Consider the following 54,228-nt stretch of genomic DNA (forward strand, 5'->3'; position numbering starts at 1 on the left):
CTGCGTCCCCCCCCGCCCGGGGGGGTTCAACGCGGGCCCTGGGGGGGGGGCGGGGGGGGGGCGGGGGCCCCCCCCCCGAGGCGTCAACCCCGGAGCCGCCTGCTCAATCGCCGCAGGGGCTCAAAAGATTGGGGCTCTGCCCCATGCCCCGCTGCTCAATCGCCGCAGGGGCTTGATGTGCCGCACCGGTCTCAAGGGAGCCGCAGGGTTGGGGGTTCACACGGTGGGGGCGGAGTGCGAGGGTGTGATCATGAGCCGCACCCTCATGGAAGAGCTCCGTACGGGCCTGCCCGCGGAAGCCGTCATCGTCGACGCCGACGTCACCGCCTCGTACGCCCACGACATGGCGAGCTTCTGCGACGCCGGCACCCCCGCCGTCGTCGTCCTGCCGCGCACCGTCGAAGAGGTCCAGCACGTGATGCGCACGGCGACCGCGCTGCGCGTCCCGGTCGTCCCGCAGGGCGCCCGCACGGGCCTGTCGGGCGGGGCCAACGCGAGCGAGGGCTGCATCGTCCTCTCGCTCGTCAAGATGGACCGCATCCTGGAGATCAACCCGGTCGACCGGATCGCCGTCGTCGAACCGGGTGTCATCAACGCCACGCTCTCCCGCGCGGTGAACGAGCACGGGCTCTACTACCCGCCGGACCCCTCCAGCTGGGAGATGTGCACCATCGGCGGCAACATCGGCACGGCCTCCGGCGGCCTGTGCTGCGTGAAGTACGGGGTGACGGCGGAGTATGTGCTCGGGCTCGACGTCGTCCTTGCCGACGGCCGGCTGCTGCACACCGGCAAGCGCACCGCCAAGGGCGTCGCGGGCTACGACCTGACGCGGCTCTTCGTCGGCTCCGAGGGCAGCCTCGGTATCGTCGTGAAGGCGACGCTCGCGCTGAAGCCGCAGCCGCCCCAACAGCTCGTGCTGGCAGCCGAGTTCGCCTCGGCGGAGGCCGCCTGCGACGCGGTCTGCCGGATCATGGAGGGCGGGCACGTACCGTCGCTGCTCGAACTCATGGACCGTACGACGGTGAAGGCCGTCAACGACATGGCCAACATGGGCCTGCCGGAGACCACGGAGGCGCTGCTCCTCGCCGCCTTCGACACCCCGGACCCGGTGTCCGACCTCGCCGCCGTCGGTGCGCTGTGTGAGGCCGCGGGCGCCACCCAGGTCGTGCCCGCCGAGGACGCCGCGGAGTCCGAACTGCTGCTCCAGGCGCGGCGGTTGTCGCTCACCGCCCTCGAAGCGGTCAAGGGCACCACGATGATCGACGACGTGTGCGTGCCGCGCTCCAGGCTCGGCGAACTGCTCGAAGGCGTCGAGCGGATCGCCGAGAAGTACAACCTCACCATCGGTGTCTGTGCGCACGCGGGCGACGGCAACACACACCCCACCGTCTGCTTCGACGCGCAGGACGCCGACGAGGGACGCCGCGCCCGCGAGTCCTTCGACGAGATCATGGCGCTCGGCCTCGAACTCGGCGGCACCATCACCGGCGAGCACGGCGTCGGCGTGCTCAAGAAGGAGTGGCTCGCCCGCGAACTCGGCCCGGTGGGCGTCGAGATGCAGCAGGCGGTGAAGGCGGCCTTCGACCCGCTGGCCCTGCTCAACCCCGGCAAGCTGTTCTGATCACGGAGCGTGCGTCCCCGCACGCGTATGAGTGACATAAAGGACGAAAGCCTCATGCGGTGGGGCGTCGCCCGGCGGGATCCTGAACGGGTCGCACGGCCGGCCGTCAGGGCGCCGGCCGGCATCCCGCAGCCCGATGAGGTCCAGCCGATGAGCAACAGCACCGCCAGCCGCAACCACGACAAGTCCGCCCGCCGCCGCAGGACGACCGCCGCCGTACTGGTCGGCGCCATCGCGCTGTCCTCCGTCGGCCTCGGGATCGGCACGGCGGTCGCGGATTCGGGCCCCGCCCCGGCGGTCCCCTCGGTCACCGCCGTGCCGGACCCGGGCACACCTTCCGCGTGACCCTGACCCCGTGCCGGAGCACTCACAGGTCCCCGGCGGACGACTCGTCCCCCGGCCACGGGTCGCGCAGGTACAGGTCGTCGGTGGCCGGCGTCGGGGTGAGCAGCTCGGCCAGGGCGTCGTCGATGCCGAGCTGATCCGTCTCCGTGCCGGGTGGCACCGCCCGGAGCGTCCGCTCCAGCCAGGCCGAGACCTGCGCGGCCGGCATCTCGAGCAGCGCGTCCCCGTCCGGTGAACTCAGCGCCACCAGCACCACGCTGCGCCCGTCCACCTTCGTCGGCCACACCCGCACGTCCCCGTGACCGCAGGGCCGGAACACGCCCTCCACGAGCAGTTCGCGGGCGAAGGTCCAGTTGACCGGGTGATGCGAGCCGATGTGGAACGTGACGTGGACGGCGTAGGGGTCGTCGGTCCGGTAGGTCAGTCGGGCCGGTACGGGGATGCTCCGCTCCGGCGAGAGAACGAGCTTCAGTTCCAGTTCGCGTTCCACCACGGTGTGCATGTCGTGCGCTTCCTCTCCGTCGTACGGGTCCGGAGCGGGCCCGTTGGAAGGTGAGAGCACGATCTGCCGGGAGCATTACGCGAGTTCGACGAAGATATTTCCCGGTGTTCCGGAGCGGGCACCGGGTTCCCCGGAAAGTGGTCCGTAACGGCGGAGCGGCACGGGCGGGCGCGGCGGTCTGATAGATGTGGAACCCACAACAAGACCCCCGAGCAGATACGGGACGACGGACATGAGTGCGCCAACCCCGGCCCCCGGTGACGACAGGCCCCGCGACGGCTACTACCCCGATCCGTCCATTCCCGGATATGTCCGGTACTGGAACGGGGCTGCGTGGGTTCCGGGCACCAGCCGCCCCGCCCCCTCCGACGGGCAATCCCTTCCGGCTCCGCCCGGAGCGGGCTCCGCCGCCCCCACCTCGGTGTCCGAACCCCCTCCCGCGGAGGAGACCGGACCCGTCTTCCTCGACGAGGAGCCCTCCGTGCGTACGGAGATGGGGCCCTCGGACCACGGGCACGACCACGGGCATGACCACAGCCACGGCGCGCCCGCGTCGCCCGAGCCCGCGTCCGCCTGGCAGGCCAACACCGCCCGGCAGGCGGGCTTCGGCGCCGAACAGGCCCACCGGGTCTCCTGGGGCTCGGACCCGGGTGCCGAGACCCCCGAGCAGTCCTCCCCGGAGGCGTCCGCGCCGCCGGAGCGCACGGACGGCACGGTCAAGCTCCGCGCCATGCGGCAGCCGGGAGCCGGGCAGCCGGCCCCCGCCGACGGCACGATGGCGTTCCGGGCGCTGCCGAAGCAGGACGGCCAGGGCGGGGCCACCACGCCGGGGCAGTCCCAGGCGCAGTCCCGCGCAGGACTGAACCCGCAGCCCGCCCCGCAGGCCCCGGCCGCCCCGGCCCAGCCGAACGTCCCGCAACAGCAGCCTCAGCAGCCCCACCAGCCCCAGCCTCAACAGCCGCCGCACCAGCAGCCGCCCCAGGCGCAGGCGCACCTCCAGAGCCCCATGACGCAGGGGCCCGGCGGCGGCTCCCCTTCGTGGCCGCAGCAGGTGCACCAGCTGGCAGGACAGGGGCAGGGCCCGGGGCAGGTTCAGGGGCAGGCGCCCGCGCCCGCCGCCGATCCGAACGGCCCGGTGGCCCCGTTCAAGCCGGTCGCCAGCGACCCGTTCCTCGCCGCGGCGCAGGCCGCCGCGGCCGCCCGCCCGGCGAGCCTCGGCAAGCGGCTCGCGGCCCGGCTCATCGACTCGGTCGTCGTCGGCGCGGTCACCGCGACCGTCGCCGTGCCGCTCGGCACCAAGGCCGCCGACCACATCAACGGCAAGATCGACGAGGCGAAGGCCTCCGGCCACCAGGTCACGGTGTGGCTGCTCGACGGCACGACGGGCAGCTACCTGGGCGTCATCCTCGCGGTGCTGCTCGTGGTCGGCACGCTCTACGAGGCGCTGCCGACGTCGAAGTGGGGCCAGACCCTCGGCAAGAAGCTGCTCGGCCTGACGGTCCGTGACATCGAGGAGCACGAGGCCCCGACGTTCGTATCGGCCCTCAAGCGCTGGCTCGCCTACAGCGTGCCCGGCGTCCTCGTCGTGGGCGTGCTCGGCGTCCTGTGGGGCGCCTTCGACCGCCCGTGGCGCCAGTGCCTCCACGACAAGGCGGCGCGCACCTTCGTAGCGGCCGACTGACAGCCGGGGTCCTTCAAGATCCGTCGGGAGGGCCCCGGGTCATCCGGACGGCGGCCCGCCGCGTGCAGCGCGGCGGGGTTCGCGTTCCACTCGGGCCATGAGCACCGAACCGCCGCCCGGGTCCGGCCAGCCGCCGGACGACGACCCGTTCCGCAAGCCGCCGCCGACCGACCAGGGTGGCGGCTCGCCGTACGACAACCCCCAGAACCCCTACGATTCGGCGCCCCCACCACCGCCACCGCCACCGAACGGAGGCGGCGCCCCGCCCCCGTACGGCGGTGATCCCTACGGTGGTGGCTACGGCGCGGCCGATCCGCTCGCGGGGATGCCGCCGCTCGCCGACAGCGGCAAGCGCGTCCTCGCGAGGATCATCGACATCATCCTCATCGCGATCGTCGTGGGCCTGCTGTCGTGGCTCTTCGGGGTCGGCCAGTACAACATCGACACCGATGAGATGGACGCCGGCAAGCGGTTCGGCCAGTCGCTCATCGGGGCCATTCTGTACGTCGGGTACGACACGATCATGATGGCGAAGACCGGGCAGACGCTCGGCAAGAAGCTGCTGAAGCTGCGCGTCGCCAACCTCAGTGACGGCGCGACACCCAGCATGCAGACCAACCTGTTGCGCGCGGCCGTCCTGTGGGTGCCCGCGGTGTTCTGCTGCGCCTGCATCTGGACGGCGATCTGCGGCGGCTGGAGCTTCTTCGACAAGCCCTACAAGCAGGGTCTGCACGACAAGGCGGCGAAGACCGTGGTGGTCAGCGCCGCCTGACCCGACACCGCACCGATGAACCGGCGGGTCCGTGTCTCACGGGCCCGCCGGTTCGCGTGCGCGCGAGGCCTCGGTCGGGGCCGAGGGGGAGGGGAGCGTGGTGCTGAGGCGCTGCGCGGGCACCCGCTCGCCCGCGGCGGCCGCCCCCGCGGAGGGCTCCCGCTTGCGGGTCGGTACCGACATCGCCACGAACAGGCCCAGGATGAGCGCGGAGACGGCGATGACCGGGACGCCGGGCCCCGACTCCGTCCGGGACAGCAGAACCATGGCGATGGTGGAGCAGACGACGGTGGCCGAACCGTATGCGAGCTGAGCGACAGTCGGGCGAGGCATGGTGAGATCCGTCCTCGTGACATCGGGGGACTATTCGGACCTGTGCCCGAGCAGAGCACCCGGTAAGCATGCCCTAAGCATTGCTGCCGGAGCATGGGGGGCGCACGGAGTCACCGCGTATGCCAAATGGGCGGAAAGGCGCGCCTGTTGCTCGTGCGGACGGCCGCGGCCGGCACGTCCGCATTTCGGACCGGGCGCTCTGCATAGTGCAGAACGAACACCTCAGTCAAGGTCTGTTATTTCTCCTCTACTTCCGCTCAAATAGCGTCACTTGTGACGCGTGGCGCACACGCCACGGAGGAGGGGACCACTCAAGTGACCATCAAGAGACGGGCGTTGAGATCGGTCGCCGTGCTCGCGACCCTCGCCGCCACCGCGGCCACGGGCTCGCTCGCGGCGACCGGCGCCCAGGCCGACACCCCGGCCGCGACGAGCGCGACCGCCGACGGAAAGACGTACGGGGGGAAGGGGCACGTCTTCGACGGCCCGTTCAGCAAGCAGCAGGAGAAGCAACGGCAGGCCGCGCTCCAGCAGGTCCTCCAGGGCACGTCGAAGGTCCAGGAGAAGCACGGCTCCAAGGTCGTGGAGCTGTCGAAGGGCAAGTACGTCGAGCTGGGCCGCGAGCGCACGGACAAGATCTTCACGATCCTGGCCGAGTTCGGCGACAAGGTCGACGACACCACCCTGGTGGACCGCGCGGACGACGACACCGACGAGCTGAAGCCCAAGTACGGCGGCACGCCCGGACCGCTGCACAACCGGATAGCCGAGCCGGACCGTGCCAAGGACAACAGCACGGCCTGGCAGAAGGACTACAACTCGCAGCACTACAAGGACCTCTACTTCGGATCCGGCAAGACGGCCTCCGGCAAGGGCGCCGAGTCCCTCAAGACCTATTACGAGAAGACCTCCTCGGGCCGCTACTCGGTCGAGGGTGAGGTCTCCGACTGGGTCAAGGTCGACTGGAACGAGGCCCGTTACGGCTCCAACTACTGCGGCGCCGACAACTGCCCGAACGTCGAGGACCTGGTCCGCGACGGCGTCAACGCCTGGGTCGCACAGCAGAAGGCGGCCGGCAAGTCCGACGCCGACATCAAGGCCGACATGGCCCAGTACGACCAGTGGGACCGCACGGACCACGACAACGACGGCGACTTCAACGAGCCCGACGGCTACATCGACCACTTCCAGATCGTGCACGCGGGCGAGGACGGCTCGGCGGGCGGCGGCGCGCAGGGCGGCGACTCCCTCTGGGCGCACCGCGGTTACGCCTTCTCCCGTGACGACGGCGACACGGGCCCGTCCGGCTTCAAGGCGGGCGGCACCCCGATCGGCGACACCGGCATCTGGGTCGGCGACTACACGATGCAGCCGGAGAACGGCGGCCTCGGCGTCTTCGCCCACGAGTACGGCCACGACCTGGGCCTGCCCGACCTGTACGACACGACGTACACGGGCGAGAACTCGGTCGGCTTCTGGTCGCTGATGTCCGCGGGCTCCTGGCTCGGCACCGGCAAGGACGCCATCGGCGACATGCCGGGCGACATGACGGCCTGGGACAAGCTCCAGCTCGGCTGGCTGAACTACGACAAGGCGAAGGCCGCCACCAGGTCGACGCACAAGCTGGGTGTCTCGGAGTACAACACCAAGCTCAAGCAGGCGCTCGTCGTCGAACTGCCGAAGAAGAACGTCACCACGGACATCGTGAAGCCCGCCGAGGGCGCGAAGCAGTGGTGGTCGGACTACGGCGACGACCTGGACAACACGCTGTCGCGCACGGTCGACCTGACCGGCAAGAAGACCGGTTCACTCGAACTCGACGGCTGGTACGACATCGAGAAGGACTACGACTACCTCTACACGCAGGTGTCCACCGACGGCGGCGCGAGCTGGAAGACCGTCGACGGCACCGCCGACGGCTCGCCGATCCCGCGCGACGGCGGCGACAAGCCGGCCCTGACGGGCACCAACGGCAAGTTCCAGCACCTGAGTTACCCGCTGGACGACTACGCAGGCCAGAAGATCGACGTCCGCTTCCGCTACAAGACCGACGGGGGAGTGGCCCAAATGGGCTTCGCCTTCGACAACTTCACGGTCGAGGCGGACGGTGCGGCCCTCTTCACGGACAACGCCGAGACGGAGCAGGCCGGTTGGACCACACGCGGCTTCTCCCGCGTGGGCGCGTCCATCTCCGGCGACTACCCGCAGTTCTACATCGCCGAGAACCGCCAGTACGTCTCGTACGACAAGACCCTTGAGGTCGGCCCGTACAACTTCGGCTGGCGCGACGGCGGGGCCAAGCAGAACCGGGTCGAGCACTACGCGTACCGCCCCGGCCTCATGATCTGGCAGTGGGACACCTCGCAGCGCAACAACAACGTCGGCCAGCACCCCGGCAAGGGCCTGATCCTCCCGGTCGACGCGCACGCGAAGCCGCTGAAGTGGTCCGACGGCAAGCTGATCACCAACAAGATCACGCCGTACGACGCCGCCTTCGGCCGCTATCCGGTCCCCGGCATGACGCTCCACAAGCTGGGCGTCGAGACCAGGATCCCGGCGCAGTCGGGAACGCCCGTCTTCGACGATCACAAGGGCACGTACTGGTACCCCGAGAACCCCACGGGAAGCGTGCGCACAACTGACACCAACACCAAGATCAGCATCGTGAAGCAGCCCCGGGACGGCTCCTCGATGACGATCAAGGTGGGCCCTTCAGGACGCTGATCTTGTAAACCCGCAGGTCAGAAACGCATCGGCCGCGACCCTCTAGCGGGGTCGCGGCCGGTCGTGTTTAGGTGCGTCCTGTGAGTTCCTTATTGACACTACGTCTCACGGGGGTGTGACAGTCATGTCCGCAGGAGGGTTCTGCAAGCTGCCGGGAGGCACCGTGGTGGTCGCTCTGACCCTGCCCGCGCCCGGCTCCGCCAACGGCGCCGTGCGGGTCCTGGTGCACGCCGTGAGCCGCCCCCGGGCCCTGACCCGCCTGCGCAACCTGGGCCTGCGCGCGGTCTACCTCCGCGGCAACGCCCACCCACCGACCCCGGACGAGATAACCGCCGTCCTCCACCACCCCGACGGCCTCATCTGGCGCACGGCCCCGGACGCGACGACGGGCGAGCTGTGGCACCCGATACGCGCGCTGTTGCCGGGGAGAGTCAGCGCGGCAGGCGCCTGATCAAGCCCCCACCCCGCCCCTTCCCGAAAGCCCTGCCGGACGGGCCTGCCTTTCCAGCCCCGCCGGCGTTTGAGGCGATCTTTCAAGCCCCTGCGGCGCTTGAGCAGCGGGGCCCGGGGCAGAGCCCCGCGACCTAGGCCACGACGGGCTTACCCGTAAGTTCCACCCCGGCCGAGCGCAGCTCATCGAGCGCCGCCTCCGTGGAGGCAACCGCCACCCCGGCCGTCAGGTCGAGCAGCACCTTCGTACGAAACCCGTTCCGCACCGCATCAATCCCGGTCGCCCGCACGCAGTGATCCGTCGCGATCCCGACCACATCCACCTCGGACACCTCCCGCTGCCGCAGCCACTCCGCCAACGGCACCCCGTTCTCATCCGCCCCCTCGAACCCGCTGTAGGCGGCCGAGTACGCCCCCTTGTCGAACACCGCATCGATCGCGCCGGAGGCCACCGCGGGGGCGAAGTTCGGATGGAACCCCACCCCCTCCGTCCCGGCGACACAGTGCCGCGGCCAGCTGCGCTCGAAGTCCGGCGTCTCCGAGAAGTGGTCACCGGGGTCGACGTGATGGTCACGCGTGGCGACGACGTGCTGGTAGCCCCCGCCGCCGGCCTGCCCGACGAGATCGGTGATCGCGGCAGCGACATCGGCACCCCCCGCCACCGCGAGGCTGCCGCCCTCGCAGAAGTCGTTCTGCACATCCACGACGATCAGGGCGCGACGCATGATTGCTGTCCTTCTGCTTGGAGACTACGAGCGTAGAAGCTTCAAGTGCGTTGCGGGAGAGGGCATGGGGAGCGCACGGAGAACGACAGGCCCTGGAAGGCTCTAGACGTACTCGGTCGGAATCACCGGCTCGCCCCTGGACAGCTGAGTCGCCGACAGCGGCAGCAGATCGCGCGCCGCGATGTGCCGCTCGCGCACGGCGTCGAGCGGCTCACGGGCCAGCACCTCGCCGCCCTTGACCAGCTCGACGAGGAGCTGCCGGTCGGCAAGCTCCGCCGGGACGGCCCCCGTGCCGACGACCTCCGCCTCCGCGACCCCGTCCGCGTCCGGCCGGCGCGCGGCCCACTTGCGGCCGCCGACCGAGGTCTTCCCGCCCGCCGACTTCTTCGCCACGGGCACCAGCGGCGCCTTCGGGTCGGCGGACTCGGCGCGCGCGACCAGCTTGTAGACCATGGAGCAGGTCGGATGCCCGGACCCGGTCACCAGCTGCGTACCCACCCCGTACGCGTCCACGGGAGAGGCGGCGAGCGAGGCGATGGCGTACTCGTCGAGGTCGGAGGTGACGACGATCTTGGTGTTCTCTGCGCCCAGCTCGTCCAGCTGCTGACGCACCCGGTGCGCGACGAGCAGCAGGTCGCCGGAGTCGATCCGGACGGCGCCCAGCTCGGGCCCCGCGATCTCGACGGCCGTCGCGACCGCCTCCTGCACGTCGTACGTGTCCACGAGCAGCGTCGTCCCCTTGCCCAGGGAGTCGACCTGGGCCCGGAAGGCGTCCCGCTCGGTGTCGTGGATCAGCGTGAAGGCGTGCGCGCTGGTGCCGACGGTCGGGATCCCGTACCGGAACCCCGCCGCCAGGTCGGAGGTCGTCGCGAACCCGCCCACGTACGCGGCGCGCGAGGCGGCCACGGCGGCCAGCTCGTGCGTGCGGCGGGCGCCCATCTCGATCAGCGGCCGCTCGCCGGCGGCCGAGGACATCCGGGAAGCGGCGGCGGCGATCGCCGAGTCGTGGTTGAGGATCGAGAGGATCACCGTCTCCAGGAGCACGCACTCGGCGAAGGAGCCCTCGACGCGCAGCACGGGGGAGCCGGGGAAGTAGACCTCGCCCTCGGGGTAGCCCCAGATGTCGCCGGAGAAACGGTAGTCCGCGAGCCACTGGAGCGTCGGCTCGTCGACGACGTCGCGCTCGCGCAGGAAGTCGAGCACCTGCGCGTCGAAGCGGAAGTTCTCGACCGCGTCCAGGACGCGCCCGGTGCCCGCGACGACGCCGTAGCGGCGCCCCTCGGGCAGCCGCCGGGTGAAGACCTCGAAGACCGAGTGCCGGTCGGCGGTGCCTGCGCGCAGGGCCGCCTGCAGCATCGTCAGCTCATAGTGGTCGGTGAAGAGCGCTGTCGACGGAACGTCCACCGGCAGGCCCAGGTCCGCTGTGTTCATAGGATGGATGCTACCCCCGATTAACGTCAAGGTGACGATTTCTGCGTCCGTTTGTGCGTGGGGCGGGTGGTGGTGGCAGCATGGGCCCTGTGACGGCTCCAACACCCCTTGAGATCGAGAGGCCCGAGACGACGGAGGACGTGTCCGTCGTCCCCGAGCCGGACGTCCCCTGGATCACGCTCGTCCACAATGATCCGGTGAACCTCATGAGTTACGTGACGTACGTCTTCCAGTCGTACTTCGGGTACTCCAAGGACAAGGCCACCAAACTCATGATGGACGTGCACCAGAAGGGCCGGGCCGTCGTCTCCGCGGGCAGCCGCGAGGAGATGGAACGCGACGTGCAGGCGATGCACGGATACGGCCTGTGGGCCACGCTTCAACAGGATCGGAAGTAGCAGCATCCCGATGCCAGGACACTTCGAACCGATCCCCGGCGGCGGCGCGGCCGTCGCCCTCGACGACGTCGAGATCTCCATCATCCGCTCGCTCGCGGTGCAGCTCCTCGAGCTGGTCGGTCCCGGGCCCGGCGGCGAGGTGAGCGACGACCCGCTCGCGGAGCTCTTCGCCGAGGGGCCGAGCGAGCCGCCGTCCGACGCGGTCCTGCGCCGCCTCTTCCCCGACGCGTACGGCGGTCCGGGCGCCGAGGGCGGGACCGCCGAGGACGCCGAGGAGCTGCGCGCCCATTCCTCGGAGTTCCGCCGCTTCACCGAGAACGATCTGCGGGCCGGCAAGCGCGAGGACGCCCTCGCGGTGATCCGCACGCTCGACACGCTCAGCCCGGCCGGCGACGGCGGGGCGGTCCTGAAGCTGTCTCAGGGGGAGTCCATCCAGTGGATGCGGGCGCTCAACGATCTGCGCCTCGCGATCGGCACCCGCCTCGACATCACCGACGAGGAGGACACGGACCTCCTCTACCGGCTCCCGGACGACGACGCGCGCAAGCCGATGGTGATGGCGTATCTGTGGCTCGGCGGGCTTCAGGAGACTCTCGTCGAGACCCTGATGGCCTGACCGCCGGTCAGGTTGTGCTGTTCGCTCAGCGGGTCCTCAAATCCGTATAACGATCCCGTCACCACACCCACCCACATTGCGGCGCGGTGATTTGTTTTGTCCTGTTTTCCCAGTGGCGTACGCCACATGCGTCTCGGTCGACCCCGATGAACGCCGTGATAAATCTTCACGACCACCTGACGGACGCCACCCCTGTCCAGTCAGAGGGCGCCCCGACCGGCCGACCGCCGGTAGGCACAAAGCTCCATCCATCCAGGGGCCCAGACCCCAAAGGATCGTCACAGTCGATCCGAGCCGAGTACGGCACGGATCGGCATGGAGAAAGGCGCACAAATGACCTCAGTGCAGGTCGACGAGCAGCACGACGGCAATGAGGCCGCGCAGGCCGAGACCGACGAGGGTTACAAGCGGGGACTCGGGGCCCGGCAGATCCAGATGATCGCCATCGGCGGCGCCATCGGGACCGGCCTCTTTCTCGGCGCGGGCAAGGGCATCTCCAAGGCGGGGCCCAGCCTGATCCTGGCGTACGCGGTCGCCGGCGTGGTCATCTTCTGCATCATGCGGGCTCTCGGCGAGCTCCTCATGTACCGCCCCGTGTCCGGCTCCTTCTCGGAGTACGCGCGCGAGTTCATCGGCCCCTTCGCGGGCTTCGCGACCGGTTGGACGTACTGGCTCTTCTGGGTCATCACCGGAATGACCGAGGTCACCGCGGCGGCCACCTATATGACGTTCTGGTGGGACATCCCGCAATGGGTGTCCGCACTCGTCTTCACGGTCATCCTCTACGGCGCCAACCTGATCTCCGTGAAGCTCTTCGGTGAGCTGGAGTTCTGGTTCTCCACCGTCAAGGTCACCGCCATCATCGGCATGATCCTGATCTGCGCCGGCATCCTCACCATCGGCTTCTCCGACGCCGGTGACACGGCCTCCGTCTCGCACCTGTGGGACCTCGGCGGCTTCTTCGCCGGAGAGAACGGCATCGGCTCCACGCTGATGACCCTGCAGATGGTGATGTTCGCGTTCCTCGCGGTCGAGCTCGTCGGCGTCACCGCGGGCGAGGCCAAGGATGCCAAGAAGGTCCTGCCGAAGGCGATCAACACCGTGCCGTGGCGCATCGCCGTCTTCTACGTCGGCGCCCTGATCATGATCCTCTCGGTCGTGCCGTGGACGTCGTTCAAGGCCGGCGAGAGCCCGTTCGTGCACGCCTTCGACAAGATGGGCCTGGGCGTCGGCGCCGCCATCGTCAACTTCGTCGTGCTGACCGCCGCGCTGTCCTCCTGCAACTCGGGCATGTACTCCACCGGCCGCATGCTGCGCGACCTCGCGCAGAACGGCCAGGGCCCGAACTTCTTCACCAAGCTCAGCAAGAACGGTCTGCCGGTCATCGGCACCACGTTCTCCGCCGCGATGATGCTGGTCGGCGTCTGGATCAACTACCAGTGGCCGGGCGAGGCGTTCAACTACGTCGTCTCCTTCGCCACCATCTCCGGCATGTGGGCCTGGATCATCATCCTGATCTGCCAGATCCGCTACCGCCTCAAGTCCGACCGCGGCGAGCTCCCGAAGTCCGAGTTCCGCGCTCCGTGGGGCGTCTGGGTCAGCGGCCTCGCGCTCGCGTTCATCTTCATGGTCATCGTCCTGATGGGCATCGACCCCGACGCGCGCGTCTCGCTGTACGCGGCTCCGGTCTGGGCCGCGATCCTGGGTGTCGCGTACTTCTTCCTGAAGAAGCGCAACCCGCAGAGCGCCGCCTTCGCGAAGCGCAACTGACGCACCGCGTCTCACCAAGTGGGCCTCCCCGTACCGCACTCCGGTACGGGGAGGCCCACTTGCTTATGCTGGCCGCATGTTGAAGATTTCCCAGTCCCTGGTCGACCAGATCGTCGAGCACGCCCGCAAGGACCACCCCGACGAGGCCTGCGGCGTCATCGCGGGCCCGGTCGGTGAGGGCCGTCCCGAGCGCTTCATCCCGATGCTGAACGCCGCCCGCTCGCCCACGTTCTACGAGTTCGACTCAGGTGACCTGCTGAAGCTCTACCGCGAGATGGACGACCGCGACGAGGAGCCGGCCGTCATCTACCACTCGCACACGGCCACCGAGGCGTACCCCTCGCGCACCGACGTCACGTACGCGAACGAGCCGAACGCCCACTACGTGCTGGTCTCCACCGCCGACACCGACGACGCGGGCCCCTTCCAGTTCCGCTCGTACCGCATCGTCGAGGGCGAGATCACCGAGGAAGAGGTCGAGATCACCGCCTGAGAGACGGCCCCGACCCCGCCCGAGAGACGACCCCGACCTCGGAGTTCTCATTCACCGGACGCATTTCGACCGCATGGTGAGATCACATTCCGGGATCCGGACCGGGAATCGATACGATGAGCCCATGGTTTCCCACGACGTGAGCGAAAAGACGCCGGGCATGCTGCTCGTGGCGCGGCTGCACGTCGACCTGTGCCGCCTCGCCAGCGCCATCTGTCCGCGCTGAGCCGGACCGCCGGGCACCCGCCGCGGGCCCGCAGCTCCAGCCACCCACGCACCTGACCGGAAACGCCCGCGCCCAGGCGCGCTCACCCACACGACTTCCGACTCCCGACAGGAGCCCAGCATGGCCATCGAGGTCCGCATCCCGACCATCCTCCGCACCTACACCGACGGCGAGAAGGCCGTCGAAGGCGCCGGTGCCAACCTCAGCGAACTCTTCGCCGACCTGGACACCCGGCACGCGGGCATCGCCGACCGCATCGTGGACAACGGCCAGCTGCGCCGCTTCGTGAACGTCTACCTGAACGACGAGGACGTCCGCTTCCTCGACGGCATCAGCACCAAGCTCGCCGACGGCGACAGCATCACGATCCTGCCGGCCGTGGCCGGCGGAATGCGCTGAGCGGGCTCATGCGCTACGACAGCCCGCTGGCCGCGGTGGGCAACACCCCCCTGGTGCGCCTGCCGCGGCTCTCGCCCTCCGACGACGTGCGGATCTGGGCGAAGCTGGAGGACCGCAACCCGACCGGCTCGATCAAGGACCGCCCCGCGCTCCACATGATCGAACAGGCCGAGAAGGAAGGCCGGATCAAGGCCGGGGACACCATCCTCGAACCCACCTCCGGCAACACCGGCATCTCGCTCGCGATGGCCGCCCGCCTCAAGGGCTACAACATCGTCTGCGTCATGCCGGAGAACACCTCGCAGGAGCGCCGCGACCTGCTCGCCATGTGGGGCGCCGAGATCATCCCCTCGCCGGCCGCGGGCGGCTCCAACACGGCGGTCCGCATCGCCAAGGAGCTGGCCGAGCAGCACCCGGACTGGGTGATGCTCTACCAGTACGGCAACCCGGACAACGCGGGCGCGCACTACGCCACGACGGGCCCGGAGATCCTTACCGACCTCCCGTCCGTCACGCACTTCGTGGCGGGCCTCGGCACCACCGGCACGCTCATGGGCGTCGGCCGGTACCTGCGCGAGCACAAGCCCGACGTCAAGATCGTCGCAGCCGAGCCGCGCTACGACGACCTCGTCTACGGCCTGCGCAACCTGGACGAGGGCTTCGTCCCGGAGCTGTACGACGCGTCCGTCCTGACCACCCGCTTCTCGGTGGGCTCGGCCGACGCGGTGGCCCGCACGCGTGACCTCCTCCAGCAGGAGGGCATCTTCGCGGGTGTGTCCACGGGGGCGGCGCTGCATGCGGCGATCGGTGTGGGCAAGAAGGCGGTGAAGGCGGGGGAGTCCGCCGACATCGTGTTCGTCGTCGCCGACGGCGGCTGGAAGTACCTGTCGACGGGGGTCTACACGGCGGCGACGACCGAGGAAGCCATCGAGGTACTGCACGGCCAGTTGTGGGCGTAGTCCGCTGTTACGCCCTTCCGTGGTTGAGGACGCGGGGCTCCGCCCCGGACCCCGCTCCTCAATCGCCGGAGGGGCTTGAATGCGGCGGGGCTTGATCCCGCCTAGTGCCCCAGGTGCCGCACCTGATCCCAAAGACCCGGATCGATCACCCCGGCCCGCCGCCGAAAATCCCCCACCGGCACCGAGCGAAGCTCATCCGTCTCCAGGAAACTCGCCCGCCCGTGCGCATCCCCCACGGACCCCGGCGGCAACGCGATCACCCCGGGCCGCTCGTCGTGATACCGGCTGGTGATCTTGGCGACCGTCGCCACCCCACGCCGCACCGAGAGCACCAGACACGGCCGGTCCTTCCCGCCGGGCCCGTCCTCGTACGGCACAAGCGCCCACCAGATGTCCCCGGGCTGCGGCCCACCGCCCCTGACCCGAGGCGCCCGGCTCCGCGGAGCGCGCCGCCCCCACCCGTCCACCAGCGTCGCGACGAGCGCGAGCAGTACGACGGCAGCGAGCGCGAGCCACCAGGACGTGTCCATAGGCATGACGGTACCGGTGGGACGCGCGGGGTGCTCCCGCGGCCAGGAAGCGGGCCGAAAGCCCTCCGAACCGGTGACAGCGCAGGTGAGTTCGCCCACAACAGCCCGTGACGGAGGAGCCACCCGCCCTTTTGCGCCTTACGCTCGACTGACCCCCTCGGGCCTGCCCCGGCACAGGCCCCGGCCTGAAGGCCCACGGTTCCACCCCGCATTTCCGACCGCCAGCGCGGAGGTTGAAGGCTCTTATGAAGCTCACCGTCGTCGGCTGCTCGGGGTCGTTCCCGTCCGCGGATTCGGCCTGCTCGAGCTACCTCGTCGAGGCCGACGGCTACCGGCTGCTTCTCGACATGGGCAATGGCGCCCTGGGCGAGCTGCAGCGCCACGTCGGTCTGTACGACCTCGACGCGATCTTCCTCTCCCACCTGCACGCGGACCACTGCATCGACATGTGCGCGTACTTCGTCGTGCGCTACTACCGCCACGACGGCGGCCGTTGTGACCCCATGCCCGTCTACGGCCCCGAGGGCACCGAGCAGCGCCTGACCACCGCGCACGCCGACACGCCCTCGGCCTCCGCGTTCAGCGAGGTCTTCGACTTCCACACCGTGAAGCCGGGTTCGTACGAGATCGGGCCGTTCTCCGTCCGCATGGAGAAGGTGTGCCACCCCGTGGAGTCGTACGCGATCCGGGTCGAGCACGGCGGGCGCTCCCTGACGTACTCCGGGGACACCGGGCCGTGCGCCGCGCTGGACGAACTGGCGGAGGACAGCGACCTGTTCCTGTGCGAGGCCGCGTTCACGCACGGCAAGGAGAACATCCCGGCGCTGCACCTCAACGGGCGGGAGGCGGGGGAGGCGGCGCAGCGCTCCCGCGCCCGCAAGCTCGTCCTCACGCACATCCCGCCGTGGACCGACCCGCAGGTGAACGTCACGGACGCGCGCGCGGTGTACGACGGTCCGGTGGAGCTGGCCGCGCCGGGACGTACGTACGAGATCTGAGAAGTCCGTCCGGGCCACAGGCAGCCACAGACGTGCGAAGGCCCCGGAACCCATCGGGTTCCGGGGCCTTCGTCATGCCCTGCGGGTGAGGCTCACGCCTTCGTGAGGTCCTCGACCTCCTCCTCGGGCTCGCGGCCCGGGGTCTTGAGGTCGAACTTCACGATGGCGAAGCGGAAGACCACGTAGTAGACGACGGCGAAGAGCAGGCCGATCGGAATGATCATCCATGGCTTGCTCGCCAGGTTCCAGTTCAGCGCGTAGTCGATGAAGCCGGCCGAGAAGTTGAAGCCGTCGTGCACGCCCAGGCCCCACGTGATCGCCATGGAGGCCGCCGTGAGCAGCGCGTGGAGCACGTACAGGATCGGCGCGATGAACATGAACGAGAACTCGATCGGCTCGGTCACACCGGTGACGAACGAGGTGAGCGCGAGCGAGACCATCATGCCCATCACGGCCTTGCGGCGCTCGGGCCGCGCGCAGTGCGCGATGGCGATCGCGGCGGCCGGCAGACCGAACATCATGATGGGGAAGAAGCCGGACTGGTACATGCCGGCGCTCGGGTCGCCGTGCAGGAAGCGCGGGATGTCGCCGTGCCAGACCTGGCCGGCCGAGTCGGTGAAGTCACCGAGCTGGAACCAGGAGACGGTGTTCACGAACTGGTGCATGCCGACGGGGATGAGCGCGCGGTTCACTCCGCCGAAGAGGGCCGCACCACCGGCGCCGAGGCTGGTCATCCAGTCGGCGAAGCTGGAGATGCCGTTGCCGATGGGCTCCCAGACCAGACCGAAGAAGACGCCGACGACGATGCCGACGAAGGCCATGATGATCGGGACGAGCCGGCGGCCGTTGAAGAAGCCGAGCCAGTCGACCAGCTTGGTGCGGTGGAAGCGCTGCCACAGGATCGCGGCGAGCAGACCCATGATGATGCCGCCGAGGACACCCGGATCGTTGTACGTCGCCGCGACGTCCTCGCCCTTCTTGACCACCGCTTCGGTGACCGGGAAGGCTTCAAGGACCTTGCTGTAGACGAGGAATCCGACGACGGCGGCGAGCGCCGTCGAGCCATCGGACTTCTTGGCGAAGCCGATGGCCACACCTATGCAGAACAGGATCGGCAGGGCGCCGGTCAGGGCGCTGCCCGCGTTGTTGAAGACCGCGGCGACCTTGTCCCAGCCGAGGCCGTCCTTGCCGAAGATGTCGTCCTGGCCGAGCCGCACCATGATGCCGGCGGCAGGAAGCACCGCGATCGGCAACTGCAGGCTGCGGCCCACCTTTTGGAGGCCCTGGAACAGGCCGGAACCCCGCTTCTTCGCGGGGGCCGCCGTAGCGCTGGCGGTGCTCATCAACTTCCTCCATGAAAAGCAGATGGTCTACACCACTCAGTGGTGTAGACCTGTTGTAGCACGGTGAAGGCGGGATAAGGAACCCTTGATTCCCGCACTCGAAGGGCCCCCGGACCGAGTGGTCAGGGGGCCCTTCGCGGAGAAGCTCGGGGACGAGCCGAAAGCGTTATGCCTTGGTGATGTCCTCGACTTCCTCCTCGGGCTCGCGGCCCGGTGTCTTGATGTCCCACTTCGTGATCGCGAACCGGAAGATCACGTAATAGAGGACGGCGAAACACAGGCCGATCGGAATGATCATCCATGGCTTGGTGGCCAGATTCCAGTTGATCAAGTAGTCGATCAGACCCGCGGAGAAGCTGAACCCGTCGTGTACCCCGAGGCCCCAGGTCACCGCCATCGACACACCCGTCAGGACCGCGTGCACCGCGTACAGCGCCGGCGCGATGAAGACGAAGGAGTACTCGATCGGCTCGGTGATGCCGGTGACGAACGAGGTCAGCGCGAGCGACAGCATCATGCCCGCCACCACCTTGCGCCGCTCCGGCCGCGCGCAGTGCACGATCGCCAGACAGGCCGCGGGGAGGGCGAACATCATGATCGGGAAGAAGCCCGACTGGTAGATGCCCGCGTTCGGGTCCCCGCTCAGGAACATGTTGATGTCGCCGTGCACGGTCGTGCCGTCGGGCTTCGTGAACGAGCCGAACTGGAACCACAGCGGCACGTTGAGGAACTGGTGCAGGCCGATCACCAGCAACGCCCGGTTGGCGACACCGAAGATGCCGGACCCGATCGCGCCCAGACTCTCCAGCCAGTTCGAGAAGCTCTCCAGGCCGCTGCCGATCGCGGGCCAGATCCACAGACACAGCGCCGCGAAGACGATGCCGACGAAGGCCATGATGATGGGGACGAGCCGGCGGCCGTTGAAGAAGCCGAGCCAGGAGACCAACTTGGTGCGGTGGTACCGGACCCAGAAGAACGAGGCCAGGAACCCCATGATGATGCCGCCGAACACGCCGGGGTTCTGGAACGTCGAGGCGGTCACTGCCCCGTCCGCCAGGCAGCCCGTCGCCACCGTCTTCGACCCGTCCGGGCAGTCGATCGGGAACTGGTGCAGCACGCCCCGGTAGACGAGGAAGCCCGCCACCGCCGCGAGAGCCGTCGAACCGTCCGCCTTCTTGGCCATGCCGATCGCGACACCGATGCAGAAGAGCAGCGGCAGACCGAGGTCGGCGTCGAGCAGCGCGCCACCCGCGCCCGAGAAGACCTTGGCGACATTGGTCCAGCCGAGGCCGTCGTCACCGAAGACGTCGGGCTGGCCGAGACGGTTGACGATGCCCGCCGCCGGGAGCACGGCGATGGGCAGTTGAAGGCTGCGCCCCATCTTCTGGAGCCCCTGGAAGAAGTTGCTCCACGGGCTCGGTCGTGGTGCGGCGGCAGCGTTCGCGCTCATGGGCGTCCTCCCGGAACAAGCCACGTTTGGCAGTAGTTGGATACTGGTGTAGACCAGTCGCGAGGACGGGTCGGTCCGTGCTCGTCATCTTTCGTCACGGGTGGGTTCACCGCCCGCGAAGATGGGCCAACCGTGGGTTACCGTGACAAAGCGGCCCAGAGGCGGGCCCGGAGAACACAGGGAGAACGAAATGGCCACGAAGGCAGAGAAGATCGTCGCCGGCCTCGGCGGACTCGACAACATCGAAGAGGTCGAGGGCTGCATCACCCGCCTGCGTACCGAGGTCATCGACCCGAGCCTGGTCGACGAGGCCGCGCTCAAGGCCGCCGGCGCCCACGGCGTCGTCAAGATGGGCACCGCGATCCAGGTCGTCATCGGCACCGACGCGGACCCCATCGCCGCCGACATCGAAGACATGATGTGACCTGCCACTGACCGGCACGGTCCACCCCTGAAGGCCCCGCCCCCACGCACCCGGGCGGGGCCTTCGGCGCACCCGATACGCTCTTCCCTATGTCTCGCATCGACGGCCGCACCCCCGAACAGCTCCGCCCGATCACCATCGAACGCGGCTGGAGCAAGCACGCCGAAGGCTCCGTCCTCGTCTCCTTCGGAGACACCAAGGTCTTCTGCACCGCCTCCTTCACCGAAGGCGTCCCGCGCTGGCGCAAGGGCAGCGGAGAGGGCTGGGTCACCGCCGAGTACTCGATGCTCCCGCGCTCCACGAACACCCGCGGCGACCGCGAAGCCGTCCGCGGCAAGATCGGCGGCCGCACGCACGAGATCAGCCGCCTCATCGGCCGCTCGCTGCGCGCCGTCATCGACTACAAGGCCCTCGGCGAGAACACCATCGTCCTCGACTGCGACGTGCTCCAGGCCGACGGCGGCACCCGCACCGCCGCCATCACCGGCGCGTACGTCGCCCTCGCCGACGCCGTCACCTGGGCCCAGGGCAAGAAGCTCATCAAGGCCGGCCGCAAGCCGCTCACCGGCACCGTCTCCGCCGTCTCCGTCGGCATCATCGGCGGCGTCCCGATGCTCGACCTCCCCTACGAGGAGGACGTGCGCGCCGACACCGACATGAACGTCGTCTGCACCGGCGACGGCCGCTTCGTCGAGATCCAGGGCACCGCCGAGGCCGAGCCCTTCGCCCGCGACGAGCTCAACTCCCTTCTGGACCTTGCCGTTTCGGGCTGCGACGAGCTCGCGGCCATCCAGCGCAAGGCACTGGAAGAGACCCTCTCCTAGGCCGCCACCTGGGTCTTCGACCAGGTAAAGAACTCCCCAAGTAGTCTGGCCGGGCACAGCAACCGCACAGCCATCGACTGCGTCACTACGGATGGGTGGACGGCGCACGACACCAACTGCCGTCCAGCCGTCCGTACTTCAGGGGGAGGACCCTTCCATGCCCGCGCGCCACCGCCGTCTCGCCATACTGGCCGCCACCGCGGCACTCGTCGCGATCCCGGCCACCGTCGGCTGCTCGGCCGTCGACAAGGCACTCGACTGTGCCCGCACCGCCGACTCCATCGCCGACAGCGTGGCCGACCTCCAGCAGGCCGTGGAGAACGCGTCCAACGACCCGACGCAGGCCGGCGAGTCCCTCGACAAGATCGACAAGAATCTCGACGACATCGGCGACAAGACCGACAACGCCGACGTCTCGAAGGCCGTCGACGACCTCAACAAGGCGGTGGGAAACGTCCGTACGTCGATCAAGAACGGCGACGAGACCCCGGACGTCAACCCGGTGACGGACGCCGCGGGCGAACTGACGAAGGTCTGCACGTCGTCCTGACGCCCCCTCCTGGAACACTGGGGGCATGACCCGCCTCATCCTCGCCACCCGCAACAACGGCAAGATCGTCGAACTCCGCGCCATCCTCGCCGACGCCGGCCTGCCCCACGAGCTGGTCGGCGCCGACGCGTACCCGGAGGTCCCGGACGTCCGTGAGACCGGCGTGACGTTCGCCGAGAACGCCCTCCTCAAGGCCCACGCCCTCGCCCGGGCCACCGGCCTCCCGGCCGTCGCCGACGACTCCGGCCTCTGCGTCGACGTACTCGGCGGCGCCCCCGGCATCTTCTCCGCCCGCTGGGCGGGCAAGCACGGCGACGACAAGGCCAACCTGGACCTCCTGCTCGCCCAACTCGGCGACATCGACGACGACATCCACCGGGGCGCCCACTTCGCCTGCGCGGCCGCCCTCGCCCTCCCGGACGGCACGGAGCGCGTCGTCGAGGGCCAACTCCGCGGCACCCTCCGCCACGCCCCGGCGGGCTCCGGCGGCTTCGGCTACGACCCGATCCTCCAGGTCGAGAACGACACCCGCACGGCCGCGGAACTGACGGCCGCCGAAAAGAACGCGATCTCCCACCGGGGCAAGGCGTTCCGGGCGTTGGTGCCGGTGGTGAAGGAGCTGTTGGGCTGAGTCCTGCTCCGGTCACGCACGACGAAGGGCGCTCCCTGGGGGAGCGCCCTTTCTGTCTGTGCGGCTGGAGGGACTCGAACCCTCACGGGATTTCTCCCACGGGCACCTAAAGCCCGGGCGTCTGCCAATTCCGCCACAACCGCGTGCGGGCCCATCGTAATGGCCCCGCACACGCGTGGGGCAGGTGCGTCAGAACCTCGGTGTCGGGGCCTGGGACTCGACCATTTCCGCGGCTTCCTCGTCCGTCTCCACCGAGGGCGGGGAGCCGGCCAGCGGCTTCTTCGCGGTTTCCTTCATGCACGACACCGCGATCACGCCGATGAGGGCCGCGGCCATCGCGTAGTACGCGGGCATCATGTCGGAGCCGGTGAGGCCGATCAGGGCGGTGATGACCAGCGGGGTCGTGCCGCCGAAGATCGACGCGGAGAGGTTGTAGCCGACCGACAGGGAGCCGTAGCGGACCTGGGTGGGGAAGAGGGCCGGGAGCGCCGCCGACATGGTGCCGAGCATGCAGACCAGGGAGAGGCCCAGGAGCAGCATGCCGAGCGAGACCGCCCACAGGGCGCCGTTCTGGACGAGCAGGAACGACGGGATCGAGAGGACGAAGAAGCCGATCATGCCCGCCATGAGGAGGGGCTTTCGGCCGTAGCGGTCGGAGAGCTTGCCGACCTGGCTGATCACGCACATCAGGACGATCATCGTGATGATGAGGATGACGAGGCCGTGTGCTTCGGAGTAGCCCATCTCGTCCGACAGGTAGGTCGGCATGTACGAGAGCAGCATGTAGTCGGTGATGTTGTAGGCGCCGACGAGGCAGATGCAGAGGATCAGCGTCGGCCAGTAGTCGCGGAAGATCCTCGCGAGGTCGCCCTTGGCGGTCGTCTCCACGGAGGAGGCGGCGTCGGTCGCGCGGTGCGAGGACTCGTCCTCCAGCTTCTGGAAGGCGGGGGTCTCGTCGAGGCGGAGCCGGAGGTAGAGGCCGACCAGGCCGATGGGTCCGGCCACCAGGAACGGGACGCGCCAGCCCCAGGACTCCATGCCGTCGCTGCCGAGCAGCGTCGTCAGGATCGTAACGAGGCCGGCCGCGCCGACGTAGCCGGCGAGCGTGCCGAATTCGAGGAAGCTGCCGAAGTAGCCGCGACGCTTGTCGGGGGCGTATTCGGCGATGAAGGTGGAGGCGCCGCCGTACTCACCGCCGGTGGAGAAGCCCTGGACGAGGCGGAAGAGGATCAGCAGGACGGGCGACCAGAAGCCGATGGAGGCGTACGACGGGATCAGGCCGATCGCGAAGGTGCCGATGGCCATGAGGATCATCGTCAGCGCGAGGACCTTCTTGCGGCCGACCTTGTCACCCATGGGGCCGAAGACCATGCCGCCGATCGGGCGTACGAGGAACGAGACCGCGAAGGTCGCGAACGACGAGATCAGCTGGACCGTGTCGTTCCCGGACGGGAAGAAGACGTGGCCGATGGTGACGGCCAGGTACGAGTAGATCCCGAAGTCGAACCATTCCATGGCGTTACCGAGTGACGCCGCCTTCACCGCGCGCTTCACCGCGGTGTCGTCGGTGACGGTGATGTCGGTGCGGCGCAGCGGCGGGTTCTTGCGCCGCTTGACGGCGCGGAACAAGGCGCGGTGACGCTTGACCGCCTCCGGGTCGGGCACCAGCCCTTCCTCGGTTTCGGTGGTCATGGAGTGGATCCCTTCTCTGACTGCAAAGCGCTTCCAGGCTCCACCTGCTCACGGACGTTCGTTGCAAACGAAAGTCCCAAGCATTCGGGACTTTCGTCACAACCTTTCGTCCCTAACTTCCGTCAATGCCCGAACTTCCGCACGCGGAGTTGGCCCGGAGAGTGGCGGGAATTCTCAGATGCCGAGATCCTTGATGATCTTCGCTACGTGGCCGGTCGCCTTCACGTTGTAGAGGGCGCGCTCGACCTTTCCCTCCTCGTCGACGACCACCGTGGAGCGGATGACTCCGGTGACGACCTTCCCGTACAGCTTCTTCTCGCCGAAGGCGCCGTAGGCCTCAAGAACCTTCTTCTCGGGGTCGCCCACCAGGGTGACCTTGAGGTTCTCCTTCTCCCGGAACTTGGCGAGCTTCTCCGGCTTGTCGGGGGAAACACCGATGACGTCGTAACCGGCCTCGGCGAGCACGTCGAGGTTGTCGGTGAAGTCGCAGGCCTGCTTGGTGCAGCCCGGGGTAAGAGCGGCCGGGTAGAAGTAGACGATCGTCTTGCGGCCCTTGTGGTCGGCGAGGGAGACCTCGTTGCCGTCGGCGTCGGGCAGGGTGAAGGCGGGCGCGGTGTCGCCGGGCTGCAGTCGCTCGCTCATGGGGGCCTCCTGGGGCGTCGTGACAACTGGACTCGGTTGAGCGTAATGGGGGTGCCGGGGGGTGCGGTGGGCGGTGAGCTGACAGACTGTCCATTACTCATACGCAGTGAGAGCAGCGACCTTGGAGGCAGCGCGGTGTCGGACAAGTCCAGCACGTCGGATACCCCGGATACGCGGACCCCGGCTCAGATCGAGGCGGACATCAAGCGCCGTCGCGTCACCCTGGCGGAGACGCTCGACGAGATCGGTGTCCGGGTGCACCCGAAGACGATCGTCGGTGACGCGAAGGCCAAGGTCGCCTCGCAGGTCGACCACACGCTCGGCCGGGCGTACGTCGGGGCGAACCGGCTGGTCTCCGAGGTGAAGGGGCAGTTGGTGTCCGAGGAGGGCGCGCCGCGTCTGGAGCGGATCGTGCCGGTCGCGCTCGTCGTGGTCGGTGTCGCCGGGCTCTTCGTGGTGGGTTCGCGGCGGCGTAAGCGCTGACCCGGGGGCGTACCAAGGGCCGACCCGGGGGCGTACAAGTGCGCGTGGTGCAGGTAGGTTCGTCGGCGTGAGCGCCAATCCCGATAAGCACAGCACCAGCCCTGACGACAAGCTGCCCATCCGGATGTTGCACGATCGCGTGCTCGTGCGGCAGGACTCCTCCGAGGGGGAGAGGCGCAGCGGTGGCGGCATTCTGATTCCCGCGACGGCCGCCGTCGGCAAGCGGCTCGCCTGGGCCGAGGTCGTCGCGGTCGGGCAGAACGTGCGGGCCGTGGAGCCGGGTGACCGGGTGCTGTTCGACCCGGAGGACCGGGCGGAGGTCGAGGTGCGTGGTGTCGCGTACGTGCTGATGCGCGAGCGGGACCTGCACGCGGTGGCGGCCGACCGGTTCGAGGGCTCCGAGGATTCGACGGGGCTGTACCTGTAGCCGTCCGCCTGTATGAGCAAGTGCAGCAGCAAGGGCAGGAGCAAGGGCTGGTGACCGTGGTCACCAGCCCTTTTTCGGCTATCTGGGCGCGGCGCCGAGCGGGTTCGGGTCCGTGCCGCCGTCCTGGCCGCCGGTGTCCGGGGGCTGGGTCGTCTCCTCGTCGCCGGTCGGTTCCTCTGACGGGGGTGTCTCGCTCGACGGTTCGTCGGACGGGGTGTCCTCGTCCGAGGGCGTCGCGGAGGCGGTGTCCGAGGGCGATTCGGTCGCCGATTCCGATTCCGACGCGGATTCGGTGTCCGAGGGCAGCGGTTCCTCTTCGGCGCCGCTCTGGAGGTCCAGGTCGAAGTCGCTCGCCGGGGTGCCGGACAGGGCCGCCTGTGTGAACTGGGCCCAGATCTGCGCCGGGTACCCGCCGCCGTTGATCCGGTCGAGGCCCGTCGCCCCGTACAGCGGGGTCTGCGCGCCGGAGGTCGGGTCCTGGCCCATCACCGAGACGACGGTCGCGAGGTCCGGGGTGTAGCCCGCGAACCAGGCCGCCTTGTCCTCCTCAGCGGTGCCGGTCTTGCCGGCGGCGGGGCGGCCCGCGGCCTTGGCGGCGGTGCCGGTGCCGCCGTCGACGACCGACTTGAGGATCGACGTGGTGGTGTCGGCGGCCTCGCGGGGGACGGCCTGCCGGGTCTCCTTCTTGGGGAGCGTGACGTCCTCGCCGTTCTTGGTGATCGAGTCGACCAGCGTGTACGTGCCGTGTTCGCCGTGGTTGGCGAGCGTCGAGTAGGCCTCGGTCATGTCGAGTACGGACGCGGTGGACGGGCCGAGCGCGATCGACGGGGAGGCCGTCAGGTCCGGGGTGTCGGAGGGGATGCCGAGGTCGAGGGCGGTCCGCTTGACCTTGTCGGAGCCGACGTCGACGGCCATCTGCGCGTACACCGCGTTGACGGACTTGTCGGTGGCGGTGGAGACGGTGATGTTGCCGTACGAGCGGTCGTCCTCGTTGGCGGGGGCGTAGTGGCCGCCGTCCCAGCCCTCTACGGACCGCTTGTTGGTGCCGTCGTAGATGGTGCTGGGGGTGATCCGGCGGCCGTCCTGCGTGGTCGAGGCGTTCTCGACGGCGGATGTGAACACGAACGGCTTGAACGTGGAGCCGACCTGGTAGTCGCGGCGCGTGGCGTTGTTGACGTACTGCTTCGTGTAGTCGACGCCGCCGTACATGGCGCGCACCTTGCCGTTCGACGGGTCGATGGCGGCGCCGCCCGCGCGGACGTTCTTGTCGATGTCCCGGGCGCTCTTGTCGAGCTTCGACATCAGCTGGTCGTCGACCGCCTTCTGGAAGGCGTTCTGCTTCTTCTTCTGAAGCGTGGTGGTGATCCGGTAGCCACCGCCCGCGAGGGTGTCCTCGTCGAGGATCTTGTTGTCGGTGATGTAGTCCTTCACGGCCTGTACGAGGTAGCCGCGCTGTCCGGAGAGGCCCGAGGGCGCCTTGGCCTGGTCGGGCGTCGGGAACTTCATGTTCGCGCGGTCCGAGGCGTCGAGCCAGCCCTCCTTGACCATGCCGTCGAGCACGTAGTTCCAGCGGGCGGTGGCCGCGTCCTTGTTCTCGGGGTGCGCGGCCACGTCGTACGCGCTCGGGGCGTTCACCAGGGCGGCGAGATAGGCGCCCTGAGCGGCCGACAGGTCCTGGACGTCCTCGCCGTAGTACGCCTGGGCGGCGGCCTGGATGCCGTACGCGTTGCGCCCGAAGTAGCTGGTGTTGAGGTAGCCCTCGAGGATGTCGTCCTTGGACTTCTCGCGGTCCAGCTTGATGGAGATGAAGAACTCCTTCGCCTTCCGGGAGACGGTCTGCTCCTGGCCCAGGTAATAGTTCTTCACGTACTGCTGAGTGATCGTCGAACCGCCTTGCTTGCCCTTGCCGGTGAGCGTGGACCAGGCGGCGCGCAGCATGGCCTGCGGGTCGACCGCGGACTCGGAGTAGAAGTCGCGGTCCTCGGCGGCGAGCACCGCGTGCTGCACCGATTTGGGTACCTGGGTGAGGCTCACGTTCTCCCGGTTGACCTCGCCGTCGCGGGCGATCTGGTCGCCGTTCGCGTACAGGTACACGTTGCTCTGCGCGGTCGCCGCCGAGTTGGCGGCCGGGATGTCCACGAGGACGTAGCCGAGTGCGAAGAGGCCGACGCACAGCAGGATGAAGCCGATGAGGCCGCCGAGCACCATCCGCCACGTGGGGATCAGGCGCCGCCAGCCGGTGCGCCCCGGCCGCTTGGCCTTGCCGCCCGCGGCGGCGGGCGTGGCGCCCGCATCGGGCCTGCCCGGTTCCTGGGGCTCCGTCGGCTGCTCCGGCTCGTCGCTGCTCATGTCCTGTGGAACTCCTGATCCGCGTCGTACGTCACGTACGCCTCTTATGGCACATAAGACCTCTAAGACTGCTACATCGCGCGGAAAATCCGTGGCAGGCGACGCGCGGTCTGACTAGGCTCCTGCGCTTCGGCCTATTTCGCGAGGGGGACTGGACTGGTGGGAGCAGTGCGGCTGTACGCGACGGTCGCGGCCGGAGGGTTCAGGCGGTACGCGACGTATCGCGGCGCGACCCTCGCCGGGGTCTTCACGAACACCGTGTTCGGCCTGATCATCGCCTGTACCTATATGGCGCTGTGGGACGAGCGGCCGCGGCTCGGCGGGTACGACCAGGCGCAGGCGCTGACGTTCGTATGGGTCGGGCAGGCGATGTTCGCGGTCATGGTGCTGCAGATCGGTGGCGGTTTCGAGGCCGATCTGATGGAGCGGATCCGCAGCGGGGACATCGCCGTCGACCTGTACCGGCCGGTGGATCTGCAGTGCTGGTGGCTGGCGCAGGATCTGGGCCGGGCCGCCTTTCAGTTCCTGGGGCGCGGGGTCGTGCCGATGGCCGTGGGGGCGCTCATCTTCCAACTCGCGCTGCCCACAAACCCGTTGAGGTGGGCGGCGTTCCTGCTGACGCTGCTCGCCGGGGCGACGGTGAGTTTCGCGATCCGCTATCTGGTGGCGCTGTCCGCGTTCTGGCTGATGGACGGCAGCGGGATCGTGCAGATGTCGGGACTCGTGTCGACGTTCCTGTCCGGGATGCTGCTGCCGCTGAACGTGTTCCCGGGCGCCTTCGGCGAGTTCGCCCGCGCGCTGCCCTGGTCGGCGCTCCTCCAGGTGCCGGCGGATGTGCTGCTCGGCGAGCGGGGCGTGGCCGGGGCGCTGCTGTTCCAGGGGACGTGGGCCGTGGCGCTGCTGGGCGCCGGGCGGCTGTTGCAGTCCGCCGCGACGCGGAGGGTGGTGGTGCAGGGTGGCTGAGCGGGGCACGGTGCTTGCCGAGGCGGCGCGGACGTACCGGCTGGTCGGCGGGATGTGGATCCGGTCCACGATGACGTACCGCGCGTCGTTCCTGATGACGGCGTTCGGGAACTTCGCGGTGACCGGCCTGGAGTTCGTCGGGATCCTGCTGATGTTCTCGCAGGTGGACCGGCTCGGCGGATACGGCCTTGCCGAGATCGCCTTCCTGTACGGGGCGGCGGGCACGTCCTTCGGCCTGGCGGATCTGGCGTTCGGGTCGGTGGGGCGGCTCGGGCAGCGGGTGCGGGACGGCACGCTCGACACGTTCCTGGTGCGGCCCGCGCCGGTGCTCGCGCAGGTCGCGGCGGACCGGTTCGCGCTGCGCAGGCTGGGGCGGGTCACGCAGGGCGTGGTGGTGCTTGGGTGGGCCCTCACGGCGATCGACGTGCCGTGGACGCCGCTGAAGGTGCTGCTCGTCCCGGCCCTGGTGGTCAGCGGCGGCGCCATCTTCGCGGCCGTGTTCATCGCGGGCGCGGCGTTCCAGATCGTCGCGCAGGACGCGTCCGAGGTGCAGAACGCGGCGACGTTCGGCGGCAACGCCATGCTCAGCTACCCGCCCACGGTTTTCGGTGACACTTTGCTGAGAAGTGTCACATTCGTTCTGCCCCTGGCCTTCGTGAACTGGCTGCCCGGCCTCTACATCCTGGGCCGCCCCTACCCGCTCGACCTGCCGCGCTGGGTGGCGTTCGCGCCGCCGCTGGTGGCGGCCGGCTGTCTGGCCCTCGCGCTGCTCGCCTGGCGGGCGGCGCTTCGTACGTATCGCAGCACGGGGAGTTGACGTTGGAAACGGGGCCCATGGGAGACGAGTTCATCCGGCTCGACGAGGTCGAGAAGGTCTTCGACGTACGCCGCAAGACGGGCTTCATGCGGCGGGAGCGGCGCGAGGTGCGGGCCGTGGACTCGCTGACATTCAGCGTGCGGCGCGGCGAGATGGTCGGCTACATCGGGCCGAACGGCGCGGGGAAGTCGACGACGATCAAGATGCTGACGGGGATCCTGACGCCGAGCGGGGGCCGCGTGCGGGTCGCCGGCATCGACCCTTCGCGCGAACGGGCGCGCCTCGCTCAGCGGATGGGCGTGGTCTTCGGGCAGCGGACGACGCTGTGGTGGGACCTCCCGCTGATCGACTCGTACCGCCTGATGCGCCGCATGTACCGGATCGAGGAGAGCCGCTACGAGGAGAACCTGGCGCGCTGCGTGGAACTCCTCGAACTGGGCGACCTGTTGGACGCACCGGTACGTCAGCTGTCGCTCGGGCAGCGGATGCGCGGGGACATCGCCGCGGCGCTGCTGCACGACCCCGAGGTGCTGTACCTGGACGAGCCGACGATCGGCCTCGACGTCGTGTCCAAGGTCAAAGTACGAGGATTCCTCCGGGGCTTGAACGCCGAGCGCGGCACGACGGTCCTCCTCACGACGCACGACCTGACCGACATCGAGCAGCTGTGCCGCCGCGTGATGGTCATCGACCACGGCAGGCTCATGTACGACGGAGAGCTGGAGGGCCTGCACGCGACGGGCGGCGCGGCGGCCGAACGCACGCTCGTCGTGGACCTGGAGCGTGAACTCCCGCCGCTGGATGTGGAGTTCGCGCGCGTGGTGAAGGTGGAGGGGGCGCGGCAGTGGCTGGCGTTCCCGGCGGGGCAGTCGGCGGCGCCGCTCGTGGCGCGGATCGCCGAGCGGTATCCGATGGTCGACCTGTCGGTCCGCGAGCCGGACATCGAGGCGGTCATCGCGCGGATGTACGCGAGGAACACATCCGTAGCGCCTTGACGTCCCTCGTCCGTACGCTGACCCCTATGACGGACGAATCCGGCTCTACGCCCCAGGTCCCCGAACTCCGCGCCTCCGACGCCGACCGTGAACTGGTCGCCGAGCGGCTGCGGGACGCCCTCGCGGAGGGGCGGCTCGACATGGAGGAGTTCGGCGAGCGGCTCGATGCGGTGTACCAGGCGCGTACGTACGGGGAGTTGACGCCGCTGACGAAGGACCTGCCGGTCGGGGCGGGTGCTTCGGGGGCCGTGAGTTTCGTGAAGGAGCCGCTGCCCGAGGGGGCCGTCGACTGGGCCTCGCGGATCCGGGGCGAGGCGAGTTCCACGTGGGGCGTCGGGATCATGTCCGGGTTCCAGCGCAAGGGGCGGTGGACGGCGCCGCGGCGGTTCAACTGTTTCGCGTTCTGGGGCGGCGGCGAGATCGATCTGCGCGAGGCGGACTTCGAGGCGCGCGAGGTCGTGATCAACTGCGTGGCGGTCATGGGCGGGATGAACGTGGTCGTGCCGCCGGGCGTGGAGGTCGTGGTGCGCGGCATCGGCATCATGGGCGGCTTCGACCACACCGAGGAGGGTGTCCCGGGTGACGCGGGCGCGCCGCGCGTGGTGGTCACCGGGTTCGCGTTCTGGGGCGGCGTCGGCGTGGAACGCAAGGTCACCCGCGCGCAGCGCCAACGCCTCAAGGAGGCCCGCCGCCGCGAGAAGCTGGAGCGGCGGTCGGACCGCCGGGACGATTGAAGCCTCTGCGGCGTTTGAGCAGGTCTTTCTCAAGCCCCGCCGGCGTTTGAGGCGCGGGGTCCGGGGCGGAGCCCCGATCTTGTCCAGCCCCTGCGGCGTTTGAGCAGCGGGGGCCGGGGCGGAGCCCCGTGGCGTGGGGAACGCTCCCGGTGCCCGCCGGAGGCTACAGTTCCGCCCCCGTCGACCCCCGCAGCGACGACAGGTCGAGGGACTCCGCCATCTTGCGGTACCCCGCATCGCTGGGGTGCAGATGGTCACCCGAGTCGTACTGGTCGAGCAGCCGCCGCGGGTTGTACGGATCCCGCAACGCCCGATCGAAGTCGACGTAGCTGTCGAAGACCTTGCCGGAACGGATCTCCCCGTTCACGGACTGCCGGACCGCCTCCAGATCCGGCCGGTACCCGGGGTGCCCCTGGAACGGCATGAGCGTCGCACCGACGACCCGCAGACCACGCGCATGCGCCTGCCGCGTCATCTCCCGCAGCCCGTCGACGATCTTCGCGGGATCGGTCTGCTGCGGCGTCCGCAGGATGTCGTTGATGCCGAGGTCGATGATGACGGCGCGGACACCGGAGCGGCTGAGCGCGTCACGCTCGAAGCGGGAAAGCCCGCTCGGGTTGTTCGCGGGACGGCCGAAGCCGTCGGCCAGTATCCGGTTCCCGCTGATGCCCTGGTTCACGACGCCGTAGCGCGGGGCACCCGACTCCGTGCGCAGCCGCTCGGCGAGTACGTCCGTCCACCGGCGGTTGGCGCCCATCGTGGAGGTGATGCCGTCGGTGAGGGAGTCGCCGATGACGACGACGCTGCCCTGCGCCTCGTTGCTGAGCACGTCGAGGGCGCTGAGGTAGCGCCAGTACGGGCTCTGCTGGTTGTAGAGCGTGCCGCTGGGCTCCTCGGTGCGGTCGCCCCGGGCGACGTACGACATCTGGCGGGCCTGCGGGTGGTACGTGACAGGTCCGGACGGCGTCGGCGAGTACGTGGTGACCAGCATGTCCGAGTCGCTCGGCACGGTGATCCGCAGCGCGTCGCTCACGGCCTGCTGGCCGGGCTGGATGACGACCGAGGAGTTCCCGGAGAACGTCAGGCGCCGCATCGTGTCGGACAGGGCCGTCGGATTGTTGGGCGCCGAGGCCACGGCGATCGAGGCGTGCGTGATGCGCAGGGGCGACTGCCCGTACAGGTTCGAGAGGGTGATGCGCGCGGCGTTGCCGCCGACGGTGGTGTGCACGATGTTCCGGATGGAGTGGCCGAAGAACCCGTTCGTCTCCGTGCCGGGCTCGCCGCCGGCGGGAGAGGCGGACCAGCTGCCGGCCCATGTGCCGGTGGAGGCGGGTGCGGCGGAGCCGCGCGGGTGCGCGCCGCCGGCCTCTATGTTGTCGTCGCCGCCCAGGACTCCGGAGAAGCCCACGTAAATGGCGGCAGAGATCATCACGACGACCGCGACAAGTGCGGTCAACAAGGCATAACCGTGACGCTTGGTCATGCGGTGTGTGTCTCCTCGGGCAGGGGGAGCCCGAGGCTCCGATGTGATGAACCCATGATGCGTCATGGGGCGGGCTGGGGCCGACACTGCCCCCCTCCGGACAGGTAGACGCCGGGAACCTTTGGTTCGTTCCGGGAGTAGGTCAGGAAGGGACAATGTGTGAGGCGAATGACAGTCGAGTCGAAGTCGACGAGTCGGGCCGATGACCGATGCGGAGTGGGCTGAGTGGACGGCGACGTGAAGCGCGGGGCGCAGGGGGCGGGCGGCGCCGAGAGCGGGGCCGCGGGCACCCGGGCGAGCAAGGCGGTCGAGATGGCCGATGTCGATATGACCGATGCCGATATGGCCGAGGCTGGTATGGCCGACAAAGCAATCGAAGCTCCTGAAGCGGACAACAGGCAGCATTCCCGCGCCACATCGGACCAATCCACCCCCGACGGAACCACTGGAGCCACCGGAGCCACCGGAGCCACCGGAACCGCCGCACCCCCCGGCCCCACGCGCCCCGCCCGCCGCTTCGTCGCCGAGTTCACCGCGGCCGACGAGGAGAAGCGGCGCGGCGTGCGCCGGATGAAGCTGATGGCGACCGGGCTGCTGGTCTTCGTCGCGCTCGTCTACGTACTGGCCACGTGGGCGGAGCACGCGGGCGCGGGCGCCTGGGCCGGTTACGTAGCGGCCGCCGCGGAGGCCGGCATGGTCGGTGCGCTGGCCGACTGGTTCGCGGTCACCGCCCTGTTCCGCCACCCGCTGGGCCTGTGCATTCCGCACACGGCGATCATCCCCACCAAGAAGGACCAGCTGGGGGTGTCGCTCGGCGAGTTCGTCGGCGAGAACTTCCTGTCGGGCGATGTCGTACGGGACCGGTTGCGCGCCGTCGGCATCGGCAGCCGCCTCGGTTCGTGGCTCGCGGAGCCGGATCACGCCGATCGGGTGACGGCGGAGGCGGCGACGGCACTCAGGGGTGCGCTGACGGTCCTCCGCGACTCCGACGTGCAGGCGATCGTCGGCGAGGCGATCACGCGCCGCGCGGACAACGCGGAGATCGCGCCGGGCCTCGGCAAGATGCTGGAGAAGGTCGTGGCGGACGGCGGCCACAAGCGCGTCGTCGACCTGGTCTGCGCCCGCGCCCACGACTGGCTGGTGCTGCACTCGGACTCGGTGATGGACGCGGTGGAGGGCGGCGCCCCCGGCTGGACGCCCCGCTTCGTCGACAAGCGCGTGGGCGAGCGCGTCTACAAGGAGCTCCTCCGCTTCGTGACGGAGATGCGCGACATGCCGGACCACCCGGCGCGCGGCGCGCTCGACCGTTTCCTGGGGGACTTCGCGGGCGACCTCCAGTCGGACTCCGGCACCCGGGACCGGGTGGAGCGCCTGAAGTCGGAGATCCTGGGCCGTCCCGAGGTGCAGGACATCATCGCCTCGGCCTGGTCCGCGGTCCGCCAGATGATCGTCGCGGCGGCCGAGGACGAGCAGAGCGAGCTGCGCCTTCGCGTACGGGCGTCGCTGCTCTCGCTGGGCCACCGGATGGCGTCCGAGCCGGATGTCCGCTCCAAGGTGGACGGCTGGGTGGAGGGCGCCGCGGTCTACGTCGTCACGACGTACCGCGCGGAGATCACGTCCCTCATCACCGACACGGTCGCGGGCTGGGACGCCGAGCACACGACCCGCAAGATCGAGGCCCACATCGGCCGCGACCTTCAGTTCATCCGGATCAACGGCACGGTGGTGGGTTCGCTGGCGGGCCTGCTGATCTTCACGGTGTCGCGGGCGCTGGGGGCGTAGGGCCTCCGGTGGTTGGGTGGCCAGATGGTGCGGAGTGAAAGGATCTGGCCATGAGTACGCAACGTGCGCAGGGTCCGACAGCGCCGATGCCGATGCCGATGCCGATGCCGGTGCCGGCGCCGATGCCGGTGGCGGTCCTCGTACGGGACGGGGTCCTGCCCATGGAGCTGGGCCTGGTCCACCAGCTCTTCGGCACGGCCCGCGACCCCTCCACGGGCGAGCGCCTCTACAAGGTGACGACGTGCGCGCCCCGCCCCGGCCGGATCCGCACGGACGCCGACTTCCCGGTCTACGCGGAGCACGGCCTGGAGACGGTGGCGGCCGCGCACACGGTCCTCGTCCCGGCGTCGCACGAGCTGGACGAGCAGCTCGAACCGGGCGGCCTGGAAGAGGAGTTGGCGGCCGCGCTGACGGCGGCCCGCGACCGGGGGCGCGTGGTATCGATCTGCACGGGCTCGTTCGTCCTGGCGGCGGCAGGCCTCCTGGACGGCCGCCGGGCGACGACGCACTGGATGTCCTCGGCCCACTTCGCCCGTACGTTCCCGTCGGTGACGGTCGACGCGGACGTCCTCTACGTAGACGAGGGGCGGGTGTTGACCTCGGCGGGGGAGGCGGCGGGCATCGACCTGTGCCTGCACATGATCCGCGAGGACCACGGCGCGGCGGTGGCGGCGGAACTGGCGCGCCGCACGGTGGTGCCCCCGCACCGGGAGGGCGGTCAGGCGCAGTACATCCAGCGGCCGGTGCCGCTGGAAGAGACGGGCGGCTCGACGTCGACGTCCCGCTCGCGGGAGTGGGCACTGGGACGACTGGCGGACCCGCTCACCCTGGCCCAGCTCGCGGCCCGCGACGCCATGTCCATCCGCACGTACAACCGCCGCTTCCGCGAGGAGACCGGCGTGACCCCGATGACCTGGCTGAACCGCCAACGGGTCGACCGGGCAAGGGAGTTGCTGGAACAGACGGACCACACCGTGGACCGGGTCGCGGCGGAGACGGGCTTCGGCTCCGGAACATCGCTGCGGCAGCACTTCCAGGCGGTGCTGGGAGTGTCGCCGGGGGCGTACAGGGCCACGTTCCGGGGACGATGAATGCCATGACGACTGATGGCGACGCGCACATCCGCAGAGCGGTCCCGAACGTAAGGGTGGCGGACGAGGCGGCGATGACGGCGAACCGCGACTTCTACGGAACGCTGGGCTTCCGTGAGGCCATGAACATGGGCTGGATCATGACCCTGGTCTCCCCCTCCGACCCCACGGCCCAGATCCAGTTCTTCACGCACGAGGCGACGGCCCCGGTGGTGCCGGACATCAGCGTCGAGGTGGACGACGTCGACGCGGTCCACGCGGCGATGCGCGCCGCGGGCGCCGAGATCGTCCACGACCTGCGGGACGAGGAGTGGGGCGTGCGCCGCTTCTTCGTACGGGACCCGCAGGGCAAGGTCGTGAACGTCCTGACGCACCTTTAGTCGCAGGTCAGGCGGCCTTGCGGTCCACGAGGACGTACGAGGCGGCGACGACCCCGGCGACGCCGAAGACGGCGGGCCAGGCCCCCACCTTCTTGGCCAGCGGGTGCGACCCGGCGAACGCGGCGACGTACGCGCCCGTCAGCGCCCCCGCGACCTTCCCGCCCCGCGTCCTCGTCCACTGCGTCGCGGCGGCGGCTCCGGCCACGGCGAGCACGGCCCCGCCCAGCGGCCGCTTCTTGGTGAACCGGGCGGTGGCGTAGCCCCCGACGAGTCCGGCGGCGGCTATCGGGGCGGTGGGGAGGGAGCGGGCCATGGGGTGAACCTCCTGCGTAGTGGTGTCCGGGCGTGGTGCCCGGCGGGCGGGCCGGGACCCACCCATTTGTGAGGTTACGCCCTGGGTCCGTCAGCTGAACTGGCCGGGCTGGTAGGACCCGGCGGGCATCTGCACCATGACGTTCATGCGGTTGTAGACGTTGATGATCGCGATCAGCGAGACGAGCGCGAGGAGCTGCTCCTCGTCGTAGTGCTTCGCGGCGTTCGCCCACACCTCGTCCGGGACGCCGCCGGCCGCGTCGGCGATCCGCGTGCCCTGCTCGGTCAGTTCGAGCGCGGCGCGCTCGGCGTCGGTGAACACGGTGGCCTCGCGCCAGGCCGCGATCAGGTTGAGCCGCTGCTGGGTCTCGCCGGCGTGCGCGGCGTCCTTGGTGTGCATGTCGGTGCAGAACCCGCACCCGTTGATCTGGCTGGCCCGAATCTTCACGAGCTCCTGCGTGGCGCCGGGAAGCGTCGAGTCGGCGACGACCTTCCCGGCGGAGTTGATGTGCTTGATGACCTTCCCTGCGAGGGGGCTGGTGAAGGGGTTGAGGCGGGCTTCCATGGCGGTCTCCTCGTGTACGCCCTGCGCGGGCTTGTTGATGGCTACGTAGATGTGACGGAGCCGGGAGCGGGAGTGTGACACCACGGAATGTGATCTGGGTCTCACGCCTCGCCGGGACTGTGACGCGAAATGGCGACGAGGCGGTGCTGAGCCGTCACAGTCTGGTCCGCGCCCCGCCACGGGCCGGATACGGAGAGGTGAGCGCGCCCGGGGGCGGGGACGAACCCAACGTGAACCACACCGCCACCGTGCGCACCCTCGCCCGCCACCCGCTCGCACTCACCCAGGACCAACTCCTCACGCGCGAACAGCTGATGGAACTCGGCTGCGCGAACTCGACCACGAACCACCGTTGCCGCCGCGGCGGCCCGTGGCAGCGGCTGCTGCCGCGGGTCCACCTCCTCCACTCCGGCACCCCGTCCCCACGCCAACGCATGCGCGCGGCGCTCCTGTACGCGGGTGAGCACGCCCTGCTGACCGGGCACGCGGCACTGGCGGCACACGGTTTCCGCGCGGCCCCGCGCCCGGAGCGCTTGCGATGGGTGGACGTACTGGTCCCGTACGAGGGGGCGGGCGCGCGCGGAACGTCGTACGTGAAGGTGCACCGCACGCGGCGCCTGCCGGAGAACCACCCGATGGCGGGCCTGCGCTGCGCGGCCGTCGCGCGGGCGGTGGCGGACGCGGTGCCGGGCTTGGCGTGCGAACGTGACGTGACGGCGCTCCTTGCGGAGGCGGTGCAGCGGGGCTTTTGCACGCCGGAGGAACTGCTGGCGGAGCTGGCCGCGTCGCGGCGCCGCTACGCCCTGTACGTGGCGCGGGCGACGGACCACCTGACGGCGGGCATCCACTCACCGCTGGAGGCGGACGCCCGCGCGCTGATCCGCCGCTACTCCCTCCCAGAACCCCTCTGGAACCCGAACCTCCACGATCCGCGCACGGGTGTCTTCCTGGCCCGCCCGGACGCGTACTGGCCGGCGGAGGGCCTGGCCCTGGAGGTCGACTCCCGCGAGTACCACCTGGACCCGGCCTCCTGGCGCCGAACTCTGTCGCAGCGCAACCGCCTCGCCGCCGCGGGGCTCCCGGTCCTGGCCGTCACGGCGGAGGACCTGCGGGGGCGGGCGGAGGGGGTGGCGGGGGAGATCCGGACGGCGCTGACCGCGGCGCGCCGCCACCGGGCGCCTGCGTTGGTCGTCAATCCGTCGCGGCGGGGCGGGGGTTCTACGGTTGGGCCCGAGGGGCGTGGGGGGCGGGGTCCCGGAGGGAGAGCAGGAAGTGGGCCCAGGGGCGGGACCCGAAGGGGATGACGGCTCCGTCCGTGCACTTGGAGTCGCGCACGAGGACAGAGTGGCTGGACTCCACTGCACACTCCAGGCACTCGCCACCGGCTCCGTTGCTGTAAGACGCCTTGAACCAATTGAGCTGGTGGGTGTCCTCGCCAGACGTGTGCTGGCGTGCGTTCGTCGTCACCGTGCGTACTCCTTGGTGATGCTTTGGATCATCTGAAGGGAACGTTGCGGACTCAGTGCAGCTGCCCGAAGCCCGTCGAAGGCTCTCGTGTACTCCCGAACATGGTGCTCCCCTTCGAGGTACGTGGCGTCGGTAATGCCGTCTCGATATACGACGTCGGGATCCTCCTGGTCGGGGAAGCCCAGGATCGTGAAGGATCCGGTCAAAGGGTACGTACTCGCGTCGAACGGCAGAACCTGCAAGGTGACCGCAGGGAACTGTGCCACCACCGCCAGGTGTTCCAGCTGCTCACGCATGACCGTACGGTCTCCGATCACGTTTCGCAGCGTCGCTTCGCTGGCCACGAACCATGTGTCCGGGGCGTCCTCACCTGCCAGCATCTGCTGGCGTTCGAGACGTACGCGGACGGCTCGCTCAGCGTCGTCCGGCTTCATGTGGGAGCCAGCGAAGTGCAACTCCCGGATGTAGGCGGGTGTCTGCATCAATCCGGGCAGGATCTCGCACTGGTACTGACGGAACGAAGATGCTTCCTGCTCCAACCCGATGTAGATGTTGAACCACTCCGGGACGCCTGTCCCATGAACCTGCCACCAGCCCTTCGTCTTGGCTTGCCGCGCAAGGGACTTCAGGAACTCCCGCAGTTCGTCAGTGGTCTCGTAGAGCCGACAAAGCGCCTCCACGTCGGACGGTTGAACTCGCCCGTGACCGGTCTCCATGCGGTTCACCTTGGAGCCGCTCCAGTCGACGGCGGCGCCAACTTGCGCGCAAGTCATGCCGCTTGACTCGCGAAGCCTCTTCAGCTCGAACGACAGTCGCCGACGTCGTGCTGTCGGAGATCCAGCCATCTAGACACCCTCCTCGCTAGCGAGGATCAGTCTCCGCGCCAAGGAGTGTGCTTGCCAATCACTCGTTCGTGGGAATCCCGCTCTGCAAATTGCAAGTAGGGATCGGATGCGGTCACGCTGTGTTGAGTGGGCTGTGTCGAACTCGGGCCCCTGGAGCGGGATTTGTTGTGCCTCTATGGGAGGGCGAGCCTGTGACCAAGCAGAACTGCGTATCTCGAAAGCCTTGGGAGTTGGCCTTTGCCGCTGAGCCTGAGGAACTGGCCGGCCTGCGTCGCATCGTGCGGCTGCACCTCATGCACTGGGGTCTACACGACCTTGTCGACTCTGCTCAGCTCTGTGTGACGGAGATGGTCTCCAATGTGATCACGCACGTAGGTATCGGCACCCCCACCGAGTTGAGCCTGCTCATGAACGGCGCCTTCCTCCGCATCGAGGTACAGGACCCGGATTTGCGGGCGCTGCCCACGCTTCTCCTTGCTGCGGGCGACAGTGAAAGCGGTCGCGGCGTTCGGATGCTGGACGCGGTGGCCAATCGATGGGGCGTGCTCATCAAGGCCGAGCGCAAGGTGATGTGGTGCGAGCTAGACACCGGGATCGACGTAGCGGGAGGGCATGTCCCTAGCGTGGCTGTCGACCGAGCCGAAGGACTGCTCCAGATGTATGGAGCGGCTGGACTGGCGGGCACGCGTGTGGAGGTGGGTGCTGACAAGCCGGCAGCGGTCGCCTTGATCGCGGACCTGCTCTGCTGGGCTCGTGCCCATGGGCACGACACAGATGAGCTCCTTGAGGGCGCCGAGCGTCGCTTTGATCGTGAAGTGACTCGTTGATGATGTGAGGTGACCCAAGCCCTCTGGCGTCGGCCCTGTGGGGGCAGTTGCTGGAAGAAATGTCAGTGCACGCCTCTACAGTGCACTCATGCCTAGACCACTCGCCTCCGGGCTCTACGAGCACATTGTGACCAATGAACTCGACCAAAGCACGGTCGATGCTGCATCTGAGGGGCGGGTGCAGCGCGAACCTCTGGACCCAGAAGATGCCCCTGAGATCTTGGGTCGCTATGTCGGAGATCTGGTTCGCAGGACGTTGCGGGCGCACGCTAAGCATGGGCGTGCCGATGGTGCTGCTCAGCGGTTGGCGGCCCAGGTCGCAGCGGTCAATCGAATCGTCGAGGAGTTGGGGCGTCTCTCGCCGACTCAATCCGGAGAAGAGGCTGCGGTTGCCGAGACGAATGACCTGCTCCTGGCCGTAGCAGAGCGAGTACCTCTGCCTGGTGAAAAGATCTTCCCGGATCGTCCGCATGTTTCGCTGGCGACTAGTGCGCTCTTTGCCAACCGCTCACGGGAAAGCGTCGGGCATGCGCTTCAGCGGGAGTTGGAATCAGCCGACCGAGTCGACCTGATCTGTGCATTTATCAAGTGGTCTGGTCTCAGACTCTTGTTGGGGAAGCTTAGGGATGTCCATCGTCGCGACAAGCGCCTGCGCGTCATCACGACGACTTATATGGGAGCGACAGATCAGCGGGCCGTTGATGCGCTAGCTGAACTCGGCGCTGAGGTACGGATCTCATACGAGACGCAAGCCACGCGGCTGCACGCCAAGGCGTGGCACTTCCATCGTGAGAGCGGTACCTCCACCGCCTACGTGGGCTCGTCCAACATGTCGAAGGCTGCGCTTGTCGACGGACTGGAGTGGAACGTCCGTCTATCCCAGATGGAGTCCCCGACGCTCGTCACGTCGATCACGGATACGTTTGAGGATTACTGGGCGGATCCAGCGTTCGAGCCGTACGACCCGAACAATGAGCGAGACCGCATGCGGCTTGCTGATGCACTGAGCACCGAACGTAGCGGACCGGCTCAACTACCCATCGAACTTGCCCCGTTCGATATCCAGCCTCATCCACATCAGCGGGAGGTCCTGGACGAATTGCAAGCACAGCGGGAACTCCATGAGCGCCACCGCAACCTCGTCGTCATGGCGACTGGTACCGGCAAGACCGTAGTCTCCGCCCTCGATTACCGAGCGCTGCGACAGGCGGGGAAGGTCGACAGCCTGCTATTCGTTGCTCATCGGGAATCGATCCTCACACAAAGTCGGTCGGTCTTCCGACACGTGTTGAAGGATGGCGCCTTTGGCGAGATGTACGTCAATGGCGAGCGGCCTGGCGGGTGGCGGCATGTCTTTGCTTCGATTCAGTCCCTTGCTAGTTCCGGCTACGAGGATCTACACCCGGAAAAGTTCGACATGGTGATCGTCGACGAGTTTCACCATGCGGGGGCTCGCACATATGAGGACCTTCTCACTCACATTGCCCCGAAGGAATTGCTTGGCCTCACAGCCACCCCGGAACGCACGGACGAGTACGATATTACGCGGTGGTTCGGTGGTCACACTGCAGTCGATCTGCGGTTGTGGGAAGCCATCGAACGCGGCCTGTTGGTGCCCTTCCACTACTTCGGCATTAACGACGAGACCGATCTTCGAAGCTTGCGCTTCAGTCGTCGAAGCGGATACCAGGTGCGTGATCTGGAGCAGCTGTATACCGGGGACGATGCGCGCGTGCGCATCATCCTGAGCGAGATCCATGAGAAGGTCCTCGACCCGCATGCGATGCGTGCCCTCGGATTCTGCGTATCTATCGCCCATGCCCGCTACATGGCAGAGAAGCTCACCACGGCAGGCCTGCCGTCACGCGCGCTGACCAGTGAGTCAAGTTTGCAGGAACGTAGACAAGCGGTGTTGGACCTTGAACAAGGTCGCATCAAGGTGCTGTTCACTGTGGATCTGTTCAACGAAGGCGTTGACATTCCGCGCGTCGATACACTTCTGCTCTTGCGCCCAACTGAAAGTGCCACGGTCTTCCTGCAGCAGCTCGGGCGCGGTCTGCGTCATGCGGAGAACAAGACCAGCTTGACCGTGCTGGACTTCATTGGGGCCCAGCACGCGGACTTCCGTTTCGAACCGGCGATGCGTGCCCTGACTGGAGCCAGCCACCGCCAGGTAGCCCGAGAGGTTGAGCGAGATTTTCCAACACTTCCCAGCGGATGTGCTGTCCAACTGGACCGGGTGGCACGCAAATACGTGCTCGATAGCCTCCAGCGCACGCTCAGGCCGCGCTGGTCGCAGTCCGTTGCCGAACTGAAGCGGCTGGGCGACGTGTCGTTGAGTGAGTTTCTGGAGAATACGGGTACCGAGGTCGAGGATGTGTATCGACCCAAACGAGGTACGTGGAGTGAACTGAGGGAGGATGCGGGCCTGTCCGTGCCTCCGGCCGGGCCGGCCGACAACGAATTTTGCAAGGCGCTCCGTCGCTCTCTACATATAGATGACCCTGAACGGTTGGCCTACCTTGGCCTACTGTCTGAGGCCAGTGGTTTGGACGGGCTGCAGGCTGGCGTCCGCGACTGGCCTGTAGAGCGTCTACGTAGGCTTGCCGCTATGGCGAACAGTGTCCTGTGGGGCGACGCTCTGCGTGCCAGCCCTGCTGAGGTGGCACTGGAAAGAATGCTGCTGGAGCACCGACGTAGGGCGGAACTTCAGCAACTTGTGCCTGAGCTCCGTGAGCGCCTACAGCGTGTCACTCGCCCGCTTGATGCCGGTGGACCCAACCCGTTGCACGTTCACGCCCACTACACCAGGAGGGAGGCGGAGGCGGCGTTCGGCGGCGAGTACAAGGGCCAGCCCACTGGAGTGACATGGTTCGAGGATGAACAGGCGGACGTGTTCTTCATCGACCTAGTCAAATCCGAGAAACATTTCTCCGAGACGACCAGGTACGAGGACCGCGTGATCAGCCCTAGGCTCTTCCAATGGGAGACCCAGAGCCGTACTTCTGAAGGGTCTGAAACCGGTGATCGCTACGTCAACCACCGTGAGCGAGGTAGCAGCTTGCACCTGTTCGTCCGCGAGACAAAGAAGGACGAAGGCTTTGGAGCGCCCTCGTACGTTTACGTGGGACCGGCTACCTACGTGACTCATGAGAATGACCGTCCGATGCGGCTCACTCTGGAGTTGGAGCACACGCTTCCGGTCGACCTTTATCGACGCTGGTCCCAGCTCTCCGGATAGTCACGCGATGGCGTGGGCGGGTCCTACCCCGGAGGTGTGACATTCCGGCGCCAAGTGTCACACCTCCGCGCTGTTCCTCTTGTGCCGAGCAGCCCGGACCATAGGGGCATTGCGCCGAAGCCGGCCGTGAGGGGCGGACCGCTTCAGCGGTCCGCCCCGTGGCAGGCGCTGTACGCCGTCCCCGACCCACACCAACACTCCGCCCCCGCCGCCGGCGGCCACGCCCCCGCGCGCCCCCGCGCCGCCAGCGTCGTCGCGTACTGCGGGAGCAGTGAGACATCCTCCGGGGAGGAGCCCTCTGAGGCGGCGAAGGCCTCGTAGGAGGGGACCGTGCCTGTGACGATGCCGAGGTTGGCCGTGCCGGACGATGCCAGTTCCCTCAGGGAGGACTCCGTGGCGGTCAAGTGGGCCTCGTACGAGGGGTATTCGGAGGAGAGGGACGGGTACGCGGAGAGGAGTTCCGTGTATTCGGCCGACGGCCAGTGGAGGACCGCCACCGGGAACGGGCGGGACAAGGCCTCCCGATACGTGCCCAGTTCCGCGCGGAGGCGGGAGATTTCGGCTGCCAGTTCCGCCGGGTTCTCCGAGCCGAGGGCCCACGTGCGCTTCGGGTCGTGGAGTTCGTCGAGGGACACCGGCGTGCGGTTGGCCTGGTCGGCGAGGGCGTCCCACGTGTCGTGGTCCGAACCGAGCATGCGGCGCACGCGGTGGCGGCCGAGGAGCAGGGGGTGTTTCGGCAGTGGGACTCCCGACTCCCGCTCCGAGTCCGGGACCAGGAGGTCGAGGGCCTCCGTGAAAGTGGCGTGGGCCTCCTCCAGCTCGTCGTGGGCCTCGAGGGACTCCGCCACGATCACCCATGGCGCCGGGTCCCGCGGGGCCGCCGTGCGGACACCCGTGATGATCGCCCGGGCCTCCGCCTCGTGGCCGTACTCCCACAGGTTCGCCGCCTTGAGCGCGCGGATCAGGGTGGGGGACTGGGGGGCCTCGGCGGACAGCAGGTTGTCGTAGAGGGTCGTCGCGCGGTCGCGGGCCTCGGCGAGTTCGTAGTGGGCCGCGGCCTGGAGGAGCAGGTGCTCCGCGTCCTCCGGGTACATCGCCGCCGTGCGCTCCAGGCGCTCGGCTTCCGCGACGTGGTTCGCGCGGTCGGTCTCGGCGTTCTCGGCGGGCGTGGCAGGGGTGTCGGGGCGCATGGGGGACACCGTACTGCCGGAAGCTTTCGCAGGGACCTGCCCGATCGGGTCGCGGACAACCAGTCACCACACTCCCTGCCGCCCGCCTCTGGTGACTTCGCGCCCCGCGATCTATCTTGCGCGCGTGCTGCTGCAACGTATGCAACGAATGCAACATACGCGTACCGATCGGCCTGCCGTCGTCATCCAAGGGCGGACCCGCAGGTCCACCGCCCGCCGCGTGCTGTGGAACGGGGCCGAGGTCGCCGTCACCCTCGGCCTCGTCGTGCTGCTGCTCGTCGTGCACCAGCTGTGGTGGACCAACCGGCAGGCCAGGGCCGGCGCCGACCGGCAGGTGCAGACCCTGGAGCAACAGTGGGGGGACGACCGGACCAGTGGGTCGTCCGAAGCCCCCGACCCCGACCCCGACCCCGTCGCCGGTGCCGTCGAGCCGAGCGGGACTCCCACCGGCACCCCCGGCGACGTCACCCGGGAGGACACCAAACCCGCCCCCCGCCCCAACTGGGACCAGGCCTACGCCATCCTCGGCATCCCCCGCCTCGGCCTGCGTGCCCCCGTCGCCGAGGGCATCAGCAAGGCGAACGTCCTCAACCACGGGTACGTAGGCCACTACCCGGGGACCGCCCAGCCGGGCGGCGGCGGGAACTTCGCGCTCGCCGGGCACCGGAACACGCACGGGGAACCGTTCCGGTACATCAACCGGCTGCGCCCCGGTGACACCCTCACCGTCCGGACGAAGACCGCCACGTACACATACGTCGTCGACAAGACGCTCGCCCAGACCTCGGCCGGTGACGGGGGTGTGATCAATTCCGTGCCGCAGAGTCGTGTCGTGCCGGGGGCCGGGTATGAGAATCCCGGGTACTACATCACCCTCACCACCTGTACGCCCGAGTTCACCTCCAAGTACCGGCTCGTGGTGTGGGGGAAGCTCAGCAAGATGAGTCCCCGATAGACAGAGCGTCCCCGTTAAGCTGCCGTTTCGTGATCAAACGGCCCCATCTGCTCTGGCTCCTCGTCCCCTTCGTGCTCTACATCGGCGCGCTGCCCTTCGTGAACCGCGTCGAACCTGTCGTGTTCGGGCTGCCGTTCCTGTTCGTGTGGCTGTTCGCCGCGACACTTCTGACCCCTGTCGCCGTGTGGCTGACCTGGCGCGGGGACCAGAAGCTCAAGGCGGGCAAGGGGGAGCGGTCATGAGCGACGGGGCTGTCGCCAGCACGCTCTTCGGCGGCTTCATGGTCGTCACCCTCGCCCTCGGGCTGCTCGCCGTGCGCGGCAAGGGCAAGGGCGGCGGGCTCACCGAGTGGTCCGTGGGCGGGCGTTCGCTCGGGGCCGTGTTCATCTGGGTGCTGATGGCCGGCGAGGGCTACACCAGCTTCAGCTATCTCGGAGCCGCCGGGTGGGGGTACAACTACGGCGCCCCTGTTCTGTACGTCGTCGCTTACATGTCGTGCGGATACGCCGTCGGCTACGTGGTCGGGCCGATGCTCTGGTCGTACGCGCGGCAACACGGACTCGTCAGCATCACCGACATGGTCGCCCACCGGTACCGGCGACCGTGGCTCGGTGCCGCCGTCGCCGTCCTCGTGACCGTGTTCCTGCTGCCGTACATCCAGTTGCAGATCACGGGGATGGGCGTCGTCGTCTCGACGATCTCGTACGGCGCGATCAGCCTCAACTGGGCCTATTTCATCGGCTTCGCCGTCACCACCGTCTTCGTCGTCGTGAGCGGCCTGCGGGGGAGCGCCTGGGTGTCGGTCCTGAAGGACGCGCTCGTCATCGTCACGCTCGCCTTCCTCGCCGTCTACGTACCTCTTCATTACTTCGACGGGTACGGGGACTTCCTCGGGCGGCTGGTGGAGGAGAAGAGTGCCTGGCTCACCCTTCCCGGGAGCGGCGGATCTCCTTACGGGGAAGGGTGGTTCGCGACCACCACCTTCCTGAACGCCCTCACCGTCGTCATCTTCCCGACCACCGTCGCCGGGTATCTGGGCGCCCGGAGCGCCGACGCGCTGCGGCGCAACGCGATGTGGCTGCCCGCGTACAACGTGCTGCTGTTCGTGCCGATGCTGCTGGGGATGGCGGCCCTGTTCGTCGTCCCGGGGCTCACCGGGGCCGACTCGAATCTCGCGCTGCTCAAGCTCGTCGTCGACTCCCTTCCCGCGTGGGTCGTGGGGATCGTCGGGGTCGCCGCCGCGCTGTCGTCGATCGTGCCGATGGCCGTGTTCATGCTGGTCATCGGCACGATGTGGGGGAGCAGTGTGATGTCGCTCGTGCCGCGGTGGCGGGGGTCGTCCGAGGCCTCCTCGCAGGCGCAGAAGGCCGGGTCGCAGATCGTGGTGGTCGTCGCCGGGTCGGTCGCGCTCGTGCTGACGTACGCCGCGCCCAACACCCTCGTACGGCTCTCCCTCATCTCGTACGAAGGGATGGCGCAGCTCGTACCGATGCTGCTGGTGGGGCTGTTGTGGCGGAGGTTGAGCTTCGTCGGAGCGGTGAGCGGGCTCGTCGTCGGGGTCGGGATCGTGTGCGGGCTCGTGTTCAGCGAGCACGACCCGGTGTTCGGGATGAACGCCGGGATCGTCGCCCTCGCCGCCAATCTCGCCGTGACGCTCGCGGTGACATACATGCGTCCGGCCGATCGTGACGAGCGGCCGGACGATGTCGTACTGGCCCGCGACCCGGTCGGCGCGGCGGGGTAGCTCGTGTTCGGTAGCTACTCCTGCGCCCCCGCCGCCTCCACCGGCCGGGTGCGCAGCGCCGTCCAGGCCGGCAGGAGCGTCGCGGTCAGTGACAGCGTGACGGCGCCGACCACGATCGCACCGTAGATCCACCAAGGCCCGGACGGCATCCAGGTGTTTGCCGCGGCCTGTGCGAACGGGATCAGGGAGGTGCACGCGGCCGCCGTGCCGAGGAGCAGGCCGATGGCGGCGACGATCAGGGCCTCGACGGTCAGCATCCTCATGACCTGGCCCTTCGTGGAGCCGACCAGCCGCTGGAGGGCGAACTCCCGGCGGCGGTTGCCGACGGACAGGACCAGGCTGTTGACCACTGCGAGCACGGTGTAGGCCACGATCATCGCGATCAGCAGGTAGTTGATCCAGGCCTGGGTCTGCGCGTCCTCGGCGTTGGCCTCGATCAGCGACCGGCGGTCGGTGACGTCGAGGCCGGGAGCGAGGGACGCCAGAGCGGGGACGGCCGAGGCCGGCGCCCGGACCAGGATCTGCGAGGGCCGCCCCAGGTCCGTGTGGGCCGCGAGCAGAGCGGCGGGCAGGAAGGCCGTCTCGTAGCCGGGGCGGCCCTCGAAGAGCGCGACGATGCGGACGTCGACCTCGGCGCGGTCGCCGAGGCGGAGCGTGAAGCTGTCGCCGACCGCCTTGTGCAGCTTGCGCGCCCGCTCGGTGGTCAGCGCCACGGTGCTCCCGTCGAGTGCTTCGAGGCTGCCCGCGACCGGTTCCACGGCCGTGGTGCGGGAGGCCTGCCGCGCGCTGACGCCCTGGAGCGGGATGCCGTCCTCGTCGGTCACGCCGTCGATGAAGCCCGTGCTCGTGGCGTAGGCGCTCGCCGCCTCGACGCCCTTGGTGCGGCGGACCTCGGCGAGGAGGGCGTCAGAGACGCCGCCCGCCGCCGGTGAAAGCACCGCGTCCGCACGGAGGTTGGCCGCGTACGCCGAGTTCGTGGCCTCGATCTGTGTGGTCTGGAGGTAGATGTTGCCGGTCGCCATGCCCGTCGCCAGCATCAGCGGCGTCACCGCGGCGGCCATGCGTACGGCGCGGACCCGGGCGTGCGAGGCGGCGAGCTTCCCGCCGGCTCCGGTGAACCACCGCACCGGGCCGCCGATCAGCCACGCCATCAGTTTGGTCAGCCCCGGTCCGAGCAGGGCGAATCCGATGACGGCGCACAGCACGGTCGGCCCCGCGGTGCTGCCCGCGATCGGCCCGTCGAACAGCAGGATGGTGAGGAGCGCCAGCGCCGCGGCCCCGGACAGGAACAGGACGGCCAGGACGATCCGCAGCGGGTGCGCCCAGCGCAGCTGCACCTCGGCCTCCCGCAGCGCCTCCACCGGTTTGACGTTCACCCCGCGCCGGGCGCCGATCCAGCCGCCGAGGAGCGCGGTGATCAGCAGCGCGCCGCCCGCGGCGACGGCCGGGATCCAGCCCTGCGCGTACGTCACCGAGTCCGAGACGAAGCCGGTGCCCTGGAACCGGTCGAACAGCCACCGGCCCACCGGCGGTCCCGCGAACCAGCCCGCGCCCGCCGCGGCCACGGCGACCATCAGCGTCTCGGTCAGCAGCATCCGCCGCAGCTGGCGCTGCGTCGAGCCGATGGACCGCAGCAGCCCGAACTCCCGGCGCCGCTGGCCCACCGACAGCGCGACCGTCCCGGACACCACCATGATCGCGACGACGGTCGTCATGCCGCCGAACACCCCCGCCAGCGCGACCAGATCGCTGCCGCCGGTCTCCACCTCGGGGAACTCCACGGCGCCCCGGCCGTCGCCGGACACGACCCTGAGCGGCTGCCCGTCGAGTGCGGCGGCGACCCGGTCTCGTACGTCACCGGGATCCGCGCCGGACCGTGTGCGTACGGCGATGTCCGCGACCGCCGGGGCGAGTTGCCCGGCCCGGTCGTCGGAGAGGAACAGTGCCGCCCGGTCCATGTGCTGCCGATCCATGTGCCGGCGGTCCATGTGCCGGCGGTCCGTCTGTTGGCGGGCCTTCACCACCGCGCTCACGGTGTACTTCCGCGTACCGCCCCCGGCCGCGATCCGGACCTCGTCGCCCGGTCCGACGCCCGCGGCCCGCGCCGTCCCGGCATCGAGCGCCACCTCGCCGTCCCGCGCCGGCGCCCTGCCCCCGACGATTCCGTACGGCGCGAAGGCGGCCGAGGACCAGCCGTGCGCCTGCGCCTTCACCGGCGCGGACCCGTCGCGTACGTCGCGTACGAGCGCCGCGTCGAAGGTCCGCTCGGCGACGGCCTCGTCGACGCCCTCTACGCCCCGTACCCGGGCGAGCGCCGCAGCGGGCACCGGAACCCGCTCGGGCATGATCGCCGGGTCCTCGGTGTCGTCGGGGTCGTCACCCTTGGCGGCCGGCGGCGTCACCGAGCGGTCCCCGGTCACCACGAGGTCGGCCTGCGCGAGCCGCTGCGCGGGCGCGTTGTTGCGTACGCCGGTCTCCAGCAGGCCGCCGCAGGTCATCACGGTGACCGTGCCGAGGAAGAGCGCGAGGAAGGTGGCCGTGAGGCTCTTTCCCCGGTACCGGATGGTGCGCCTGGCCAGCTTCCACATGTCCCCGGATCCCCTCGTCCCCTTCACGTGAACTCCCGGTTCACGCTAGGGACTTGGGTCGCGTGGGCCCATGGGAGTGGCGCCCGTGTGCGGGGTGGGGACAACCCCCGCAACGGGGGCGGGTTCAGGAGCTGTGCCGACGCCCCCGCAGCGCCAGCAGTACGCCCGCCGCGACGAGGGCCAGGACGCCGGAGACGATCAGCGCCGTGTTCGTGCCCCCGGCCAGCGCGTGCGTCGACGTGCCGGTCGACGTGGACACCGCGATCATCAGGGCCACCCCCGCCGCCGAACCGATGTAGCGGGACGTGTTGTTGGCGCCCGAGCCCATCGCCGCGCGTCCGGCCGGGACCGACTCGACGGCGAGCAGTGGCAGCGCGGCGTTCAGGAGTCCGCTGCCGATGCCGGAGACGACGAGGCCCGGCAGCAGGCGCCGCCAGTCGCCGGAGCCGGCCGCGCCCAGCATCGTGGCGACGGCCAGCGCGTGCAGGGCGAAACCGACGGCCAGTTGGTGGCGGGGCGAGACCCGGCCCGCGAGCCGCCTGACCTGGAGCGCCACCACGAACGACGTGCCGGACCAGAGCACGAACAGGCCCGCCGTGCCCATCGCCGTCACGCCCATCGTGTGCTGCACGAGCGTGGGGACGTAGCTGAAGAGCGCCACGACGGCGAGGCCGGTGAAGAACGCGCCCGCCGTCGACGCCAGGAAGAGCGGGCGGCGCAGCAGTGACAGGTCGATCATCGGCGTGCGGGTGCGGCGTTCGAGCAGAACGAATGCCACCAGTAGTGCGGCCGCAGCGACCAGCAGGACGCCGATGGGTGCCCGCAGCCAGCCGTCGCGGCCGAGCGTGAGCGCCGCGAGGAGGGCGACCAGAGCGAGGCCGAGGGTGAGCGCGCCGGGCAGGTCGGGACGGCCGCCGCGCGGGGAGCGTGACTCGGTGAGGGCCCGGGGTGCGAAGGCCGCCACCGCCGCCGTGGCCAGGGCCAACACCCCGTACGCCCAGCGCCAGTCGGCCAGGTCCGTGACCGCGCCCGCGAGGACCGGGCCGAGCGCGATGCCGCCGCTGACGAACGCGCCCCAGACCCCGGTGGCCTTGACCCGGCCCGCAGGGCTCGGGAACGCGTGCACCAGCAGGCCGAGGCTCGCGGCCAGGATCGCCGCCGACGCCGCGCCCTGCGCGATCCGGGCGAGCGTGAACAGGAGGGTGCTCGTGGCGAGCGCGCCGAGCGCCGTCGTGACGGCGAGCAGGGCGGTGCCGAGGACGAACGCGCGGCGCCGCCCGTAGTCGTCGGCGAGGCTGCCCGCGACCAGCAGCAGTGCGGCGAGGCCGAGCGGGGTGCCGTTCAGCAGCCAGGCCTGGGCGGACAGCCCCGTGTGCAGGGACGCGGCCGTGTCGGCGAGCGTGATCATCGGCGCGGTGTACGTCATCAGGGCCACGGCCGTCGCCGCGCTCGTGACGGCGAGGGCGGCGGTGGGGCGGGGCGGCGCCGTCGGCGGGGAGGCGGGCTCGGGCGGCGCCTGCTGCGCGTGTACGGGCTGTGGCATGGGTGGGCCCATCCAGACTTAGGTTCAGTGAATGAACTTACCGGGTTCGACGAACGTAGCACGGTAGGTTCGGTCACTGAACCTGTAAGCCGGAAAGTGGCTACAGTGGGGCCATGGCTCTCGGCAAGGACTACGCGTCGCAGCAGTGCTCGCTCGCCCGCGCACTGGAGATCGTCGGCGAACGCTGGACGCTGCTCGTCGTGCGCGACGCGCTCTACGGCGTGCGGCGCTATAACGACTTCCTCGTCCACCTGGGCATCCCGCGCGCCGTCCTCGCGACCCGGCTCCAGTCGCTCACCGCCGCCGGCGTCCTGGAGAAGCGGCAGTACCAGGAGTCGCCCCCGCGCCACGAGTACGTCGTGACCGGGCTCGGGCGTGGGCTGTGGCCGGCGGTGCGGGCGCTCGGCGCGTGGGCGCGGGACATTCCGGGGACCCAGCCGATGCGTGAGTTCCGGCACGCCGTGTGCGGGACGCCGCTCGGGGTCGTCGGTGAGTGCGCCGTGTGCGGTGACCTCGTAGAAGTCGAGGACGTGGAGATGCTGCCGGGCGCGGGGCTCGACCGGCACCCCGCCGATCCGGTGAGCCGGGCACTGCTCGAACCGCGGCGCCTCCTCCAGCCGGTTGTGACCGAGCCTGTATAACTGGCAAGACGTATCGACATGACTGGCAGGACGTACCGACCGCACGAGCGGCGAGGGGAGGCAGGCGCATGGCACGCACGACCAGCGGGTCCGTGAGCGGGGCCGTGACGCTGCGGCCCGTCGCCCTGCTGCTCTTCGTCCTCCTCGGTTCGTCGGCGCTCGTCGACACCGGCAGCCTCGCCGGCGCCGTGGCGCTCGCGACCGCCGCGGCGGGCTCCGCGCTCGCCGCCTGCACCGTCCTGGCCGCGCGCTCCGCGCCCGCCGTGGCGCGTACCCGTATCCGTACCGCCATCCGCGACCGCGAGCGGCGCACCGCGTTCCTGCCACAGCGCGACCCCGACGCCTCCGGCCGTCCAAGGCCCCGAGCACCGGGACGTCTCGTCCCGACGGCCTGCTGAACCCTTCGAACTCTTAGAGCGCTCAGAACTCTTAGAACCCTTCGGGTCCGCAGTCCGTCACGCCGAAACCGCACACCGCGTCCTGTTTCCGGCACGACGAGACCCCCGGAGGGCTCACCCATGTCGTCGTTCATGTCCGTTTTCGCCAGCCTGGTCGAGCACCTCGCCGACCTCATCCAGCCGCTCCTCGGCGCCTCCGCCACTGCCGCGGCGATCGTTCTCTTCACCGCGTTCGTACGCCTCCTCGTCCACCCCCTGTCGCGGGCCGCGGCCCGTGGGCAGCGCGAGCGGGCCAAGCTCCAGCCGCGCATCGCCGAACTGCGCAAGAAGCACAAGAGCAGCCCCGAGAAGATGCAGAAGGCGATCATGGAGCTGCACAAGGAGGAGAAGGTCTCCCCGCTGACCGGCTGTCTGCCGATGCTCTTCCAGATGCCGGCGTTCTTCCTGCTCTACCACCTGTTCTCGAACCGCAGCATCGGCGACGAGCCCAACGCGCTGCTCGGTCACACCCTCGGCGCGGCACCGCTCGGCGGCCGGTTCCACGACGCGCTCGCGCACGGCGGGCTCTTCGGGGAGCAGGGGCTCGTCTACGTGGTGCTGTTCGCGCTCGTCGCCACCGTCGCGACCTTCAACTACCGGCGGACCAAGCGGCAGATGGCGTCCGCCCCCAAGCCGGGCGGGGACGGGCAGCAGCAGGTGCCGGGCATGGCGGCGATGGGCAGGTTCATGCCGCTGATGTCCTTCTTCACCCTCTTCACGGTGGCCTTCGTGCCGCTCGCCGCCGCGCTGTACGTCGTCACGTCGACGACGTGGAGTTCGATCGAGCGGGCCGTGCTCTACCGGGACATTCCGTACGCGGGTGGGGCGGCGGCCGCGCCGGCGCTCTGAACGCTCAGCGGTCGTCCAGGTCCAGTCCGTGAACGAGGTATTGCGGACTGGACGTTCTCCTTGGAGGATCGACCAGTCCTCCGATGGCTGCACGCCGCACCGGGCCGTGGAGGCTCCTCCTACTGCAGAGGGAGTTACACCATGAAGCTGCTGCGAGTCGGTCCCGCCGGAGCCGAGCGCCCCGCGCTGCTCGACGCCGAGGGAACCCTGCGCGACCTGTCGGAACTCGTCACGGACGTCGACGGGGCACTCCTCGCCGACGACGCCGCGATCGAGCGTGTACGGGCCGCCGTCGCGGCCGGGGAACTGCCCGTCCTCGACGCGTCGGGGCTGCGGATCGGTCCGCCGGTGGCCCGTATCGGCAAGGTCGTGTGCATCGGGCTGAACTATCACGACCACGCGGCGGAGACCGGCGCCCAGCCGCCCGCCGAGCCGGTCGTGTTCTTCAAGGCGGCCGACACGGTCGTCGGGCCCGACGACACGGTCCTCGTACCGCGCGGCTCCGTGAAGACCGACTGGGAGGTGGAGCTCGCCATCGTCATCGGGCACACGGCCCGCTACGTCGAGTCCCACGAGGCCGCCCTCGCGTGCGTCGCCGGGTACGCGGTCGCGCACGACGTGTCCGAGCGCGAGTTCCAGATCGAGCGCGGCGGCACCTGGGACAAGGGCAAGAACTGCGAGACGTTCAACCCGCTCGGCCCGTGGCTGGTGACCGCCGACGAGGTCCCCGACCCGCAGGCGCTCGGCCTGCGCCTATGGGTGAACGGCGAGCTGAAGCAGGACGGCACGACGGCCGACCAGATCTTCCCGGTGGCCGAAGTGGTGCGCTACGTCAGCCAGTTCATGACCCTGTACCCCGGCGACATCATCAACACCGGTACGCCGGCGGGTGTCGCGATGGGCCAGCCGGAGCCGAAGCCGTATCTGCGGGCGGGTGACGTGGTGGAGCTGGAGATCGACGGGCTCGGGCGGCAGCGGCAGGAGCTGAAGG

The 54,228-nt window shown here is 69.2% G+C and carries 55 protein-coding genes and 1 tRNA gene (1 of these 56 running past the window's edge); 37 read left to right on the forward strand and 19 right to left on the reverse strand.

Annotated features, from left to right (window positions below):
* Positions 1–250: 250 nt before the first annotated feature.
* A complete protein-coding gene (locus ACIRHA_RS36955) occupies positions 251–1,621 on the forward strand; it encodes an FAD-binding oxidoreductase (protein ID WP_403855095.1) in 1,371 nt (456 codons plus the stop codon).
* Positions 1,622–1,771: 150 nt separating this feature from the next.
* The gene (locus ACIRHA_RS36960; RefSeq protein WP_403855097.1) at positions 1,772–1,966 is read left to right on the forward strand and encodes a hypothetical protein; all 195 of its coding nucleotides are present in this window, start codon (positions 1,772–1,774) and stop codon (positions 1,964–1,966) included.
* A 22-nt stretch (positions 1,967–1,988) separates the two neighbouring features.
* Here ACIRHA_RS36960 and ACIRHA_RS36965 read toward each other — a convergent pair whose 3' ends face one another.
* Positions 1,989–2,468: an SsgA family sporulation/cell division regulator gene (locus tag ACIRHA_RS36965; protein WP_403855099.1), complete on the reverse strand. Its 480-nt coding sequence runs from the start codon at positions 2,466–2,468 to the stop codon at positions 1,989–1,991.
* A gap of 232 nt (positions 2,469–2,700) precedes the next feature.
* On the opposite strand from ACIRHA_RS36965, the gene ACIRHA_RS36970 reads away from it, so the two are divergent.
* The gene (locus tag ACIRHA_RS36970; RefSeq protein WP_403855101.1) at positions 2,701–4,149 is read left to right on the forward strand and encodes an RDD family protein; all 1,449 of its coding nucleotides are present in this window, start codon (positions 2,701–2,703) and stop codon (positions 4,147–4,149) included.
* A 97-nt stretch (positions 4,150–4,246) separates the two neighbouring features.
* Positions 4,247–4,921 (forward strand): RDD family protein, encoded by a 675-nt coding sequence (locus ACIRHA_RS36975; RefSeq protein WP_403855103.1) that lies wholly within the window; start codon positions 4,247–4,249, stop codon positions 4,919–4,921.
* A gap of 36 nt (positions 4,922–4,957) precedes the next feature.
* Here the strand turns inward: ACIRHA_RS36975 and ACIRHA_RS36980 are convergent, their stop codons facing one another.
* Positions 4,958–5,254 carry a hypothetical protein gene (locus tag ACIRHA_RS36980; RefSeq protein ID WP_403855105.1) on the reverse strand — a complete coding sequence of 99 codons (297 nt, stop codon included), beginning with the start codon at positions 5,252–5,254 and terminating at the stop codon, positions 4,958–4,960.
* Positions 5,255–5,569: 315 nt separating this feature from the next.
* On the opposite strand from ACIRHA_RS36980, the gene ACIRHA_RS36985 reads away from it, so the two are divergent.
* Positions 5,570–7,978 (forward strand): immune inhibitor A domain-containing protein, encoded by a 2,409-nt coding sequence (locus ACIRHA_RS36985; RefSeq protein ID WP_403855107.1) that lies wholly within the window; start codon positions 5,570–5,572, stop codon positions 7,976–7,978.
* 124 nt (positions 7,979–8,102) lie between these two features.
* The gene (locus tag ACIRHA_RS36990) at positions 8,103–8,429 is read left to right on the forward strand and encodes a hypothetical protein (protein WP_403855109.1); all 327 of its coding nucleotides are present in this window, start codon (positions 8,103–8,105) and stop codon (positions 8,427–8,429) included.
* A 133-nt stretch (positions 8,430–8,562) separates the two neighbouring features.
* Here ACIRHA_RS36990 and ACIRHA_RS36995 read toward each other — a convergent pair whose 3' ends face one another.
* Complete coding sequence (locus tag ACIRHA_RS36995; protein ID WP_403855111.1) at positions 8,563–9,153, reverse strand: isochorismatase family protein; 591 nt, start codon at positions 9,151–9,153, stop codon at positions 8,563–8,565.
* A 102-nt stretch (positions 9,154–9,255) separates the two neighbouring features.
* The gene (locus tag ACIRHA_RS37000) at positions 9,256–10,584 is read right to left on the reverse strand and encodes a nicotinate phosphoribosyltransferase (protein WP_403855113.1); all 1,329 of its coding nucleotides are present in this window, start codon (positions 10,582–10,584) and stop codon (positions 9,256–9,258) included.
* 80 nt (positions 10,585–10,664) lie between these two features.
* Here ACIRHA_RS37000 and clpS point away from each other — a divergent pair, with 80 nt between their 5' ends.
* From clpS to ACIRHA_RS37035, 7 genes are all read left to right on the forward strand, one after another.
* Positions 10,665–10,982 (forward strand): ATP-dependent Clp protease adapter ClpS, encoded by a 318-nt coding sequence (gene clpS, locus ACIRHA_RS37005; RefSeq protein ID WP_403855115.1) that lies wholly within the window; start codon positions 10,665–10,667, stop codon positions 10,980–10,982.
* Between the two features lie 10 nt (positions 10,983–10,992).
* On the forward strand, positions 10,993–11,598 hold the full coding sequence (locus ACIRHA_RS37010; RefSeq protein ID WP_403855117.1) for a DUF2017 domain-containing protein: 606 nt from the start codon (positions 10,993–10,995) through the stop codon (positions 11,596–11,598).
* A 333-nt stretch (positions 11,599–11,931) separates the two neighbouring features.
* On the forward strand, positions 11,932–13,368 hold the full coding sequence (locus ACIRHA_RS37015; protein WP_403855119.1) for an amino acid permease: 1,437 nt from the start codon (positions 11,932–11,934) through the stop codon (positions 13,366–13,368).
* 76 nt (positions 13,369–13,444) lie between these two features.
* Positions 13,445–13,861 carry a Mov34/MPN/PAD-1 family protein gene (locus tag ACIRHA_RS37020; RefSeq protein WP_403855121.1) on the forward strand — a complete coding sequence of 139 codons (417 nt, stop codon included), beginning with the start codon at positions 13,445–13,447 and terminating at the stop codon, positions 13,859–13,861.
* A gap of 124 nt (positions 13,862–13,985) precedes the next feature.
* Positions 13,986–14,087 carry a putative leader peptide gene (locus ACIRHA_RS37025; RefSeq protein WP_323179532.1) on the forward strand — a complete coding sequence of 34 codons (102 nt, stop codon included), beginning with the start codon at positions 13,986–13,988 and terminating at the stop codon, positions 14,085–14,087.
* 120 nt (positions 14,088–14,207) lie between these two features.
* Positions 14,208–14,486, forward strand: coding sequence for a MoaD/ThiS family protein (locus tag ACIRHA_RS37030; RefSeq protein ID WP_403855123.1), 279 nt, complete (start codon positions 14,208–14,210; stop codon positions 14,484–14,486).
* 8 nt (positions 14,487–14,494) lie between these two features.
* Complete coding sequence (locus tag ACIRHA_RS37035; RefSeq protein WP_403855125.1) at positions 14,495–15,445, forward strand: PLP-dependent cysteine synthase family protein; 951 nt, start codon at positions 14,495–14,497, stop codon at positions 15,443–15,445.
* Positions 15,446–15,546: 101 nt separating this feature from the next.
* Here the strand turns inward: ACIRHA_RS37035 and ACIRHA_RS37040 are convergent, their stop codons facing one another.
* The gene (locus ACIRHA_RS37040) at positions 15,547–15,975 is read right to left on the reverse strand and encodes a type II toxin-antitoxin system PemK/MazF family toxin (RefSeq protein ID WP_403855127.1); all 429 of its coding nucleotides are present in this window, start codon (positions 15,973–15,975) and stop codon (positions 15,547–15,549) included.
* A 245-nt stretch (positions 15,976–16,220) separates the two neighbouring features.
* On the opposite strand from ACIRHA_RS37040, the gene ACIRHA_RS37045 reads away from it, so the two are divergent.
* Positions 16,221–16,973 carry an MBL fold metallo-hydrolase gene (locus ACIRHA_RS37045; RefSeq protein ID WP_403855129.1) on the forward strand — a complete coding sequence of 251 codons (753 nt, stop codon included), beginning with the start codon at positions 16,221–16,223 and terminating at the stop codon, positions 16,971–16,973.
* A 92-nt stretch (positions 16,974–17,065) separates the two neighbouring features.
* On the opposite strand, the gene ACIRHA_RS37050 is transcribed toward ACIRHA_RS37045, so the two are convergent.
* Both ACIRHA_RS37050 and ACIRHA_RS37055 read right to left on the reverse strand, forming a co-directional pair.
* Positions 17,066–18,316 (reverse strand): PTS transporter subunit EIIC, encoded by a 1,251-nt coding sequence (locus ACIRHA_RS37050; RefSeq protein WP_403855131.1) that lies wholly within the window; start codon positions 18,314–18,316, stop codon positions 17,066–17,068.
* A 166-nt stretch (positions 18,317–18,482) separates the two neighbouring features.
* Positions 18,483–19,766, reverse strand: a complete 1,284-nt coding sequence (locus ACIRHA_RS37055) for a PTS transporter subunit EIIC (protein ID WP_403855133.1) — start codon at positions 19,764–19,766, stop codon at positions 18,483–18,485.
* Positions 19,767–19,956: 190 nt separating this feature from the next.
* On the opposite strand from ACIRHA_RS37055, the gene ACIRHA_RS37060 reads away from it, so the two are divergent.
* The 4 genes from ACIRHA_RS37060 to rdgB all read left to right on the forward strand — a co-directional run bounded on the left by ACIRHA_RS37060 (position 19,957) and on the right by rdgB (position 22,195).
* Positions 19,957–20,190, forward strand: coding sequence for a PTS glucose/sucrose transporter subunit IIB (locus ACIRHA_RS37060; protein ID WP_326015591.1), 234 nt, complete (start codon positions 19,957–19,959; stop codon positions 20,188–20,190).
* 89 nt (positions 20,191–20,279) lie between these two features.
* Positions 20,280–21,014: a ribonuclease PH gene (rph, locus tag ACIRHA_RS37065; RefSeq protein WP_403855135.1), complete on the forward strand. Its 735-nt coding sequence runs from the start codon at positions 20,280–20,282 to the stop codon at positions 21,012–21,014.
* A gap of 157 nt (positions 21,015–21,171) precedes the next feature.
* Positions 21,172–21,564, forward strand: coding sequence for a hypothetical protein (locus ACIRHA_RS37070; RefSeq protein ID WP_403855137.1), 393 nt, complete (start codon positions 21,172–21,174; stop codon positions 21,562–21,564).
* A gap of 25 nt (positions 21,565–21,589) precedes the next feature.
* Positions 21,590–22,195 carry an RdgB/HAM1 family non-canonical purine NTP pyrophosphatase gene (gene rdgB, locus ACIRHA_RS37075; RefSeq protein ID WP_403855139.1) on the forward strand — a complete coding sequence of 202 codons (606 nt, stop codon included), beginning with the start codon at positions 21,590–21,592 and terminating at the stop codon, positions 22,193–22,195.
* Positions 22,196–22,254: 59 nt separating this feature from the next.
* Here rdgB and ACIRHA_RS37080 read toward each other — a convergent pair.
* From ACIRHA_RS37080 to bcp, 3 genes are all read right to left on the reverse strand, one after another.
* Positions 22,255–22,338: transfer RNA gene (locus ACIRHA_RS37080), tRNA-Leu, on the reverse strand.
* A gap of 46 nt (positions 22,339–22,384) precedes the next feature.
* On the reverse strand, positions 22,385–23,887 hold the full coding sequence (gene proP, locus ACIRHA_RS37085; protein ID WP_403855141.1) for a glycine betaine/L-proline transporter ProP: 1,503 nt from the start codon (positions 23,885–23,887) through the stop codon (positions 22,385–22,387).
* A gap of 174 nt (positions 23,888–24,061) precedes the next feature.
* Positions 24,062–24,529 carry a thioredoxin-dependent thiol peroxidase gene (bcp, locus tag ACIRHA_RS37090; RefSeq protein ID WP_266710760.1) on the reverse strand — a complete coding sequence of 156 codons (468 nt, stop codon included), beginning with the start codon at positions 24,527–24,529 and terminating at the stop codon, positions 24,062–24,064.
* A gap of 135 nt (positions 24,530–24,664) precedes the next feature.
* On the opposite strand from bcp, the gene ACIRHA_RS37095 reads away from it, so the two are divergent.
* Together ACIRHA_RS37095 and ACIRHA_RS37100 are read left to right on the forward strand one after the other, a co-directional pair.
* Positions 24,665–25,012: a DUF3618 domain-containing protein gene (locus tag ACIRHA_RS37095; RefSeq protein WP_403855144.1), complete on the forward strand. Its 348-nt coding sequence runs from the start codon at positions 24,665–24,667 to the stop codon at positions 25,010–25,012.
* Between the two features lie 124 nt (positions 25,013–25,136).
* Positions 25,137–25,439, forward strand: coding sequence for a co-chaperone GroES (locus ACIRHA_RS37100; RefSeq protein ID WP_266718636.1), 303 nt, complete (start codon positions 25,137–25,139; stop codon positions 25,437–25,439).
* Between the two features lie 78 nt (positions 25,440–25,517).
* Here ACIRHA_RS37100 and ACIRHA_RS37105 read toward each other — a convergent pair whose 3' ends face one another.
* Entirely contained in the window at positions 25,518–27,788 is a 2,271-nt protein-coding gene (locus tag ACIRHA_RS37105; protein WP_403855146.1) for a transglycosylase domain-containing protein, read from the reverse strand.
* A gap of 159 nt (positions 27,789–27,947) precedes the next feature.
* On the opposite strand from ACIRHA_RS37105, the gene ACIRHA_RS37110 reads away from it, so the two are divergent.
* From ACIRHA_RS37110 to ACIRHA_RS37125, 4 genes are read left to right on the forward strand one after another with little or no spacing between them, the layout of a single operon-like run.
* Complete coding sequence (locus tag ACIRHA_RS37110) at positions 27,948–28,751, forward strand: ABC transporter permease (protein WP_403855148.1); 804 nt, start codon at positions 27,948–27,950, stop codon at positions 28,749–28,751.
* A gap of 52 nt (positions 28,752–28,803) precedes the next feature.
* On the forward strand, positions 28,804–29,568 hold the full coding sequence (locus ACIRHA_RS37115; protein ID WP_403855342.1) for an ABC transporter permease: 765 nt from the start codon (positions 28,804–28,806) through the stop codon (positions 29,566–29,568).
* 17 nt (positions 29,569–29,585) lie between these two features.
* Positions 29,586–30,563, forward strand: coding sequence for an ATP-binding cassette domain-containing protein (locus tag ACIRHA_RS37120; protein WP_403855150.1), 978 nt, complete (start codon positions 29,586–29,588; stop codon positions 30,561–30,563).
* Positions 30,564–30,589: 26 nt separating this feature from the next.
* Positions 30,590–31,297, forward strand: a complete 708-nt coding sequence (locus ACIRHA_RS37125) for a DUF1707 domain-containing protein (protein ID WP_403855152.1) — start codon at positions 30,590–30,592, stop codon at positions 31,295–31,297.
* Positions 31,298–31,460: 163 nt separating this feature from the next.
* Here ACIRHA_RS37125 and ACIRHA_RS37130 read toward each other — a convergent pair whose 3' ends face one another.
* Positions 31,461–32,780 (reverse strand): SGNH/GDSL hydrolase family protein, encoded by a 1,320-nt coding sequence (locus ACIRHA_RS37130; RefSeq protein WP_403855154.1) that lies wholly within the window; start codon positions 32,778–32,780, stop codon positions 31,461–31,463.
* A gap of 312 nt (positions 32,781–33,092) precedes the next feature.
* Here ACIRHA_RS37130 and ACIRHA_RS37135 point away from each other — a divergent pair, with 312 nt between their 5' ends.
* The 3 genes from ACIRHA_RS37135 (at position 33,093) to ACIRHA_RS37145 (ending at position 36,033) form a co-directional block, all read left to right on the forward strand.
* Positions 33,093–34,562, forward strand: coding sequence for a DUF445 domain-containing protein (locus tag ACIRHA_RS37135; protein ID WP_403855344.1), 1,470 nt, complete (start codon positions 33,093–33,095; stop codon positions 34,560–34,562).
* A gap of 92 nt (positions 34,563–34,654) precedes the next feature.
* The gene (locus ACIRHA_RS37140) at positions 34,655–35,653 is read left to right on the forward strand and encodes a GlxA family transcriptional regulator (protein WP_403855346.1); all 999 of its coding nucleotides are present in this window, start codon (positions 34,655–34,657) and stop codon (positions 35,651–35,653) included.
* Between the two features lie 5 nt (positions 35,654–35,658).
* Entirely contained in the window at positions 35,659–36,033 is a 375-nt protein-coding gene (locus ACIRHA_RS37145) for a VOC family protein (RefSeq protein WP_403855156.1), read from the forward strand.
* 7 nt (positions 36,034–36,040) lie between these two features.
* On the opposite strand, the gene ACIRHA_RS37150 is transcribed toward ACIRHA_RS37145, so the two are convergent.
* Positions 36,041–36,346: a hypothetical protein gene (locus ACIRHA_RS37150; protein WP_403855158.1), complete on the reverse strand. Its 306-nt coding sequence runs from the start codon at positions 36,344–36,346 to the stop codon at positions 36,041–36,043.
* 90 nt (positions 36,347–36,436) lie between these two features.
* Complete coding sequence (locus tag ACIRHA_RS37155) at positions 36,437–36,910, reverse strand: carboxymuconolactone decarboxylase family protein (RefSeq protein WP_403855348.1); 474 nt, start codon at positions 36,908–36,910, stop codon at positions 36,437–36,439.
* 230 nt (positions 36,911–37,140) lie between these two features.
* Between ACIRHA_RS37155 and ACIRHA_RS37160 the strand changes: the two genes are divergently transcribed.
* Positions 37,141–38,214, forward strand: coding sequence for a hypothetical protein (locus ACIRHA_RS37160; RefSeq protein ID WP_403855160.1), 1,074 nt, complete (start codon positions 37,141–37,143; stop codon positions 38,212–38,214).
* Here the strand turns inward: ACIRHA_RS37160 and ACIRHA_RS37165 are convergent.
* Both ACIRHA_RS37165 and ACIRHA_RS37170 read right to left on the reverse strand, forming a co-directional pair.
* Positions 38,129–38,377 carry a DUF397 domain-containing protein gene (locus tag ACIRHA_RS37165; protein WP_403855162.1) on the reverse strand — a complete coding sequence of 83 codons (249 nt, stop codon included), beginning with the start codon at positions 38,375–38,377 and terminating at the stop codon, positions 38,129–38,131. The two genes, ACIRHA_RS37160 and ACIRHA_RS37165, sit on opposite strands and share 86 nt — an antisense overlap.
* Positions 38,374–39,222: a helix-turn-helix domain-containing protein gene (locus tag ACIRHA_RS37170; protein ID WP_403855164.1), complete on the reverse strand. Its 849-nt coding sequence runs from the start codon at positions 39,220–39,222 to the stop codon at positions 38,374–38,376. Before ACIRHA_RS37170 ends, ACIRHA_RS37165 begins: the two co-directional genes overlap by 4 nt.
* Before the next feature lie 191 nt (positions 39,223–39,413).
* On the opposite strand from ACIRHA_RS37170, the gene ACIRHA_RS37175 reads away from it, so the two are divergent.
* Positions 39,414–40,049 (forward strand): ATP-binding protein, encoded by a 636-nt coding sequence (locus ACIRHA_RS37175; protein WP_403855166.1) that lies wholly within the window; start codon positions 39,414–39,416, stop codon positions 40,047–40,049.
* A gap of 88 nt (positions 40,050–40,137) precedes the next feature.
* Complete coding sequence (locus ACIRHA_RS37180; protein ID WP_403855168.1) at positions 40,138–43,290, forward strand: DUF3427 domain-containing protein; 3,153 nt, start codon at positions 40,138–40,140, stop codon at positions 43,288–43,290.
* A gap of 143 nt (positions 43,291–43,433) precedes the next feature.
* Here the strand turns inward: ACIRHA_RS37180 and ACIRHA_RS37185 are convergent, their stop codons facing one another.
* Entirely contained in the window at positions 43,434–44,480 is a 1,047-nt protein-coding gene (locus ACIRHA_RS37185) for an SEC-C metal-binding domain-containing protein (protein WP_403855170.1), read from the reverse strand.
* 148 nt (positions 44,481–44,628) lie between these two features.
* Between ACIRHA_RS37185 and ACIRHA_RS37190 the strand changes: the two genes are divergently transcribed.
* From ACIRHA_RS37190 to ACIRHA_RS37200, 3 genes are read left to right on the forward strand one after another with little or no spacing between them, the layout of a single operon-like run.
* Positions 44,629–45,435, forward strand: a complete 807-nt coding sequence (locus ACIRHA_RS37190; protein WP_403855172.1) for a class E sortase — start codon at positions 44,629–44,631, stop codon at positions 45,433–45,435.
* Between the two features lie 29 nt (positions 45,436–45,464).
* The gene (locus tag ACIRHA_RS37195; protein WP_403855174.1) at positions 45,465–45,677 is read left to right on the forward strand and encodes a DUF3311 domain-containing protein; all 213 of its coding nucleotides are present in this window, start codon (positions 45,465–45,467) and stop codon (positions 45,675–45,677) included.
* The gene (locus ACIRHA_RS37200) at positions 45,674–47,179 is read left to right on the forward strand and encodes a sodium:solute symporter (protein WP_403855176.1); all 1,506 of its coding nucleotides are present in this window, start codon (positions 45,674–45,676) and stop codon (positions 47,177–47,179) included. Before ACIRHA_RS37195 ends, ACIRHA_RS37200 begins: the two co-directional genes overlap by 4 nt.
* Before the next feature lie 14 nt (positions 47,180–47,193).
* On the opposite strand, the gene ACIRHA_RS37205 is transcribed toward ACIRHA_RS37200, so the two are convergent.
* A complete protein-coding gene (locus tag ACIRHA_RS37205) occupies positions 47,194–49,794 on the reverse strand; it encodes an ABC transporter permease (protein WP_403855178.1) in 2,601 nt (866 codons plus the stop codon).
* 97 nt (positions 49,795–49,891) lie between these two features.
* Positions 49,892–51,310, reverse strand: a complete 1,419-nt coding sequence (locus ACIRHA_RS37210; RefSeq protein WP_403855180.1) for an MFS transporter — start codon at positions 51,308–51,310, stop codon at positions 49,892–49,894.
* A gap of 113 nt (positions 51,311–51,423) precedes the next feature.
* Between ACIRHA_RS37210 and ACIRHA_RS37215 the strand changes: the two genes are divergently transcribed.
* The 4 genes from ACIRHA_RS37215 to ACIRHA_RS37230 form a co-directional block, all read left to right on the forward strand.
* Positions 51,424–51,951: a winged helix-turn-helix transcriptional regulator gene (locus ACIRHA_RS37215; protein ID WP_403855182.1), complete on the forward strand. Its 528-nt coding sequence runs from the start codon at positions 51,424–51,426 to the stop codon at positions 51,949–51,951.
* Between the two features lie 68 nt (positions 51,952–52,019).
* On the forward strand, positions 52,020–52,349 hold the full coding sequence (locus ACIRHA_RS37220; protein WP_403855184.1) for a DUF6412 domain-containing protein: 330 nt from the start codon (positions 52,020–52,022) through the stop codon (positions 52,347–52,349).
* A gap of 120 nt (positions 52,350–52,469) precedes the next feature.
* Positions 52,470–53,237 carry a YidC/Oxa1 family membrane protein insertase gene (locus ACIRHA_RS37225; RefSeq protein WP_403855186.1) on the forward strand — a complete coding sequence of 256 codons (768 nt, stop codon included), beginning with the start codon at positions 52,470–52,472 and terminating at the stop codon, positions 53,235–53,237.
* A gap of 141 nt (positions 53,238–53,378) precedes the next feature.
* Positions 53,379–54,228: the 5' portion of a fumarylacetoacetate hydrolase family protein gene (locus tag ACIRHA_RS37230; protein ID WP_403855188.1), read on the forward strand. It continues 8 nt past the right edge of the window; only the first 850 of its 858 coding nucleotides appear in the window; its start codon is at positions 53,379–53,381; the stop codon falls past the right edge of the window.

Source organism: Streptomyces sp. NPDC102360 (genome assembly GCF_044766085.1).
Lineage (GTDB): Bacteria > Actinomycetota > Actinomycetes > Streptomycetales > Streptomycetaceae > Streptomyces.

What these genes read in the sequence shown, in the direction of transcription:
- ACIRHA_RS36960 (WP_403855097.1), top strand. Translation starts at nt 1,772, where the DNA reads ATGAGCAACAGCACCGCCAGCCGCAACCACGACAAGTCCGCCCGCCGC.
- ACIRHA_RS37150 (WP_403855158.1), bottom strand. Translation starts at nt 36,346, where the DNA reads ATGGCCCGCTCCCTCCCCACCGCCCCGATAGCCGCCGCCGGACTCGTC.
- ACIRHA_RS37010 (WP_403855117.1), top strand. Translation starts at nt 10,993, where the DNA reads ATGCCAGGACACTTCGAACCGATCCCCGGCGGCGGCGCGGCCGTCGCC.
- ACIRHA_RS37120 (WP_403855150.1), top strand. Translation starts at nt 29,586, where the DNA reads ATGGGAGACGAGTTCATCCGGCTCGACGAGGTCGAGAAGGTCTTCGAC.
- ACIRHA_RS37155 (WP_403855348.1), bottom strand. Translation starts at nt 36,910, where the DNA reads ATGGAAGCCCGCCTCAACCCCTTCACCAGCCCCCTCGCAGGGAAGGTC.
- ACIRHA_RS37130 (WP_403855154.1), bottom strand. Translation starts at nt 32,780, where the DNA reads ATGACCAAGCGTCACGGTTATGCCTTGTTGACCGCACTTGTCGCGGTC.
- rdgB (WP_403855139.1), top strand. Translation starts at nt 21,590, where the DNA reads ATGACCCGCCTCATCCTCGCCACCCGCAACAACGGCAAGATCGTCGAA.
- ACIRHA_RS37200 (WP_403855176.1), top strand. Translation starts at nt 45,674, where the DNA reads ATGAGCGACGGGGCTGTCGCCAGCACGCTCTTCGGCGGCTTCATGGTC.
- ACIRHA_RS37180 (WP_403855168.1), top strand. Translation starts at nt 40,138, where the DNA reads ATGCCTAGACCACTCGCCTCCGGGCTCTACGAGCACATTGTGACCAAT.
- ACIRHA_RS37055 (WP_403855133.1), bottom strand. Translation starts at nt 19,766, where the DNA reads ATGAGCGCGAACGCTGCCGCCGCACCACGACCGAGCCCGTGGAGCAAC.
- ACIRHA_RS37105 (WP_403855146.1), bottom strand. Translation starts at nt 27,788, where the DNA reads ATGAGCAGCGACGAGCCGGAGCAGCCGACGGAGCCCCAGGAACCGGGC.
- ACIRHA_RS37225 (WP_403855186.1), top strand. Translation starts at nt 52,470, where the DNA reads ATGTCGTCGTTCATGTCCGTTTTCGCCAGCCTGGTCGAGCACCTCGCC.
- ACIRHA_RS36965 (WP_403855099.1), bottom strand. Translation starts at nt 2,468, where the DNA reads ATGCACACCGTGGTGGAACGCGAACTGGAACTGAAGCTCGTTCTCTCG.
- ACIRHA_RS37070 (WP_403855137.1), top strand. Translation starts at nt 21,172, where the DNA reads ATGCCCGCGCGCCACCGCCGTCTCGCCATACTGGCCGCCACCGCGGCA.
- ACIRHA_RS37015 (WP_403855119.1), top strand. Translation starts at nt 11,932, where the DNA reads ATGACCTCAGTGCAGGTCGACGAGCAGCACGACGGCAATGAGGCCGCG.
- ACIRHA_RS37045 (WP_403855129.1), top strand. Translation starts at nt 16,221, where the DNA reads ATGAAGCTCACCGTCGTCGGCTGCTCGGGGTCGTTCCCGTCCGCGGAT.
- ACIRHA_RS36975 (WP_403855103.1), top strand. Translation starts at nt 4,247, where the DNA reads ATGAGCACCGAACCGCCGCCCGGGTCCGGCCAGCCGCCGGACGACGAC.
- ACIRHA_RS37145 (WP_403855156.1), top strand. Translation starts at nt 35,659, where the DNA reads ATGACGACTGATGGCGACGCGCACATCCGCAGAGCGGTCCCGAACGTA.
- rph (WP_403855135.1), top strand. Translation starts at nt 20,280, where the DNA reads ATGTCTCGCATCGACGGCCGCACCCCCGAACAGCTCCGCCCGATCACC.
- ACIRHA_RS36990 (WP_403855109.1), top strand. Translation starts at nt 8,103, where the DNA reads ATGTCCGCAGGAGGGTTCTGCAAGCTGCCGGGAGGCACCGTGGTGGTC.
- ACIRHA_RS36980 (WP_403855105.1), bottom strand. Translation starts at nt 5,254, where the DNA reads ATGCCTCGCCCGACTGTCGCTCAGCTCGCATACGGTTCGGCCACCGTC.
- ACIRHA_RS37000 (WP_403855113.1), bottom strand. Translation starts at nt 10,584, where the DNA reads ATGAACACAGCGGACCTGGGCCTGCCGGTGGACGTTCCGTCGACAGCG.
- ACIRHA_RS37210 (WP_403855180.1), bottom strand. Translation starts at nt 51,310, where the DNA reads ATGCCACAGCCCGTACACGCGCAGCAGGCGCCGCCCGAGCCCGCCTCC.
- ACIRHA_RS37220 (WP_403855184.1), top strand. Translation starts at nt 52,020, where the DNA reads ATGGCACGCACGACCAGCGGGTCCGTGAGCGGGGCCGTGACGCTGCGG.
- ACIRHA_RS37140 (WP_403855346.1), top strand. Translation starts at nt 34,655, where the DNA reads ATGCCGATGCCGATGCCGGTGCCGGCGCCGATGCCGGTGGCGGTCCTC.
- ACIRHA_RS37060 (WP_326015591.1), top strand. Translation starts at nt 19,957, where the DNA reads ATGGCCACGAAGGCAGAGAAGATCGTCGCCGGCCTCGGCGGACTCGAC.
- bcp (WP_266710760.1), bottom strand. Translation starts at nt 24,529, where the DNA reads ATGAGCGAGCGACTGCAGCCCGGCGACACCGCGCCCGCCTTCACCCTG.
- clpS (WP_403855115.1), top strand. Translation starts at nt 10,665, where the DNA reads ATGGGCCCTGTGACGGCTCCAACACCCCTTGAGATCGAGAGGCCCGAG.
- ACIRHA_RS37020 (WP_403855121.1), top strand. Translation starts at nt 13,445, where the DNA reads ATGTTGAAGATTTCCCAGTCCCTGGTCGACCAGATCGTCGAGCACGCC.
- ACIRHA_RS37185 (WP_403855170.1), bottom strand. Translation starts at nt 44,480, where the DNA reads ATGCGCCCCGACACCCCTGCCACGCCCGCCGAGAACGCCGAGACCGAC.
- ACIRHA_RS37170 (WP_403855164.1), bottom strand. Translation starts at nt 39,222, where the DNA reads ATGGCTGGATCTCCGACAGCACGACGTCGGCGACTGTCGTTCGAGCTG.
- ACIRHA_RS36995 (WP_403855111.1), bottom strand. Translation starts at nt 9,153, where the DNA reads ATGCGTCGCGCCCTGATCGTCGTGGATGTGCAGAACGACTTCTGCGAG.
- ACIRHA_RS36970 (WP_403855101.1), top strand. Translation starts at nt 2,701, where the DNA reads ATGAGTGCGCCAACCCCGGCCCCCGGTGACGACAGGCCCCGCGACGGC.
- ACIRHA_RS37040 (WP_403855127.1), bottom strand. Translation starts at nt 15,975, where the DNA reads ATGGACACGTCCTGGTGGCTCGCGCTCGCTGCCGTCGTACTGCTCGCG.
- ACIRHA_RS37115 (WP_403855342.1), top strand. Translation starts at nt 28,804, where the DNA reads ATGTGGATCCGGTCCACGATGACGTACCGCGCGTCGTTCCTGATGACG.
- proP (WP_403855141.1), bottom strand. Translation starts at nt 23,887, where the DNA reads ATGACCACCGAAACCGAGGAAGGGCTGGTGCCCGACCCGGAGGCGGTC.
- ACIRHA_RS37050 (WP_403855131.1), bottom strand. Translation starts at nt 18,316, where the DNA reads ATGAGCACCGCCAGCGCTACGGCGGCCCCCGCGAAGAAGCGGGGTTCC.
- ACIRHA_RS37035 (WP_403855125.1), top strand. Translation starts at nt 14,495, where the DNA reads ATGCGCTACGACAGCCCGCTGGCCGCGGTGGGCAACACCCCCCTGGTG.
- ACIRHA_RS37100 (WP_266718636.1), top strand. Translation starts at nt 25,137, where the DNA reads ATGTTGCACGATCGCGTGCTCGTGCGGCAGGACTCCTCCGAGGGGGAG.
- ACIRHA_RS37025 (WP_323179532.1), top strand. Translation starts at nt 13,986, where the DNA reads ATGGTTTCCCACGACGTGAGCGAAAAGACGCCGGGCATGCTGCTCGTG.
- ACIRHA_RS37215 (WP_403855182.1), top strand. Translation starts at nt 51,424, where the DNA reads ATGGCTCTCGGCAAGGACTACGCGTCGCAGCAGTGCTCGCTCGCCCGC.
- ACIRHA_RS36955 (WP_403855095.1), top strand. Translation starts at nt 251, where the DNA reads ATGAGCCGCACCCTCATGGAAGAGCTCCGTACGGGCCTGCCCGCGGAA.
- ACIRHA_RS37135 (WP_403855344.1), top strand. Translation starts at nt 33,093, where the DNA reads ATGGCCGATGTCGATATGACCGATGCCGATATGGCCGAGGCTGGTATG.
- ACIRHA_RS37125 (WP_403855152.1), top strand. Translation starts at nt 30,590, where the DNA reads ATGACGGACGAATCCGGCTCTACGCCCCAGGTCCCCGAACTCCGCGCC.
- ACIRHA_RS37190 (WP_403855172.1), top strand. Translation starts at nt 44,629, where the DNA reads ATGCAACATACGCGTACCGATCGGCCTGCCGTCGTCATCCAAGGGCGG.
- ACIRHA_RS37030 (WP_403855123.1), top strand. Translation starts at nt 14,208, where the DNA reads ATGGCCATCGAGGTCCGCATCCCGACCATCCTCCGCACCTACACCGAC.